At 29.9% G+C, this 57,671-nt stretch carries 46 protein-coding genes (2 of these 46 cut by a window edge); 19 read left to right on the forward strand and 27 right to left on the reverse strand.

Annotation, left to right across the window (positions count from 1 at the left end; genetic code table 11):
* The 6 genes from IJL02_RS05625 to IJL02_RS05650 form a co-directional block, all read right to left on the reverse strand.
* A protein-coding gene (locus tag IJL02_RS05625; RefSeq protein ID WP_292812542.1) for an acyltransferase crosses the window boundary here: on the reverse strand, positions 1-408 show its 5' portion. It extends 396 nt beyond the left edge of the window; the window shows 408 of its 804 coding nt (coding positions 1-408); its start codon is at positions 406-408; its stop codon lies beyond the left edge, outside the window.
* Between the two features lie 64 nt (positions 409-472).
* Complete coding sequence (locus IJL02_RS05630) at positions 473-1,657, reverse strand: coenzyme F420-0:L-glutamate ligase (RefSeq protein ID WP_292812550.1); 1,185 nt, start codon at positions 1,655-1,657, stop codon at positions 473-475.
* A gap of 98 nt (positions 1,658-1,755) precedes the next feature.
* On the reverse strand, positions 1,756-3,171 hold the full coding sequence (locus IJL02_RS05635) for a sodium:alanine symporter family protein (RefSeq protein WP_292812558.1): 1,416 nt from the start codon (positions 3,169-3,171) through the stop codon (positions 1,756-1,758).
* A gap of 262 nt (positions 3,172-3,433) precedes the next feature.
* On the reverse strand, positions 3,434-3,874 hold the full coding sequence (locus tag IJL02_RS05640) for a hypothetical protein (protein ID WP_292812564.1): 441 nt from the start codon (positions 3,872-3,874) through the stop codon (positions 3,434-3,436).
* Positions 3,875-3,879: 5 nt separating this feature from the next.
* On the reverse strand, positions 3,880-4,296 hold the full coding sequence (locus IJL02_RS05645; protein ID WP_292812567.1) for a hypothetical protein: 417 nt from the start codon (positions 4,294-4,296) through the stop codon (positions 3,880-3,882).
* The gene (locus IJL02_RS05650; RefSeq protein WP_292812574.1) at positions 4,277-5,044 is read right to left on the reverse strand and encodes a TIGR04255 family protein; all 768 of its coding nucleotides are present in this window, start codon (positions 5,042-5,044) and stop codon (positions 4,277-4,279) included. Before IJL02_RS05650 ends, IJL02_RS05645 begins: the two co-directional genes overlap by 20 nt.
* 259 nt (positions 5,045-5,303) lie before the next feature.
* Here IJL02_RS05650 and IJL02_RS05655 point away from each other — a divergent pair, with 259 nt between their 5' ends.
* Entirely contained in the window at positions 5,304-6,182 is an 879-nt protein-coding gene (locus tag IJL02_RS05655; protein WP_292812579.1) for an ROK family protein, read from the forward strand.
* Positions 6,183-6,390: 208 nt separating this feature from the next.
* Here IJL02_RS05655 and IJL02_RS05660 read toward each other — a convergent pair whose 3' ends face one another.
* From IJL02_RS05660 to IJL02_RS05715, 12 genes are all read right to left on the reverse strand, one after another.
* Positions 6,391-6,516 (reverse strand): hypothetical protein, encoded by a 126-nt coding sequence (locus IJL02_RS05660; protein ID WP_292812583.1) that lies wholly within the window; start codon positions 6,514-6,516, stop codon positions 6,391-6,393.
* A 230-nt stretch (positions 6,517-6,746) separates the two neighbouring features.
* Positions 6,747-8,312: an FRG domain-containing protein gene (locus IJL02_RS05665; protein ID WP_292812589.1), complete on the reverse strand. Its 1,566-nt coding sequence runs from the start codon at positions 8,310-8,312 to the stop codon at positions 6,747-6,749.
* 21 nt (positions 8,313-8,333) lie between these two features.
* The gene (locus IJL02_RS05670; protein WP_292812592.1) at positions 8,334-10,427 is read right to left on the reverse strand and encodes a P-loop NTPase fold protein; all 2,094 of its coding nucleotides are present in this window, start codon (positions 10,425-10,427) and stop codon (positions 8,334-8,336) included.
* Between the two features lie 149 nt (positions 10,428-10,576).
* Entirely contained in the window at positions 10,577-11,650 is a 1,074-nt protein-coding gene (locus IJL02_RS05675) for a hypothetical protein (protein WP_292812599.1), read from the reverse strand.
* Positions 11,643-13,127: a DUF5677 domain-containing protein gene (locus IJL02_RS05680; RefSeq protein ID WP_292812603.1), complete on the reverse strand. Its 1,485-nt coding sequence runs from the start codon at positions 13,125-13,127 to the stop codon at positions 11,643-11,645. Before IJL02_RS05680 ends, IJL02_RS05675 begins: the two co-directional genes overlap by 8 nt.
* 382 nt (positions 13,128-13,509) lie before the next feature.
* Positions 13,510-14,694, reverse strand: coding sequence for a coenzyme F420-0:L-glutamate ligase (locus IJL02_RS05685; RefSeq protein ID WP_292812606.1), 1,185 nt, complete (start codon positions 14,692-14,694; stop codon positions 13,510-13,512).
* An 11-nt stretch (positions 14,695-14,705) separates the two neighbouring features.
* Positions 14,706-15,875: a methionine adenosyltransferase gene (gene metK, locus IJL02_RS05690; RefSeq protein ID WP_292812611.1), complete on the reverse strand. Its 1,170-nt coding sequence runs from the start codon at positions 15,873-15,875 to the stop codon at positions 14,706-14,708.
* A gap of 204 nt (positions 15,876-16,079) precedes the next feature.
* On the reverse strand, positions 16,080-17,330 hold the full coding sequence (locus IJL02_RS05695) for an adenosylhomocysteinase (protein WP_292812620.1): 1,251 nt from the start codon (positions 17,328-17,330) through the stop codon (positions 16,080-16,082).
* Between the two features lie 194 nt (positions 17,331-17,524).
* On the reverse strand, positions 17,525-18,367 hold the full coding sequence (galU, locus tag IJL02_RS05700; protein ID WP_292812624.1) for a UTP--glucose-1-phosphate uridylyltransferase GalU: 843 nt from the start codon (positions 18,365-18,367) through the stop codon (positions 17,525-17,527).
* 141 nt (positions 18,368-18,508) lie between these two features.
* On the reverse strand, positions 18,509-19,603 hold the full coding sequence (locus tag IJL02_RS05705; RefSeq protein ID WP_292812628.1) for a hypothetical protein: 1,095 nt from the start codon (positions 19,601-19,603) through the stop codon (positions 18,509-18,511).
* A gap of 106 nt (positions 19,604-19,709) precedes the next feature.
* Positions 19,710-21,920, reverse strand: a complete 2,211-nt coding sequence (locus tag IJL02_RS05710; protein WP_292812635.1) for a right-handed parallel beta-helix repeat-containing protein — start codon at positions 21,918-21,920, stop codon at positions 19,710-19,712.
* 118 nt (positions 21,921-22,038) lie between these two features.
* Positions 22,039-22,176, reverse strand: a complete 138-nt coding sequence (locus IJL02_RS05715) for a hypothetical protein (protein WP_292812639.1) — start codon at positions 22,174-22,176, stop codon at positions 22,039-22,041.
* 213 nt (positions 22,177-22,389) lie between these two features.
* Between IJL02_RS05715 and IJL02_RS05720 the strand changes: the two genes are divergently transcribed.
* Positions 22,390-23,388: a glycosyltransferase family 2 protein gene (locus IJL02_RS05720; RefSeq protein ID WP_292812644.1), complete on the forward strand. Its 999-nt coding sequence runs from the start codon at positions 22,390-22,392 to the stop codon at positions 23,386-23,388.
* 49 nt (positions 23,389-23,437) lie between these two features.
* Positions 23,438-24,217: a polysaccharide pyruvyl transferase family protein gene (locus tag IJL02_RS05725; RefSeq protein ID WP_292812656.1), complete on the forward strand. Its 780-nt coding sequence runs from the start codon at positions 23,438-23,440 to the stop codon at positions 24,215-24,217.
* Positions 24,218-24,249: 32 nt separating this feature from the next.
* Here the strand turns inward: IJL02_RS05725 and IJL02_RS05730 are convergent, their stop codons facing one another.
* From IJL02_RS05730 to IJL02_RS05740, 3 genes are all read right to left on the reverse strand, one after another.
* Positions 24,250-25,212 carry a glycosyltransferase family 2 protein gene (locus tag IJL02_RS05730; protein WP_292812665.1) on the reverse strand — a complete coding sequence of 321 codons (963 nt, stop codon included), beginning with the start codon at positions 25,210-25,212 and terminating at the stop codon, positions 24,250-24,252.
* A gap of 186 nt (positions 25,213-25,398) precedes the next feature.
* Positions 25,399-27,330 carry a hypothetical protein gene (locus IJL02_RS05735; protein ID WP_292812670.1) on the reverse strand — a complete coding sequence of 644 codons (1,932 nt, stop codon included), beginning with the start codon at positions 27,328-27,330 and terminating at the stop codon, positions 25,399-25,401.
* A 48-nt stretch (positions 27,331-27,378) separates the two neighbouring features.
* On the reverse strand, positions 27,379-28,365 hold the full coding sequence (locus tag IJL02_RS05740) for a transposase (protein WP_292812685.1): 987 nt from the start codon (positions 28,363-28,365) through the stop codon (positions 27,379-27,381).
* Between the two features lie 615 nt (positions 28,366-28,980).
* On the opposite strand from IJL02_RS05740, the gene IJL02_RS05745 reads away from it, so the two are divergent.
* Both IJL02_RS05745 and IJL02_RS05750 read left to right on the forward strand, forming a co-directional pair.
* On the forward strand, positions 28,981-29,751 hold the full coding sequence (locus IJL02_RS05745) for an ABC transporter permease (protein ID WP_292812694.1): 771 nt from the start codon (positions 28,981-28,983) through the stop codon (positions 29,749-29,751).
* A 119-nt stretch (positions 29,752-29,870) separates the two neighbouring features.
* Entirely contained in the window at positions 29,871-31,136 is a 1,266-nt protein-coding gene (locus IJL02_RS05750; protein ID WP_292812702.1) for an ABC transporter ATP-binding protein, read from the forward strand.
* A gap of 136 nt (positions 31,137-31,272) precedes the next feature.
* On the opposite strand, the gene IJL02_RS05755 is transcribed toward IJL02_RS05750, so the two are convergent.
* The 4 genes from IJL02_RS05755 to IJL02_RS05770 form a co-directional block, all read right to left on the reverse strand.
* Entirely contained in the window at positions 31,273-31,578 is a 306-nt protein-coding gene (locus tag IJL02_RS05755) for a hypothetical protein (protein WP_292812708.1), read from the reverse strand.
* Positions 31,579-31,626: 48 nt separating this feature from the next.
* The gene (locus tag IJL02_RS05760; RefSeq protein ID WP_292812712.1) at positions 31,627-31,995 is read right to left on the reverse strand and encodes a hypothetical protein; all 369 of its coding nucleotides are present in this window, start codon (positions 31,993-31,995) and stop codon (positions 31,627-31,629) included.
* Positions 31,996-32,072: 77 nt separating this feature from the next.
* Positions 32,073-32,276 (reverse strand): hypothetical protein, encoded by a 204-nt coding sequence (locus tag IJL02_RS05765; RefSeq protein WP_292812719.1) that lies wholly within the window; start codon positions 32,274-32,276, stop codon positions 32,073-32,075.
* A 326-nt stretch (positions 32,277-32,602) separates the two neighbouring features.
* Entirely contained in the window at positions 32,603-32,878 is a 276-nt protein-coding gene (locus IJL02_RS05770) for a hypothetical protein (RefSeq protein WP_292812724.1), read from the reverse strand.
* Between the two features lie 194 nt (positions 32,879-33,072).
* Between IJL02_RS05770 and IJL02_RS05775 the strand changes: the two genes are divergently transcribed.
* The 3 genes from IJL02_RS05775 to IJL02_RS05785 all read left to right on the forward strand — a co-directional run bounded on the left by IJL02_RS05775 (position 33,073) and on the right by IJL02_RS05785 (position 39,685).
* Positions 33,073-34,356: a DUF6270 domain-containing protein gene (locus tag IJL02_RS05775; protein WP_292812729.1), complete on the forward strand. Its 1,284-nt coding sequence runs from the start codon at positions 33,073-33,075 to the stop codon at positions 34,354-34,356.
* A gap of 203 nt (positions 34,357-34,559) precedes the next feature.
* Positions 34,560-36,737: a hypothetical protein gene (locus tag IJL02_RS05780; protein ID WP_292812734.1), complete on the forward strand. Its 2,178-nt coding sequence runs from the start codon at positions 34,560-34,562 to the stop codon at positions 36,735-36,737.
* 50 nt (positions 36,738-36,787) lie between these two features.
* The gene (locus tag IJL02_RS05785; protein WP_292812739.1) at positions 36,788-39,685 is read left to right on the forward strand and encodes a glycosyltransferase; all 2,898 of its coding nucleotides are present in this window, start codon (positions 36,788-36,790) and stop codon (positions 39,683-39,685) included.
* A 128-nt stretch (positions 39,686-39,813) separates the two neighbouring features.
* Here IJL02_RS05785 and IJL02_RS05790 read toward each other — a convergent pair whose 3' ends face one another.
* Positions 39,814-40,284, reverse strand: a complete 471-nt coding sequence (locus IJL02_RS05790; protein ID WP_292812744.1) for a hypothetical protein — start codon at positions 40,282-40,284, stop codon at positions 39,814-39,816.
* A gap of 260 nt (positions 40,285-40,544) precedes the next feature.
* On the opposite strand from IJL02_RS05790, the gene IJL02_RS05795 reads away from it, so the two are divergent.
* The 10 genes from IJL02_RS05795 to IJL02_RS05840 all read left to right on the forward strand — a co-directional run bounded on the left by IJL02_RS05795 (position 40,545) and on the right by IJL02_RS05840 (position 53,063).
* Complete coding sequence (locus IJL02_RS05795) at positions 40,545-41,669, forward strand: hypothetical protein (RefSeq protein ID WP_292812748.1); 1,125 nt, start codon at positions 40,545-40,547, stop codon at positions 41,667-41,669.
* Between the two features lie 2 nt (positions 41,670-41,671).
* Positions 41,672-43,618, forward strand: coding sequence for a hypothetical protein (locus IJL02_RS05800; RefSeq protein WP_292812750.1), 1,947 nt, complete (start codon positions 41,672-41,674; stop codon positions 43,616-43,618).
* Between the two features lie 162 nt (positions 43,619-43,780).
* Positions 43,781-44,713 (forward strand): NAD-dependent epimerase/dehydratase family protein, encoded by a 933-nt coding sequence (locus IJL02_RS05805; RefSeq protein WP_292812757.1) that lies wholly within the window; start codon positions 43,781-43,783, stop codon positions 44,711-44,713.
* Between the two features lie 154 nt (positions 44,714-44,867).
* Positions 44,868-45,482 (forward strand): class I SAM-dependent methyltransferase, encoded by a 615-nt coding sequence (locus IJL02_RS05810; RefSeq protein ID WP_292812775.1) that lies wholly within the window; start codon positions 44,868-44,870, stop codon positions 45,480-45,482.
* Between the two features lie 13 nt (positions 45,483-45,495).
* Positions 45,496-46,308, forward strand: coding sequence for an acetyltransferase (locus IJL02_RS05815; protein WP_292812780.1), 813 nt, complete (start codon positions 45,496-45,498; stop codon positions 46,306-46,308).
* Positions 46,309-46,316: 8 nt separating this feature from the next.
* Positions 46,317-47,120, forward strand: a complete 804-nt coding sequence (locus IJL02_RS05820) for an acyltransferase (protein ID WP_292812788.1) — start codon at positions 46,317-46,319, stop codon at positions 47,118-47,120.
* A 23-nt stretch (positions 47,121-47,143) separates the two neighbouring features.
* Positions 47,144-49,807 carry a CDP-glycerol glycerophosphotransferase family protein gene (locus IJL02_RS05825; protein WP_292812794.1) on the forward strand — a complete coding sequence of 888 codons (2,664 nt, stop codon included), beginning with the start codon at positions 47,144-47,146 and terminating at the stop codon, positions 49,805-49,807.
* A gap of 4 nt (positions 49,808-49,811) precedes the next feature.
* On the forward strand, positions 49,812-50,861 hold the full coding sequence (locus IJL02_RS05830; RefSeq protein ID WP_292812802.1) for an FkbM family methyltransferase: 1,050 nt from the start codon (positions 49,812-49,814) through the stop codon (positions 50,859-50,861).
* Between the two features lie 9 nt (positions 50,862-50,870).
* A complete protein-coding gene (locus IJL02_RS05835; RefSeq protein ID WP_292812808.1) occupies positions 50,871-52,430 on the forward strand; it encodes a glycosyltransferase in 1,560 nt (519 codons plus the stop codon).
* 30 nt (positions 52,431-52,460) lie between these two features.
* Positions 52,461-53,063, forward strand: a complete 603-nt coding sequence (locus IJL02_RS05840) for a class I SAM-dependent methyltransferase (RefSeq protein ID WP_292812814.1) — start codon at positions 52,461-52,463, stop codon at positions 53,061-53,063.
* A gap of 6 nt (positions 53,064-53,069) precedes the next feature.
* Here IJL02_RS05840 and IJL02_RS05845 read toward each other — a convergent pair whose 3' ends face one another.
* Positions 53,070-57,227 (reverse strand): glycosyltransferase, encoded by a 4,158-nt coding sequence (locus IJL02_RS05845; RefSeq protein ID WP_292812819.1) that lies wholly within the window; start codon positions 57,225-57,227, stop codon positions 53,070-53,072.
* A gap of 293 nt (positions 57,228-57,520) precedes the next feature.
* Between IJL02_RS05845 and IJL02_RS05850 the strand changes: the two genes are divergently transcribed.
* Positions 57,521-57,671, forward strand: partial view of an acyltransferase gene (locus tag IJL02_RS05850; protein ID WP_292812826.1) — the start only. 827 nt of this gene lie beyond the right edge of the window; 151 of the gene's 978 nt are visible here — the first part of the coding sequence; the start codon lies at positions 57,521-57,523; the stop codon falls past the right edge of the window.

A 57,671-nucleotide genomic window follows, 5' to 3' on the forward strand; every position in this document is an offset into this window, starting at 1 on the left:
GTAGTTGAGTCTGTCTTTGGATGATGAGTGATATATGCAGTGGCCGTCTGAGGTTCTAAACACCACATTGTATGAAATAAAGCATTCATCACCTAAAATTATGTTTTTGGCCTCTGATAAAACGAAAGTTGTCCTGCCGTTGAAAAAGTTGTTCTTGCCGATAAAGCAGACGTTGTTTTTGTGAAGTGCAATGTTAACCGAATAGTCATGGATATTGCCTGAAAGATATAAAACCGAATTTTCACCATTAAAGTCAATTCTTGAGTTCCAAAGATGCACTCCTTCCTCACATATCAGAATGTTGTTTTTTCCTTTAAAATTAATCTGGGAATCTGTAAGTTTTGGAAGCTCTCCTACAAATTCGTTTTCATTAAGTTCTAAAAGTTGGCCCGCATCTGTTATCTGCACATTTTCACCTTAATATAATATGGTGGCGGAAAATATTTAAATGTTTATAAAAAAAGAGGATAATTTAGTCGTTAGCTAAATTATCAAAGTATCCTTGAATAAATATGACTGGTGTTCCCTTATCTCCGGAACCGCTTGTCAAATCACAAAGTGAACCTATCAAATCAGTTAATCTTCTTGGAGTTGTTCCTTCGGTAATCATCTGACCTGTAAGATCCTTATCTTTTGCTTTAATTTCATTTTTGATTGCTTCTTTTAACTCATCGCCTTTTAAATCAGCGTATTTGTTATCAGAAACGTATTTCAATTTTATTTCATTTGGAGTTCCTATAAGTCCGTCTGTGTGTGCAGGTGACACTACAGGATCTGCAAGCTCCCAGATTTTTCCGACAGGATCTTTAAATGCCCCGTCACCGTAAACCATAACCTCAATCTGTTTTCCTGAAATTTCAACAAGTCTTTTTTGAACTTCACGGACTAACTCATCACCGGTTTTCGGGAAGAGTTTCAGTTTTTCTTCGGTTGCTTTGTTGGAGCCTAAAAGTCCGTAGTCAGGATTGTATCCTGAATCTCCCACAGGTTCGGTTAAAACCTGATGCATACCATATACGTTGGCACCTAAACCTTTGAGGAGTTTTGTGGTCTTGTCTCTTGTGTGAATGTCACAGGTTAAAACATCATTTGTGTAGTCTAAAATCTTTTTGACGTCATTTGAAAATACGAATTCCACTTCACAGTCTTCGGATTCTATAAGTTCACGGTAAAAGTCAATCATGTTGATTCCGGTAAATGGGTGAATCCATGATCCGAAGGTTTCATAATATTCAGCTTCTGAAATTGTGCTTCCCAAATGGTATTTGCTTTCCTCTAAAAGCTCTTCGTCTAAAATTCCGTTTCCCACTTCATCTGCCGGAAATGATGTTAAAAGAGTGATTTTGTCCATTCCTCTTGCAATACCTTTTAGGACAATTGAAAATCTGTTTCTGCTTAAAATAGGATTTACAACCCCAATCTTTTTTGACGGGAATTTGTTTTGTAAATCTTCGGCTACATCATCCACGGTTACATAGTTTCCCTCAGAAATTCCTACAACCGCTTCTGTAATTGCTACTACGTCTTTGTCTTTAAATTCAAATCCTTCAGCTTCTTTTGCATTCATTAATGAATCTACAACTATTGTGGCCAAATCATCGTTTTCTTTTATAATAGGTGTTCTTATACCACGCACTACAGTGCCCACACATCTCATAAACAGTTCTCCTTAAAAAAAAATGTCTGCTGGAAATATGTTTCCAGAACCCATTTATAATATATTCATTAACTTATATAAACTTTGTATCGGCAAAACTATTTCCAGTAGCCGAGTTGGGCTTCATCAAGGCCGATGTCTGATGCCTTAAAAATTGGGTCTTTATTTGATTTTTTCTGCTTTTCATAGTCCTTAAGACAGTCTATTGCGGTTTTGCCCATAAGTATACATACCGGAAGGTTGATTAATGTCATTCCGCCCATGGTGATGTCTGCTGCAGCCCATGCCGCATCCATAGGAATGATTGCTCCAACGAATATGATTACAGTGGCGCAGAGGTAGAATATGTTCATGAATCTTTTTGACGGCTTTCTCTTTCTGTTCATGTAAATCAGTGCATTGTCGACGTAATATAAGTTTCCGATAAGTGTTGTAAATGCAAATAAAACCATTGCGACTGTGATAAAAATAGGTCCTGCCTGACCGAATACAGTTGAGATTGCATTTTGAACGTATGGTGCTCCTGAAACCGCAGCGTCTCTTGCAACTCCAGTTGAAAGGCACATAAGCGCTGTTGCTGTACATAAAACCAAAGTGTCGATGTAAACTGAAAGTGTCTGGACAAGTCCCTGTTTTGCCGGATGAGACACTTTAGCCGATGCTGAAGCGTTTGGAGCAGAACCCACACCTGCCTCGTTTGAAAAGAGTCCTCTTTTTATTCCGTATACAAGACATGACCCGAGAATTCCGCCTGCAATTGATTTGAAATCAAATGCGTCTTTTATGATTAGGCCAAACATTGCCGGAACGTTTGAGTAGTTGAAAAGTATAACGATTAAAGCTATGATTACATAGGAAACTCCCATGATAGGCACGACGGTACCTGTAACCTTGACGATTCTCTTTCCTCCACCTAACAGACAGTATCCTGTAATGGCTGCAAGTGCAGCGCCTACAATGACCGGCGTGATAGCAGGATTGTAAAATGAATAGTCCATGAATGTTGACTGGAGATTGTAGGAGCACAGAAGGTTGAATCCGACAGCGTATGTTGAAATCAGAAATATGCAGAAAAGGATTGCGATTTTAGGTTTTTTAAGGCCCTGCTCGATGTAGTATGCAGGTCCACCGTAGAATTGGCCTTTTTCATCTTTTCGTTTATAAATTTGAGCAAGAGTACTTTCAATGAATGCTGATGACGCTCCGATGATACACATTACCCACATCCAGAAACAGGCCCCAGGACCTCCAAGGCATATTGCAGTCGAAACGCCTATGATGTTACCTGTTCCGACCCTTGAAGCGGTTGACACCAGCATCGCCTGAAGGGAAGATACTGAATCCTTATCTCCTGAAGGCTCTAAAAGAAGTCTTACGGACTCCGGAAAGAGTCTGATTTGAACGCCTTTAGTTTTTATTGTAAAATACAGTCCGGCAACTGCCATTACAATGATTAAAACCGGACAGTACATGAAATCGTCAATTTGAGTTAAAACGGCTACTATATCCAACATGATTACCACCAGATTATGGGGCGAGATTATTTTTGAATAAAATATCTTACATAATAAATTTTAGTTATCATCATATAATAAATTATTGAATCCGGTGAATTTTGGCCATTAATTTCTCTAAAACAATATTCATTTTATAGATTGGAAGTTTTTACAGCAATTTATCTGAAATATAGTTGTTTTTAACCAGTTTTTGATATTGGATTTTGAAAGAATTTCAGATTTGATTATGAAAGTTTAAAAAAGTGAAAGATAATATAAGTTAATTATCAAACTCATATTCATCAAATTTTTCGATAATAAAATCAGCCAACTCAAAAGCTGTTTCAATACTTTCATCATACCATACTGCGTCCCCGCCAATTTCTCCTTCACGAGGAATAGTAATATAATAATCAACCTGATGTCTCAACGATTTTAAAAGAAAAAGATCATCTCTAATTTTATGATTTAAAACTCTGTTAAATGGACCTCTTGAGCGGATAAAATTAAGCATTTGTGTATTGTCACGCTTAGTAGAATTATATTGCCAATTCATTTTCAACCATTCCCGAACATATAAAAATGTCGCATAATAGATCCTGCCATAAACTATCCTTTTAATTGTTGTTTCATTTACCTCAAAACAATTAGAGCATTCCAATAATTGTTTTGAAAAGTTCAAAAAATATAATGGCTCAAAATCTTCAAAATTATCAAACATTTTGACTACCTGCCTTTAACTAAAATAACAGTAATATTATCAAAAACAAATGAAAAATCTGAAGAAACACAAAAATTACAGATTTCTTCCAAAATTTTATAATGCAATTCATTTCTTTTCGAAAATGATAAATTTCCATCGAATTTGATATTAAATATATTGTCAGGATTGCCCTGCAGGTCTTCATGCACCCAATCACATGAAACCAATTCTTCATGGTTCGAAATGATATTGCGTAAAATAAATCTATAAACATTTGAATAATAAACATCAGAGTTTGTTTCACGAAATTTAGGGATAAATTTTGCTAAAACCCTATTTTCAATATCTGCTTGAACATACTCATCTTTTGGGAATTGAACATGAGAAAACTGAAAAGCATCCTTATTATAAAAATCTTCACTAACTACTGGAGGAGTCATATTTTTCACCCATTTTTTCTATAAATTCATCAGTAATTGAATATTCAAATTTTTCAAAGATTAAACTATTCATTTCTATTAAATGTTCTTTAACATCATCAATATTCATGACATTTTTGTTTACACAATCATAATCCAAAATAAAATGTTTTTCATGATCCGGATTCTCAGTCGGGTTATAAAACCCATATTGCATAGTAAAAATATAATCATCTTTCTGCATTTGTAATTTAGAAAAAAATTGAATTAACTGATTTTCTTTAAAATCATTCAATAAAGCCGTATTTGAAAGAGAATTGCTCACATATTTATGAATATCATCATTAATCTCTGCATCATATATCTCATTAATATATCTTAACCCTAAAAAATTAAGTTTAAAGGGAGAATACTGTTTTAAAGCAGATATAATCAACATAACATCATCCAAAAATAATTTAAATCCTTTATAAGCTCCCCGTTTATAATTTAAAACTAAATTATTTGAAGTTAAAGATACCTCTTTATCAGCATTATCATTTCTAAAAATCCAACATAAATTACCCTCATGAGTTAAATTTTTAGGATATCCCGATTCAACATCAATATCTAAATTAAATTTCTTTTGATGCAATATTTCAACATTGGGAAAATCATCGAAAATTGCATTTCTAAAATCATCTACAGATTCTTTTTCATCCCCACAAATTTTAAGGATTGTAGTGAAATCAATCCTAAAAATAATTTCATTTAAAAAATTATCTTCCAATATGACTCCTTTTTTCATCACAATCAACTCCTTAAAATATAGTACATTTTTCTAAAATCTAATAAATAATCTTTTTTTAATCCTATAAATACTTTATAAGTAATAAAATCAATATTGATTTCAACTTGAAATATTATTTTTTAAAAGAGGATAAAAGATACAATTGAAAGTAGGATAGCAAATGTTTTTCACTTAATCCAGTTTCATCAATAACCATTAATATCCGAAAGAAAAAACATTAACATAGGGATGATTAGTAATGTGTGATGAAAGATACCTGGCGATAGATATTGGAGGAACATCGATAAAATACATTCTCACCGACAGGAATGCGGAAATCTCCAAAATCAATGAAATGAAAACAGATAGGGATGATGGGGAACTCTTCACTTCACTGGATGAAATAATTGCTCCCCATCTAAATGATATTGACGGCATTGCACTGTCATTTCCAGGTAAAATTAATGTCGAGAAGGGAATCGCACATACTGCAGGAGCATTCAGGTGGATTTGCGATTTGGAGGTAAAATCAATCCTTGAAAAGAAATATTTAAAACATGTGTGGATTGAAAACGACGGCAAATGCGGAGCATTGGCGGAATTCTGGAAGGGAAATCTCTCGGATGTAAAAAACGGAGTGTTTATTGGACTTGGCACAGAAATAGCCGGAGGAATAATACTTGAAGGAAAGTTATTTCGTGGATCTTTTGGGAGTTCTGGGGAATTTTCAAGTATGTTAGGTTGTCTTAAAAATCCAGATAATGAAGAGCGCTTCGGCAAGATTGGCGGTTATAAAAACCTGATTGGAAATTGCGGCAGTGACGGTCATGAGTTTTTTGAAAAGTATCACGCTGGAGATGTAGGTGCTGAAAATGCGCTTAAGGAGTACTCAAGGACAATTGCAGCCGGAATCGTCAATATTCAGTCGGTATTGGACGTTGAGAAGTTCTGCATCGGCGGCGGGATTTCGGCCGAGGATGTGGTGATTGATGAGATAAGGGAAAGCCTTCGGGAATTCATTACTGTTAAATTAGGAGAAGCGATTAGCGAGCCTGCAATCGAAAAATGCCGTTTTGGAAATGCAAGCGGATGTGTTGGAGCATTATATAACTTTTTGTGTATGGAAAAAATCATCTGAAGTCATGTATATTTCCAGTCACCTGATTTCAAGAGAATGTTTTCACAGACAAACCTTGAATAATTTAGAGAGCATGATTTTCGTTGAAGCATTTAACAATTCCTACAGATAATTTAACTACTTCATAACTCACACATAACAATAATTATCAACAAGCAAATATAATCAAAACACAAAATAAAAATGCTTGAAGTTACTCCGACATGGATTAATCAACAAAAGTTTTCATATATTGAATCAGTTCATCTTTTGTGGAATCCTCAAGACCGAATTCTATGGATGCACTGAGCCAATCAAAACGGGTTGCAACGTTATATGTCTTGCCCTCATACAAAAGTCTGTATGCTCCATCCAGTTTTGAAAGTGCATCAGTAAACTAGATTTCACCCCAATATCAGTTCAGGTTGTTTGATTATATCAAAAATGTTTGGAGTCAAAATGTATCTTCCAACCATTGCAAGTTTGAATGGCATCTTAAATTTTTGATATGTAATTTTTTAAGATGCACATGTGCATATATTTTTTAATAATATAAATTTTTTAAATTAATTAAAAATGCTACTATTAATCAAAATTTAATAAAAATTCTAGTTCCTCATTTCCTTCAATGAAATAATATTCTTTTTCTGCATTAAAATTATTAAGAGGTATAGAATACTTAAACACATTTAAACCATTAATGTCCATTTTAAATCTTGTTTCATAATTATCAATACGATTTAAAAAATTATGTTTTGAAATATTAAGTAAAAAGCCATATTTTTCCCATAGTTTTTCAACTGAATATTCAATAATCTCATTTACATAGAAATATCCATAAATTGCATTATCTGAATATAGATATACTTTATCAATTATCTCATTATTATATTCATTTAATATGATGCTAGTTTTTCTTTTATTAATAATCTGTTCACAAATACTCAAAGGTACTGGAAATAATATATTACTTTTTGAATAAGGATTATCTAACAATTCTTCAAATTTAACCTCTTCCTCCATTGTTTCAACAATTTTATCAAATTGTGGGAATAATGTTTCTTTAGAATAATTTTCTGCCTGCAAATCTTTTAATATCTCTTTTTTAAGATTTCCAGAAATTATAAACTTATGGAAAATTTTCTCATTATCATTAATATCAAAATTTTCAAAACCATTTAATTTATAACCCCAAAATTCATCATGACTTTCTTTAAATAAATCTACAATTTCTTCATCAAATGGTTTGTTTGAAATAAGTTTATTAAAATCTATGCTATTTAAAAATGTAAATAATCCTTTTTGTGATTTAATATTATCATTAAGATTATATTCTGGACGATAAATTTCAAATGGAGGAATATAATTTTTAAATTCAACATCAAGCTCTATACATTTATCAAGATGTTTGTGGCTTTTAAATAGGGTTGAATCATAGTTATCAGCATAATAATGATTTTCAAATAGTTTATAATTAAATGCCCATAAAACACAATCTTCTTCATCACCCTCCAAAATGTTTCTTACTGCAAAGTATAATGCAACTTTATAGTCATAACTCCAATCTAATGCCCTTGTCGGAAGATTGTTATGCTGTGCAATCGAAATTATTTCATAAAACTCAGGTTTTGGCCAAACTTCATAACGCTCTATGCTATAATGAACTGCATTGTGAATCCATCTGCGAATATTTTGATTTGCATTAATTTTTAAACCTAACTTATCGGCATGATTTAAAAATTTTAATAAAACATATGCTTCCCTTTTAAATTGCAATTCATTAAAAGAAGTTATGAAATCTGGATAATACCCATTATCAATATCCTCATTTTTATTAGTTATAATTGAAACGATTGTATTATCTTCTAAATTTTCAAATTCAGCCCATATCTTATCAATTTTTTTAACTTCCTCAGCGGTAAGATTTAAACGGAATTTAAACTCATTATCTGAAATAAATTTATTAATTTCAAAATTTCCATATTTATCTTTTCTTAAAGATGAAGGAATCAATTTATAATACGATTTTTTCATACCTCTGAAAACATAATTTTCTCTTAAATCCCCCCATTTTGATTTTCCTTTAATAATATTTAACAAAACATCATAATCATCGATTATATGTGTTTTTACAAAATCACTGTACTCCATGTTAATTCACTCCAACATTACTTATTCAATAGCATCATCCAACCACAATTCATGTCCTTTCAAGAATTTCTCAACAACAATTTCATCGTTTAATTCATCATAATTTTCATCAATTTTATCTTTAATTGGATTCAAATCCATAAAATCAGACAATTCCTGAATTTCATGCTCAGAAAATTTTTCTGACTCTGAAATAAACAATTTAAGGAAAACCAGCAAATTTTCATTAGAGGAGATATAGTTTTCAAAATACTCATTTACCTCCGAACTGAGCCCTAAAAGCATCCCCACATCCAACATTTCAACTATATTCCTTTCAACATAATCTGAATGCAAATCAATCATAGTCGTGAATTTATTTTTAAGAATGTTTTCAAGTTCAGTGACTTCATTTCCATTAAATAAAGACTCTGTAGACTTTTCAATGTCCAAATCAAACTCCTTTTTAAACTGAAGTACAAGTAAAATTAACAATTCCAGATAGTTTGAATCCAAAAATTGCTGTTTTAGTATATCAAACCGATTTTCAGAGCCCAATTGAGAAATTACATTCAAACTTATGTCATACAACAGATTTTTCATTTTAACAGTATGTCCATTATCAAAGTTATCCACATCATATTTTCTGTAAAATGAAAAGATTACATCCAGTAGAAATTCCTTTTCAGATACTTGGCTAACCCTATTTTTCAAATTCTTTAAAAACAAGTCCAATTTATCCATATCCTCCAGATTTCTGAACTGTTCGAATAATTCAACTTCCATTTTAGAGTTTATCAAATCAATGGTTATTGAAATTTCATATTCATTGATTTCTTTTAATATTGGATTTAGCTTAAAATAGGTTTTGAAATGGTTTTTATGACATATCAACAATTTTTCGTCATGACTTGGAATATCCAAATCATCGATTATGCCATATATGAAAAGGATTTTTGGAAACAGAACCTGCAGCAGATGCATTGCATTTTCATCATCACCAACAATTTTTTCGAATTCACGTTTCTCTTTTTTGCGAATTTCTTCATCATAATTTATCTTTGAAAAAGTAGATATTACAAGCAATGATTCGTTTGATTTGATTTTTTCATATAACTCTGGGTTGAAAAGCTGTATTGCAGTAATTGCAATGAAATCCTCAAAATTCACTTCATTTTTTACCAATTCAATGTTGAATTCAAGAATGTTGATGAATCTTTTAACATCACGGAGGGTATTGAAATAGCGTAAAATTCCATAACCTTCACTACGATAATCCATTTGGGATTCCAAACGAACATCTAGCATATCGCATTCTAAAAGAATGTCATGTTTTTCTGAAAGACCCCATAAAAGCTCTTCTAATGTTTTCCTTATCTCACTTTGAGATACTAGCGGCACTTCAAGTGGGACATTGATAATCTTTTCTATGAAATTGCCCGCATAATGTTTATTTAATGCGTCATGAATGATATTTTTATCAAATGCAACAAGATAGACGATATTATCAAAATCTGCCATTATCTTAATCAGCTTAAACATCTCATAAATTTCATTAGCATCCAACCTATCCAAATCGTCGATTATACATAAAATTTTGTGGTTTTTGAGTTCATCATTGATGTTTTCCTTAATCTTGAAAAGAGAAGTTTCATCGGAAGCCATATTAAGAGTTTTACCTAATATTTCTCCTAATTCCGGATTTTTTATTGAAGTCAAGGTTGGCAAAATAGATTTTAAAAAGTCAGATTTGTTTAATTTAAATTTATACTGCGATATATATTTCTTTAAAGCATTATCTCCTGAAAACTGAGAAATCAGTTCATCGAAAAACTGTTCAACCAATTTGTTGTATGAGGAATAAATCCACGGGTTGAATTCCATGATTTTTATATCCGTATTTTTGAGATGGCCTTTTGTTAGGTTTAAAATTGATGTCTTTCCAGAACCCCAGTCGCCCATCAAACCAATTGTAATGCATTGATCATTATTCTTAAAATAATTTTGGATATTGATTGCTAAATTTTGGGCGAAATTATTATTGTTTAAAGTATCATCTTTTGGAGAATCTATTGCTTTTTCATGTTTAAAAAAAGATTGGTGATTTGTATCAAAATGAGAATCTGGAGATTTCATGAATGAAAGTTTATTAATGAATTCTTATTAATATTTCTATTTTAAATTAATATGCATCATTTAACAAACATATTGAATATACACTCATGCATATACTTTAATCAAAGTTAACTTGTAGTTTTTACAACATATCATACATTGGGAAAATCTTATTGTTTTTTTATAATCTTATTAAATTCATTTGAAATATGATTAAACATTGAACTTAATCCTTCAGATATGATTTCATCCAAATCTTCCATTAATTTTCGTTGAAAATCCTGTTCATTAACTAATTTTACATATTCCTCAAAATCAATATCACTGAACACATTTTCATCAATGCAAATATTAAATGCATAAAACATGATTATTTTATTTAAAATATCTCTTGCATCATCTTCCAGATATAATGACAAAAATAATGCATGGAAGTTAAGGAAAGCTTCCTTAAAACTGATATACGGAATAAAATCCAATTCTAAAAATGTGATGGATATATGGATGATTTGATACCAAAAATTATATAACAAACATAAAAACTTTTCCAAATAATTATCAATACCCACAGGTATTCTATTTTCATATTTATCCAATTTTTCTTTAAGAGACAAACTTTTGTCCAATTCATCAAACTCAAATAAATCAATTTTCTTCTCGATTAATATGTCTTCAATTTCCTCAATTGAATTAAATTTTTCCATGAATGAATCTGGAGATGAAATCTCATCACAATCAATTATTGATGAAAGCAGCTGATAAAAAATCTTATTCTGCAATTTGATTAAATCTTCATTGTACACTGAAATAATATAATCCAAAGGAAGAATGAAAAAATAAGAATTATAATTTTCTAACAATTTCAAAGTGTTATTAAATGATCTTTTAAATATTGAAATTATATCAAATGAATCTTGCACGGCATTATTTAAGAGGTGTCTGAATTTTAGCATTGGCTCATTAACAATATGTTCATCACCAAATGTTTTGAAATAATAATGTTTGTTGTCTTCAATGCCCAAATACATTGATCCTGCTAGAAATAATGTCTCCTTGTCAGTGAAATAATCCATATCAAATAAGAATTTATCTCTGTTTCTTCTCCAAAAAATATCAATTTCTTCAACGATTTTCGAAATTTCAATTAGACTCAAGTCATCAGAAGATACGATATCTCGTTTTGAATTTAATAAATTAAAATAATCCTTTTGAATATCAATCAAATAAGTTAGATTTTTACTCATTTTTTACCTCATATTTTGACAAAAATTCCTCAGATAACGGATAATTCTCATCAATGAAATTTAATAACTTTTTAAATACCCTCACCGCATCAGGCAGGACATCAGCCAAATTCTTTTTTAAGTGAACATCAGGAACATTATGTCCCAGATGCAGTGGGTTAACGCATTTTAACATTGAGCTTTCCCGAACAGCACCCCACAAACCATGAGCGTAACTGGATTCATAATCATAATAAACATCAAATAATTCTTTCTCATCAACTTCAATTGCTTTGTCTCTAAAATTAGTTTTGCTTTCAAAATTTCTAAAGTCCACATCTTGAAACATTTCATCGATTTGTTCATTGACTAAAATGTCAAGCAATCCCGGATTTAAATGTGAATTTTCAAATTCATCAATCTCACGAACTTTAATTAAGATAAGTTTATATTTTCCAATACCATACTCCTGATATTTTTCCCATAAGTCAGGCTGTTCATCTGCTTTTTTATTGATATATTTTAACATAATGAAAATTTCAATAATTATCCTTAAACTCAATCGACCCATTACCTTGTCTCTAAGGTTACATTCGACCAATTCATTTAAAATTTTCAATGCATAAACCGATGATCCCATCATTACATTGAATTTTGAATCTTCGAGCTCACTATGCATATTGTCAATGATTAATTTCTGAAACTCAACTTTAATATCTTCAATGAATGCTTCATCAATTGAGTATTCATTTTCATACATTCCATATTTCAATCTACAATCCCCTATTTCCAATAATTTTTTCCAAAATGATTTTATGAATTCAGAATTATGTTCATAAATCATATATTGTACCGAACCGAACATGCTTCTAACAGTTGGTCGGTAGATTCTCATTTCCCATTCTTCATGATTTGTTTTTTGATAATAATATAACATTTCAAAAGCAGGTTTAATATTTTTCGTAGCATGAATAATTTGTCTAAAGATAATGTAAAATGTTAAAATTACGTATTGAACATCAGTTGCACCATCAGATTTATTATGTCCATAATTATCAGTGATATTTTCTAATATCTCCAGTTTTTCTTCAACAGTTACTCCGTCTTTAAAAAAATATTCGAAAAATATTCCATGATTATTATTGAATAATATAGTTAAAGGATTCAATACTTCTATATCAATATGCTGTGATAACATTTCATAAAATTCCCCTTGTTTTTCATCATCTAGAGATAAAATATAAGATAATTGCAATGATTTTAATTCAAAAGACAAATCATTAAAGTCTTTGAAAATAAATGACAATATTGTAAATGCAGGTCTGCGACCATAGTAATCAATTATCAATGCAATCCAAATAAAATCTGGAAAACATTCTTTCATCCAACTATAATGTGTAATATTGCCCAGTTGGTTAATTGGAGATTTAAGAATGCCTTTTTTAGGCCTCCCATGATCACCGTGGTCTTTTAATTTATCCAAATAATGTTCCCTCATAATTATACATTTAATGTATTAAATATAACTAATTTTTGCGAGAGCATTTACAAACAAATCTAAAGACATTAACTATACATATTAAGTAAAAACAAAGGTAATTGACTCCGAACTAAATAACAATGAACAAATTTAAAACCAACATACTCATGATTTGTAAATATACTGTTAATTGATTGAATAAATCATGATGAATGCAAATGATTTTAATTTAAGGAATGAAAATTTATATACTTTTTAGGTTAACTATGACAATATTTTATTAACAAGTTTATTTGAAGCAATTGAAAAATTAAAATTACAATAAATAATTAAGACATATACATAAAAATTAATCTATTAAAAAATGACAGACATAATTAAAAAAAGTAAAGAAGATAATTTAGTCATTCGCTAAATTATCAAAGTATCCTTGTATAAATATTACGGGAGTTCCCTTATCTCCTGAACCGCTTGTCAAATCACATAGTGAACCAATCAAATCAGTCAACACACGAGGAGTGGTTCCTTCAGTTATCATCTGACCGGTCAAATCAGCATCCTTTTCACGGATTTCATTTTTGATTGCCTCTTTAAGCTCATCACCAGCTAAATCAGCAAACTTATTGTCAGAAACATATTTCAGTTTGATTTCATTGGGATATCCGACCAGTCCGTCAGTATGTGCTGGTGAGACAACAGGATCTGCAAGTTCCCAGATTTTTCCGACAGGATCTTTAAACGCACCGTCACCGTAAACCATAACTTCAATCTGCTTTCCGGTCAAATCAATCAGTCTTTTTTGAACTTCACGCACAAGAACATCACCGGTTTTCGGGAAGAGTTTCAGCCTTTCCTCGGTTGCTTTGTTTGAACCTAAAAGCCCAAAATCAGGGTTGAATCCTGAATCTCCAACAGGTTCAGTCAAGATTTGATGCAGGCCGTAAACATTTGCCCCCATGCTTTTAAGCAGTTTTGTGGTCTTTTCTCTTGTGTGAATGTCACATGTCAAAACGTCTTTGTTATAGTCAAGAATTGTCTTTACGTCGTTTGAAAAGACAAATTCAACTTCACAGTCTTCACTTTCAATCAGCTCACGGTAAAAGTCAATCATGTTGATTCCCGTGAATGGATGTTTCCATGAGCCGAAGGTTTCATAGTATTCCTCTTCTGTGATGATGCTTCCAAGATTATATTCACTTGCATCTAAAATATCCTCATCGAGAATTCCGTTTCCCACTTCATCAGACGGAAATGAAGTTAACAAAGTAATCTTATCCATTGCCCTTGCAATACCTTTAAGAATTATGGAAAATCTGTTTCTGCTTAAAATCGGATTTGTCACACCGATGTTTTTGGATGGGAATTTATTCAACACGTCTTCGGCAACATCATCCACGGTTACATAGTTTCCCTCTGAAATTCCAACGACCGCTTCTGTGATTGCGACAATGTCCCTGTCTTTGAATTCAAAATTTTCTGCTTTTTTTGCAGCCATCAGTGAATCAACAACAATAGTGGCCATATCATCGTTTTCCTTAATAATTGGTGTTCTTATACCTCGCACAACAGTACCGACACATCTCATTTAAATTACTCCTAATCAACAATATATTTTTTCAAATCCTCAGCCTTATCTGTTTTCTCCCATGGAAGACCATCGATACCGAAGTGGCCGTATTTTGCAGTCTGCTTATAAATAGGATGTCTTAAATCAAGGGTTTCAATGATTCCGTCAGGAGTCAGCTTGAAGTTGTCACGCACAATCTTATCCATGCTTTCGGAAGTTTCAACTCCAGTTCCGAAAGTGGTTACCATAACAGATGTAGGTTCGGCAACACCTATTGCATATGACAGCTGGATTTCACATTTCTCGGCAAGTCCTGAAGCGACAATGTTTTTTGCAATGTATCTTGCCATGTAGCATGCGCTTCTGTCCACTTTTGTGCAGTCTTTACCTGAAAACGCTCCACCACCGTGTCTTGCATAACCTCCATAAGTGTCTACGATGATTTTACGACCTGTCAGACCGGCATCTCCGTGAGGACCTCCAATTTCGAATTTACCGGTCGGATTGATGTGCTCTTTGGTGTTTTCTGTCATCAGCTCCTGAGGGATGACTGCCTTAAAGAGTTTTTCACGAATGTCTGCTTTTAACTGTTCCTGATTTTCAGACACTGTTTCGTCATGCTGGGTTGACAGTACAACCGCATCTAAAGAGATGACATTTTTGTCTTTGTCATAGTTGACTGATACCTGTGCCTTGCCGTCAGGGCGGAGGTATGGAATTTCACCGGTTTCTCTTAACTCGGTTAGTTTGTTTGTAAGTTTACGTGCCAAATCAATCGGGAACGGCATTAATGATTCTGTTTCGTTGGTTGCATAACCAAACATCATTCCCTGATCGCCCGCTCCAGTTTCACCCTCTCTTGCAACGCCCTGATTGATGTCCTGGGACTGGGCATGAAGTTTGGAGATGACCTCACAGTTATGACCGTCAAATTTCAAATCAGGATTGTCATATCCGATTTCAATGATGGTATCCCTTATGATTTTTTCAATGTCTTCTCTTGTAATGTCTGCATCTGATGTAACTTCACCAAATACCATACAGAAGTCTGTTGTAACGCAGGTTTCACAGGCCACATGTGAATTAGGGTCCTGACTCATGTATGCATCCAAGATTGCATCTGAGATGATATCCGCCACTTTGTCCGGATGGCCCTGTGTTACTGATTCTGATGTAAATGTTCTGTATACTTCATTCATTTTTATTCACCTATTAATCTGTAAATACCTCATGATTTATGATTAAGCATTCATAATATATGATTGATAATTTAAGTAGTTGTTATGTTAAACATGAATATAAATTAACAACAATTTAATTTGTTTTAAGGACAAGATAAGAATAATGTTAACTAAGTTATACATGTAGATAAACTACTTAAAAAAAATAAAATTTGAAGGAAATTATGTTCCTTCCTGCCAGTTTGCCATATATGCCTTTTGTTTGTCTGTCAGTGAATCGATTTCAATTCCCATAGCATCGAGTTTCATGCTTGCAACGGTGTAGTCGATTTCATCAGGTGCTTTGGTAACTCCAATTGGGAGGTCATTTTCTAAAATGTGTTTTGCTGAAAGTGCCTGTACTGCAAAGCTCATGTCCATGATTTCAGCAGGGTGTCCCTGACCTCTTGCAGCTGAAAGGTTTACTAAACGACCGTCGGCTAAAAGGTAAATTTTTCTTCCGTCTTTTGTGGTGAACTCTTCAATGCTTTCACGAACTTCTTTGACTTCAGTTGAGATTGCTTCTAAATCTGGTCTGTTGATTTCCACATTGAAGTGACCTGAATTTGCAAGCATACATCCGTCCTTCATATATTTGAAGTCATCACCGCAGATGATGTCTGCATTACCTGTTACTGTGATTATTAAATCAGCCTGTTTTACTGCTTCTCTGATAGTCATTACACGGTATCCGTCCATTCTTGCTTCTAGTGCTCTGATTGGATCAACTTCAGTTACAATTACATCTGCTCCGAGACCTGCTGCTCTGAGTGCAAGACCTCTTCCGCACCAGCCGTATCCTGAAATGACGACAGTTTTACCTGCAATAACCATATTGGTTGTTCCCATGATTGCATCGAAACTGGATTGTCCTGTTCCGTATCTGTTGTCGAAAAGGTATTTTGTGTATGCGTCGTTAACAGCAATTACAGGGAATTTAAGAGCTTTGTCTTCGTGCATTGCCTGGAGTCTGTGAACACCAGTTGTGGTTTCTTCACATGCCCCTTTGATATGTTTGAGAAGTTCTGTTCTTTCGTTGTGAAGAACCATAATCATATCTGCTCCGTCATCGATTATGATATCCGGTTTATGGTCTAAAACCATATTGATGGTTTGATAGTATTCCTCATCATCCTGTTCTCTCCAGCCGTAGACGTTTAATCCTAAATCGGCTGCTCCGGCAACTGCATCGTCATGAGTTGAAAGCGGGTTGCATCCAGTCATTGCGACTTCAGCTCCGCCGGCCATCAGTGTTAAACCTAGGTTTATTGTTTTAGGTTCAAGGTGAAGGCAGGAGCCTATTGTAATTCCTTTGAACGGTTGAGTTTCTTCATATTCCTTTTTAATGGATTCCAAAACAGGCATGTGTTTTTGAACCCATTCAATTTTCCTTACACCTTCCGGTGCTAGTGACATGTCTTTAACTTTACTCATAAAAATCAAATCCTGAAAATAAGTTTGATAGTTTAGAAATTTAAATCTCAATTAAGTATATCTAGGTTATGCATATTAAATGTTAAGCAATATTGCTTAACACAATTTGTTGTGGAAAAATTAATCTAAAACAGATTATTTAAATGAGAAAAATATTTGTGGATTTTAATATTTAACCATCCACAAATTCATGATTATTCTATAAATGTTTTCATATATTCAATCAGTTCATCTTTTGTGGAATCCTCAAGACCGAATTCAATGGATGCCTTAAGCCAGTCAAAACGGGTTGCGACATTATAGGTTTTGCCTTCAAAAAGAACACCGTAGACTTCATCCAATTTTGAAAGTGCATCTGTAAGCTGGACTTCACCGTCAACACCAGGTTCTGTTTGTCTGATTTTATCAAAGATATCTGATGTTAAAATGTATCTTCCCACCATTGCAAGGTTTGAAGGAGCTTCACTGATTTTTGGCTTTTCAACCAGACGGCTGATTTTATATATATTGGATTCACTTTGGTTTGCCTCGACAATACCGTACTTGTTGAGCTTATCGTTTGAAATTGTTTTTAAAGAAATTGTGGGTTTTTCATATCTGTTGAAAATGTCGATTAACTGTTTGGTGCATGGTATTTTTGATTTTGTGATTGTGTCTCCCAAAAGAACTGCAAAAGGTTCATCTCCGATGTGTCTTTCTGCACATAGAATAGCATCCCCTAATCCATTTTGCTCTCTTTGTCTGACATAGCAGACATCCACAAGGTCTGTAATTTTTCTGACTTCCTTTAGAACTCTGTCCTTACCTGCATTTTGAAGAGTATATTCAAGTTCATAAGACTTGTCAAAATGATTTTCGATTGAATGCTTGTTTCTGCCCGTGATGATTAAAACATCATCAATGCCCGAAGCCACAGCTTCTTCTATTGTATATTGGATGATTGGCTTGTCATAAACAGGCAACATCTCTTTAGGTTGTGATTTGGTTGCAGTAAGAAACCTTGTTCCGAAACCTGCAGCCGGAATTACCGCTTTCATAATTATAGTTAGGCATTAACGGAATATATAATGTATGTTTAACAGCACCTCACCAGATTACAGATGTTAGCAAAATTTGCAATAACAATAGAAAACACACGTTCAAGTAATCCACTTGAAAAAATAAAAGAAAAAAAGATTTTATCTTTTAACTCTTGTGATAAGAACAAATACGACCAGTATCAATAATCCTAAAGGATTTCCGGTATTACTTTTACCATCAGTGCCGATTTTATTTTGACAAATGTCATCTGACGGATTGTCCAAATAATTGTTTTGGGCAATATCATCTGACTGACTATCCGAAGAATTGTTTCGGGTTGTATCATCTGATTGGTCCCCATTGTGAGGATAATACGGATCGCATATATCATCACAACCGAATTTTGCATGGTTGTTTTCAAAAGTGCAATTGTGAAGTTCACTGCCACTTTCCTGATAAACCGCTCCCCCGTGGTCTGCAGAATTATCGCTTAAAACGGAATCATAAAGTTTACTGGCAATCTGATAGATTGCACCGCCGGTAGCTGCATTATTGTCTTGAAAAACACAACTGGCCAGGATACTGTCACTCTGATAGACTGCACCGCCAGACTTTCCGGCTGAATTATTCCTGAAAACGGAATCTGACACGCTGCTGTCCAGCTGGAATATTGCGCCGCCTGCTTCATCTGCATGATTGTCCGTGAAAGTGGATGAGTAAGTCGAACCGCCATCACTATAAACGGCACCACCTTCGCCTGCTGAATTATTTACAAAATCAGAATCATAAATATAGGATTCATCCAGATAAACGGCACCTCCACGGCCTGCATGGTTGTTTTCAAATGTGCAATTGTTTATTTCACTATCCGGAGCTAAACGAACAGCACCACCATCACCGTCGGTTTTACCGTTGATAAATACAATGTTTTTTAAAACAACGCCTGATGCGGACACATCAAATATTCTGGAGTTTGAATTTGCATCAATAATATGATTGTTTCCGTTGATTGTTATCGGCTTGTTTATAACAATTCCATCTGGAAAATCATCATTTGCACAAAAATAATCCTGACTTAGGGTTATGTTTGAATTTTCAGGCAAATTCTCAATTAATGCATTGAGATCAGCAAATGACCCCTGATTTGCGTTTGAATTGATATTGTCAGAACCGTTAACGTCGTAGGCAACAGAAACACCAAGAGTTAAAAAGAATATAATTGAACCTAAAATCAACAATTTCAAAATATTCATGTTAAATATTCTATACATCATCATATTTATAGTCGGACCTGACTGATATTGTCTCTCACTAAAAGATTAAATTCGAAAAAAAGAAGATAAAATAAGGAACGAATCCTTATTTTTTAATTTTTGCAGTCTTTTTAACAGTATCCTTAAGGTATGTTGCCTGATAGGTTACCTTTTTTCCAACCTTAAGTTTTTTAAGGACATTTGATTTAACTGTTACCTTTGCAACACCCTTGGAGTTGGTTTTTGCCTTGTATGTTTTGCCGTTGAACTTGAAGGTCACCCACTTGTTTTTGAGATACTTATTGTTGACTTTCCCAAGATTTGCGCTCAGCACAAGCTTTTTGGCGGATCTTTTGACAGTCACTGACTGAAGGCTTACGATATGGTTTACGGTCAGTGTTTTTGTAACTGACTTTCCAAGTGAGGTTATGGTCATCTTGTATGTTCCGGGAGCATTGTCAACCTTGAACTTGGCAACGCCCTTGGAGGTATACAGGGTTTTGAATGTTTTGCCGTTGATTTTAATGACCACCTTAGCGCCGTCAGCAGGCTTTCCGTCAGCTCCTTTGACATTTATTGTGTAGTATGAACCTGCAGAGTAGGTCACCTTGGCATTTGAAGCTGTGACTTTCGCCTCACCGATGATAAGTGTTGATGTCTTTTCAACATCCCAGTTCTGTGATGTGATTTTGATTTCATATGTTCCGGCAGCCAAATCCTTTAAACTGAATTTAAGATAACCGTTTTCAGAATCTTTTAAAAGAGAGTAAACTGCTTTACTTTCTTTTAAAACGTCAACAAAAAAGCTGACCGGCATGTCCTTATTGTAGCTGACTTTTGCAGGAATCTTTATTTCAATGGTTTTTGCAGGAGCGAAAGTGAATGTTTTAGGCATGTCAATTTCAATGCCCTCGCCAACAATGGCGAATGAATCATCCAGCAATGCCTTTGAATAATATCCAAAGTTTTGCCCGTTGAGTTTAAGATTTGAATTTTCAAGCTCAACTGCAACGTTGGAGTTTTCTGTAAAATTGGATGATTCAACTGAAAGATTTGAGTTCATGCAATGGATTGCACCGGCGGTTGGAGCTGAATTGTTTGTAAAACTGCACTGAATTACGGATGCATTGCTGTTTTGAAGTAGAACAATGCTGCAGTGTGCGTAATAACTGCTGATTCCGGTTACCTGATTGTCTGTGAAAGTGTTGTTGAACATGCTACATTCGGCAGCCGTGATGCGTATAAGATCATGATATCTGATGGAATTGTTTGAAAAATCATTACCTGATATTTCAATTGTTTCTGCTGAAAGTTTGATGAAATCGGCATATTCGACATCACCATTGGCAAAAGTGTTGTTTTCAATCACAACTGAGCTGGCTGAGGCGCTTAAAACCAGACCGTCCGGGTTTATGAAATCAGAATTCAATATTGTGCATGAATCATTATTTGAGCCATAGGTCTCCAGAGTTGACCTGTCGTTGAATTTAGAATTATTTACGCTGATTGAACGGCCGTATTTTGAACGTGCGCCGTTGAACTCACATCCCCAGATTACCAGATTGTTTTCGGCCTCGATATCACAGGTTCCGAAATAACTGTATGAGGACACAGTTGTATTGTCCAGGATTATGTTTCCTTTGGCATGTATTGTGGTGGCACCGGCATTGTCCTGGCCACCATAATATTCCATTTCTCTCCAGACTTCAGTGCTGAGTGCTCTGTTTGCCGACAGTTTGGAGTTCAATACTGTAAGATTGTCCCCGCAGTAGATTGCACCGCCACGGGCAATAGAATATATTCCTTCATACACCTGCAGATTATAGATTTCCTCTGAGGACAGTCCGTTGTCATCATTAAAATCCACCACATTGTCTTTGAATGTGCAGCCGTCAACTGTTAATGATTCTGTGGAATAGATTGCACCTCCGCAACTGATAGTGTTTTTGGCGTTGGTAAAAATCAGGTTTTTCAGTGTGACAGTGCCTGCAGTGATGTTAAGTATTCTTGATGTGGAATTGGCGTCGAGTATTGTAGCGTTTCCACTTCCTTCAATAGTGATGCTTTTGTTGATTAGAATTTCCTTACCTGAACCGACATAGGTTCCGTTCAGGATTACTGTTGCATTTTCTTTCGCATTGTTTATTTCGTTTTGAACGTCTTCAAACGAATGCGAACTTTCCTTGACGCTGATGCTTGCGTCATCGACCGATAACGTGTTTTGTGTTAGATTTTCATTGGCTGATACTGCGGTTAGTGTTAGAACCGCCGACAACAGCAATAGCATCAGAACTATTTTTCTTGTTTTTGTGTACATGATAATAGTTTATTGGATACCATTTATTAAATATTGTTATTGATTTATAATAATAGATTCAAAACCCTGTTTTAAATCATCTCATACAGCATACACAACAAACTGATGAATCTCATGATTAAAACATCAGCGATTCCTGAAGCAGCCACTTTTCTATTGTGTATTGGATGATTGGTTTGTAATAAAAAAGCAACATCAATTTCAGACTGGATTTTGCTCCAGGTGCAAATCTTGTTCCAAAACCTGCTATGGACATAACTGCTTTGATGATTAAAACTTACTAAATACCTATATAAGATTTATACATGTAAAATTTTGGATATCCGAGAAACCAGTGCGAATTTTTTATTTAATATACAATTGTCTCAAATCTAAATGATTTTAGAAAAGTTTAAAACAATTTATAAACATACTTAAAAACTGAAAAGGACATATTACCATAGCAATCAATACATAATAAGTGACAATCATGAAGGATTATTTAGATGAGTTTAAGCAAATGAAAGAAGAAAAACGACTCCAATATACTGCTTATAATAATTTAATTTATAATGACCTCTACTCCTCCAAATATAAAACAGGTAATGAAAAAATAAGCATCATAATACCAACACATAACCGATTTGAACAATTGACACAATTGGTTAACAGTATTTTTAACCAAACCTACCAAAATTTTGAAATAATACTAGTTGATGATTTATCTATTGATGAGACAAATGAAGTTTATAGCAACTATCATGACAAACGCCTAAAATATTACCGGAATTATGAAAATTTAGGAGCGGGATTAAATAGACAGAAAGGTTATAACCTCTCACATGGAAAATATATAATTTTTTGTGATGATGATGACTACTTTATTGATAATGAGTATTTTTATGAGTTGATAAAAATATTTGAAGATGAAAACATTAATTTAATTTGCTCAGAATCATACACTCATTATGAAAACAATGATAAATACATACATACCAATTTAAACATTGATGAAGAATCAATTGATTCAATTGAATATCTGAATAATTTTATGACAAAATACAGAAAACCAACCTCCGTATTTCCCGCAGCATTTAGGAGAACTACATTAATTGAAGCCAAATTTAAAGAAATGACAATGATGAATGACACATCAATTTATTTAAGAGCACTGATGATTGGAGGTAAAACTTATATTAATAAAAAAATCATAGGAGTTTATCGAGTTCATGAAAAAAATTTCACAAAGAGTGTGCACTCCGACTTCATAATAAAAAATCTTGAAGAAAAGAGAAAGATTCATAATTATTTAAAAAAACATGAAAAGATTTCAAATTCTGATGACTGGTATGCACAACAGATTGCAATAACTATGAACTATTACTTAGACAATGTTGGAGATATTGGAGGTGTAGATGCTGTTTTGAATTGGATTTTAAAAAATGTATCATATGATGAGTATTTGAAATATAAAAAAAAGAACCATTGAATCTTATGGTCTTAAAGTGTATTATTTTAAATATCCAAATGTCGGAGATATGTTAAATGAAGAAATTTTATCTTCAATTTTTCAATTAAAATTTGAATCTGACACGATTCAAACTGCTGATTTGTGTTGTGTTGGAAGTCTTTTAGATAACCTTATAACAAACACAGATATTGGTGAATGGGAAAAGAAAATGCTGACAGAATGTGATTTTAATAAACCAATCCACATTTGGGGAACCGGTTTAATGTATCATTATGAAAATATTCCTCAAGAAGGTGTGAGACATTTTATTATCCATGCGTTGCGCGGTGAAAAAACAAGAAAACGAGTATCAGAGATTCTTGGAAAAGAAATTTCATGTGTTTTAGCAGATCCCGGCCTTTTATCATCATTAATTGTGAAACCTTCAGAGAAAAAATATTCATTAGGCATAATCCCCCATTTTGTAGATAGAAATGAGGAAATCTTTAAAAAAATGCTTGAATATTATCCTAATTCAAAATTTATTGATGTTCAAGAAGAAACAAAAGATGTTTTGAAAGAAATTTCTGAATGTGAATATATTATTTCAACTAGCCTTCATGGATTAATCATTGCAGATTCATATTGCATTCCAAATTGTTGGTGCGAGATTTCAGATAATATTTTAGGCAATAGATTTAAATTCCATGATTATTTCTCTTCTTTTGGCACTGATAGAGAATGTTTTGATTTGAGAAATGGAGAACTGCCGGATATTGAAAAAGATTTTAAATGCAATTTCCAATCAGAAGACCAAGTTTACAAAAAACAAAATGAATTAATAGAATGTTTCCCATTTAAATTATGAAAATAACTAATTAATCAGAAATCTGAAAAAAGTTACTCGAATAACACATCATTTTCATTTAAAAAATCTAAAATAGCATTATCTAGACTTTTTTCAATATCATCATATAAATCATATTTCTCTATAAAATCAGAGTAAACTCCCTGAATTGCATTATAGAATTCATCTTTGTACTGATCTTCAATTTTATTATATTTTATTAATAAAGCTTTAAATATATAGGTTAATACTTCGCATTTATAATATTCATAGATTTCTTTATTTTCCAAAAACACGTCCAAAATCATATAAGAAATAGGAATGCCATCAAATAATCGTTCATTGTTGAGGGTCATGATAGAATCTGGTCGCCTACGCCTATTATAAAAATATTTGTTAATAAATGAAATTCTATCAGCATTAATCCAAGCTTTACAAGAAAAAGGATTATCCTCCTGAATATAATTCTTATCAGTAAACCTTATATTGTAGTCATCTAAAAATGATTTTAAGTATAATTTATTACAAGGACCTATTGGAACATCAAATAACTTCGTTTTATCCAAATCCCACTGATTAAACACTTCACGTTCAAATTTTTCCATAAATTTCATATCATAATACTCTTCCATACCAAATTCATGAGATTCCTCATAATAAACAATATTTTTAAACAATAATAAATCCAAATTATATTTTTCAGAGGTTTTAATAAGAATTTCAAAAGTATTTACTGATAACCAGTCATCACTATCCAAGAAAAAAACATATTTTCCTTGAGCTACATCCAAACCCCTATTTCTTGAAAACCCCTGACCCCTATTAGAATCGTTTTTAAGAATTTTGATTCTAGAATCTTTTTCATGGAAATATTCTAAAATCTCTAGAGAAGAATCATTTGAAGCGTCATCAATGCAAATTACCTCAAAATCCCGATAAGTTTGTTTTAATATACTATTTAAACAAACATGCAAGTAATTTTCAACATTATAAACTGGAATTATTACTGATATCATATTCTCATCTAACTTATTAAAATAGACATTTAGGCACCTTGTTTAACTATTTATACATAAGATTTAATCAATAAATATTTAAATAAATCAAATCATAAAAACTTTATTAACCTATAACTTCATTATCAATTTCATCCAATCTTTACCATAATGTGCCATCCTCCTAATAGAAACATTAGCAAACGCTCATAATGGATGTGCTTTGAAATTTTTAAATTGTATCTCTGAAATATCTCCATTAACTGAAAATAGGAAATGAGTTGGATTTTCTAATGTTTGTGTATTTGTAACACCATTAAGAGTCGTATTGATTGTACCATTTGTAATTACGATTTCCACATGATACCAATTTTCTGGTTGAGCATTAAAATTAGCTAAACTAACTCCCCTTATTGAACTTGAACTATTATAAAATACAATATCCCACTTATCTTTACCCCCATATTGTTTCATATCAAATTCAATTTTATAATTATCTATAATCTCTATTTGAATATATCCATTAGAATTAGTATCTGTGATTGAAGAATACTCTTGATTTCTAGTCATGTTTGGATTATAAAGATAAGTCCATATATCATTATGGTCATCAATTGTACCATTATCATATTTATAATAATCACTTTTTGTGACTGGTCCAGAAGATACTTTATATATATTCCAGTGAGAATTGTGCAACATTGGAATTGCAGTGACATTCCCATCTAATTCTGGATTGCCCCAACAACAGTAATAAATAGTTTTATCAGAATTATTGTTAATGAACCCCATAGTGTCCTTTTTATCAAGTTCATTAAAATCATATATCTGATGCGCTTCACCCATATCTAAACTATGTAACCAAGTACCAGTACAATAAATATCCCATTGATCTGAAAATAGTAGGAACATAGGTGCATTTGTAGCAATTACAACAGAATTATTATCCTGAGCAATATTATCAAATACATCCTGTTGAACCATACCATTATCATAATATATCCCACTATTTGAAACTACATCACTAATTCCAGCAATTAGCAAAATACATACCAAAATTGAATAAAAAATTAATAATTTTTTATTTCTTATTTTAACAATCACTATTGAAATCACTAGCCATAAAACCGCAGTAACAGGTATTAAATACCTTACAATCAAAATTGGTTTAAATAAAATAGAAATAACAACACTAAATACAATTGTTCCAATATAAACTGCAAAACCACTTACAATATAAAAACTAGTTTTATCATCAAAATCAATTGACTCCCTATAATAAATAATAAATAATAAAATAAGAATAAATATTGCAAATACATGATATATCAAATTATTTGAAAATAAAGACATTGCAATCTCTGAATGAACAAAACTTGAAAATGAAGATATAATAAGATCCAAATTCACATCAGGAATCCAATAACCCCCACTAACATTGGACATTTGAGCAATTAAACTAGGAATCCAAGGTACGAACATTATCCCTGCTAAAATAACAGATAACATCCAATATTTGAGTTTATCTTTTTCTTCAAACAATAAAATATAAACTAAAAATACCAGATAAAGAACTAAAACAGATATTCCAATAAAATATTGAGTATAAACACAACAAACACTAAAAAATGAAAATAATACTATTGATTTTTTATCAAAACTATTTATAACATCTTTAAAATATATAAATGAAAGTAATAAGAATAATGTCCCCCAACTGTACATTCTAGCAGTTAAATAATACAAAAAGAAATCAGACATGACAAACATAGCAAAAGAAAACAATCCTGCACTAAGCCAACCATAATCCTTTCTAATTTTTACAAATGAAATTATTAAAATCAATGCATAAGGAATAATAGAAACTAATTTTAAATTAAACAGAGTATTTGTTAATCCAAAAAAGTTTAAATAATCTAGTATAAATTTAGCTATTAAATAATATAATGGGGGATGAACATCATGCGCTGTTACAGTAATAATATCAAACACTGGAAAATTTATATAAGTAGTAGTAAAAAACTCATCAATATGTGTGAAAAGATGAGTTATAGGTGATGTAAGTAAATAAATCAACATTAAAACACTTAATATAAATAAACTTTTTCCAATGATTGATTTTACATTAACAGAAACCATAAGTAAAATATTATAAATAATATTATATATATTTTTTTAGTAGTTAGGCTATGTTGAAATCCTTTTTGAAATTTTGATGTATTGGACCATATTGTAAACTAGTGTTTTGAGTCTTGTTTCTTTGTTTCTTAATCTTGTGCTTTTGCTTTTGTTAATTCCACCAAATCTTCTTTTTATTACGCTGAATACGCTTTCTACATTGTTTCTTCTTGAGCATATTTCTTTTTTGAATGTTTTTTGGCTTAATCTTCGATACCAGCCATGTCTGAAGTTTGCTTTTAATGGTATTTGGTCTAAAGCTTTGATTTCTTCGTTTATGCAGTTTCGTATGGGTTCAGTGCCGTAGGCTTTGTCTGCCATTATGTATTGGATGTTATATTTTTTTAAGCTTCTTATTGCAGCTATTACGAATTTTGTGTCGTGTCTGGGTCCTCTTACGGCTTGTGAGTATAAGATCATTCTTGACTCGACATCGATTGCAATATGGCTTTTGGTGAAGTGTTTCACGTTGTATCCTCTTATTTCCAGGTAATATTTGTCAGCGTAGTCGCTGCTGAATCCACTTCCATCTAAAGCTATTATTTTTGGTTCAATTTTTAAATTTTCGATTAATTGGTTTGTTATTCTTTCAAACATGTTTGTTGGCATTCGTTTATAGAATTTCTGAAGTGTAGAGTAGTTGGGTGCTTGTTTTATGCCCAGATATTTTTTTAATTTGTCGGAAAATGCTATAAAATCTGCAATTTCACGATAAGTGACATTTAAGTAAATTTTTAATGCAACAATGGTGAATAATGATGGTTGTGAGTACATTTGCTTTGAATATTTGCTTGAATACTTATTTAATGACATTTTTGTATAGCTATAGCAAGTTTCAATGAATTCTATCAATTCATTTGAGCTAATAGTATTTAATTTGCCGATTTCTAATTTTTTGAAATATTTTTTTACTTGTTTTTTAAAGCCAAAATCCAAAAGGTTTTTATGCTTTGAAAACCTAACTATAACTGGAGACTGTTTGTTTTTTCGTTTCATATATATAAATATTCTCCATTTTACTATAAATAGTTTATTATAACTTATTTTAAAAAATAACGAAGTATAATTTTAACTGTAAAAAAATAAAGAGCACATGACTAAAAAATTAAAAAAATACTAATTTTCCATCCAAAAAAAAGAGTCGATGTGCAATTTCAAGTGAAAAAATTTTTAGGATTTCAACATGGCCCAGTAGTTAATTAGAATATTGAAAAGTTAAGGTTTTGATTTTTTTAAATTCCAAACAGATACTTATTTCACAATTTTATTCAGGAACTTAATTATATCTGACATATTTGTTGCTACTAATTTTTTGAAACTTATTATATTATTTATATTGATATGCTTTATTTTACTTTTACCCTAGTTCAAGTAAATATTCGTCAATTTTCCAATAGCACTAGTATTATAAATATATTTACTGTTTTATTTTTTAGTTATCATAAATTTAAATCAAAATTTATATAACTAAGTAATTTATTTAAAAAAAAGTAAGAATAACTACATAATTATCTAATTTATTAACCCCACTTCAAAAACTAAAAATCATTAAAAATTAAATATAAGTTATATCCATATTTAATTAATGATAAAAAAATAATGGAGAGTTATATGAATTTTATTAATAAACAAGATTTATTTTTATTAACAGAAATAATTAAAAAAAATTTTTCTTCAAAATATAAAGATTCAGTATTGGGAATCTTTTGGACAATATTGAGTCCTTTATTAATGTTGATGTTATTCACAATAATTTTCTCTACAATTTTTGGGAGAAATATTGGCAATTATCCAATATATTTTTTATGTGGTTGGTGTACATTCCATTTTTTTACATCAGCAGTTGGAATTTCAATGACTTCATTAAAGTCAAATAAAAATATTTTGCAAAGAACACCAACACCAAAATATATTTTTGTTTTAGGAGCAATTATATCTGAACTTTTAAATTTTATAATAATGTTAATGATTTTAGGAATAGTAATGGTTGTTACTCACTCCCCATTTTATTTACCTACAATATTTTTTTCAATATTCCCAATAATTTGTTTATTCATCATGTTATTAGGATTAGGATTAATGTTATCTATAGCGTGTGTTTATTATAGTGATATCCAACATTTATGGACTGTTGTTTCTATGATGTTAATGTATGCCTCAGCGATATTTTATCCTATGGATATTATTCCAGAACCATATCATCAATATTTTATTTTAAATCCGTTGTTTTGGGTTATTGACCAGTTTAGATGCTTTGTCTATTATGGAAACCCCCCACAACTTGTATATATGATTAATTTGTTTTTATTATCTTTAATAATATTAACAATAGGCATTATTGTATTCAAAAAATATGAAAAGATCATCACTATGAAATTTTAGGGGGTTTAAAAATGAATCAAAAAAGAAATAACTTACAATTAAAAAAATCAGAACATAACAATCCAAATGATAATCCATTAAATCCTCAAAATAAAAGGGTTCAAATCATAAAAAGACTTATGGACAAATATAATCTCTCAGCTGAAGATGCAAATGAAATTTTAAGCCATATTCAAAAAAAACAAAAATTAGAAAAAGACCAAAATCCTAAAAATCAAAATAATTCCAATTTAAATAATATTCCAAATAAAAAAGATGAAAACCCAACCACAATTCTTCAAAAAACTTTGAGAACAAAAAAGAATTCAAATAAACCTGTTCATAAAGAGTCATATGGCAATAGAGATAAAACTCAAAAAACTTCTTTGAAAAATGAAGCGAATACTAGTTCTCATCTTTACAAACATGCTAAAATTGATACCAACAACAAAACAAAAAGCAAAAATGACAAGATTATTACTAAAAAACAGACATCCATCCCAAATCATGTTGAAAATAATGAATCTGAACAACATAAAACTGCTTTTAATCAAATTGAGGGTAAATTAGAAACTAATGATATGAAAGTAGACACAATTCTTAGTAATATCGTACCAGATTATAATCAACAAATTTCAATTGATTTAAAACATGTTGATTTAACTTTTGAAGTTCAAAATGAAAAAGTTGACACGCTAAAAGAAACATTTATTCGCACTATAAAAAGAAGCAAAACTAAAAAAATTAAAATACATGCATTAAAAGATATTACTTTTAAAATTTATAAAGGTGAAAAAGTTGGAATTATAGGGTATAATGGTGCAGGCAAATCAACATTATTAAATGTTATAACTGGAATTTACCCCCCAGATTATGGAACCGTTAGTACAAATGGCAATATCTCACCATTATTATCATTGGGTGCTGGATTTGACCACAATTTTTCTGGAAGGAAAAATATTATTTTAAATGGTGCAGTTTTAGGATACGATAAAGAATATCTAAACTCCAAACTAGATGAAATTATAGAATTTTCCGAACTGGGTGAATATATTGACATCCCCATTAAAAATTATTCATCAGGTATGCTTGCAAAATTAGCTTTTTCAATCGCAACAGCAGTAAATCCAGATATTTTAATAATTGATGAAATTTTAGGTGTAGGTGATGTTAATTTTCAAAAGAAAAGCAGAGATAAAATAAGATCATTAATGGATGGTGGTACAACAGTACTTTTAGTATCTCATTCAATTCCCCAAATAAGAGAACTATGTGATAAAGCTATTTGGATTGATAATGGACATTTGCGAAAAATGGGCGAAGTGAATAAAGTATGTGACGAATATTTAAGTGATGCTGAAAAAGCAAGTAACGAACAATTAAAAAACATTAAATTAAGAAGTTAACATATAAAAACAGATGAAACTAATCATAAACTTGTAAAATTAAAAATTATAGTTTAAAAAAGAGTATAATAAAAATAAAAAGTAAAATAATGAATATAATTTAAACTCCAAATTTTAAACGTTACTAAAAAAAAATCTATTCATTAGAAAATTTTTTAATTTCATTAATTAAATTTAATTCTTCTAAATAAATATCATTATCAGAAAAATCTTTATAATTAATATTATTATATGATAATATTATTTTTGTTTCGGCATCTAAATTAATTAAATTTCTATCATTTTTCAAACTTTTCAAGTATGCTATTAAACTTAATTCATATTTTGCTAATTCAAGAGTTTCAGAACTATTTAATTTAACCTTATAATCACGTACTACAATTAATATTTGCATTAGATTTAAATATTGAGTTTTCCTATTATTAAATTCAAACTTAATCATTTAATACACCTACACATAGGGTTATAAATAAAATGTATTTATTTATGACTATATATGTTTTTTCATTAGAAGTTTATGGACTCTTTCAAAAACTTTGTTGATTTTCAAATTCTTTTTTCGATTGTCGTTCCAAATTAGATCTCTGCGATATATTCGTTTTAAAACTCCTCGTTTGGTCTTGAATGTTCGTTTTCTGGATTTTGGCATTGTTTTTTGGAAAGCATTTTCAATTTTGTTACTTGTCTTTTCAATTCCTTTGTCTTTTAAGTAATAAATGAAGATTTTATATCTTGGAGAGATTGATTTTCTAATTATTTCATAAATTGCGAGATGAAATTCATCTTTACGAAAAATTAAAGATTGTAATTCTTTTTCAGCTTCATCATAATCATTTAAATCAAATAAATCTTTTATCATTTTTAATTGTTGGTGATATTCTTCGAATTCTTCCTCAGAAAGATGAAATTTGTCTTTAAAAACTTTTAATTGTTTATTTAAACTTTTTTTAGCATGAAAAATACATAATTGATGTTTAAAACCCATTTTGTGATGATTTGAGGATATTTACTATCTAAATCTGTTGTGATTGCTTTTTTATTTTTATTTGCCGTTGATTCTTTTAAAAACTTTTCGACAGTTGTTTCATCTTCTGTATCGTAAATTGCATCAGCTACAATACAATTGAAAACTGAATCCAATAGTGTATGACGATATTTCCATTCTCCATTGATTTTTAACCATCCACATCAAAGACATAATATCCCGAACAACAACTTAAATCAAATTCTAAAATGTTTTCATTAACAAAAAGCCAATTTTCAATCGTTTGATGAGAACAGCGATTCCAAAAAATTTTTTAAAAGATTTACAAACATTTTTCAAACTTCCCAAATAATCTGAAATTAAATGTTCAGATTCACTTTTTAATTCATTCATAAAATTGCTGTTTTTATCAACAAGACTTATTAAATCCGTTTGAAAGGTTTTATCACAATGTTTACAAATATAACGCTGAACCTTAACCTTAGTTACCTATTTCTTTAAATACCAATGTTCTTTTTGTAAAACCATATTTAACCACATGACGAGTTCCACAATATGGACATCGAGCTAAACTCATTTTAAAATAAGGAACATCCTTCTTAAAACTTAAATCAGAAGATTTCAGAACTTTTTGGCAGGATTTAAAAATCTTCACAAAACGAGGATCTGAAAGGACAAATCCATCATCAAAATCACAAAATATATATTGTTTAACATCTAAAATACTATTTGGAGCATATGTTTTTTGATTTGGCATGATAAAAACTTTTACTCCAACTCTTTATTAAATTTAACTATTTTTAAACTGAATTAAAAATTCAGAGCTAACTTTCATCAGAAAAATTCAAATCAACAAAGTTTTTGAAAGAGTCCCCAAAAGAACCAAATGCTTTTTATAATAACAAAATTATAAATATAATCATAATAATTTACTCAATTAGGAATTTTTTCATGATTAAAGAATTTTCTACTTTCGGATCTTGTGCTTCAAGAGGCATATTTAATAGTACAATTAACAATAACTATAAAAAATACTTTCATATTAATTATTCAGTGGAAGCTTCTTCTTTAATTAGTTTGATGTCTAAACCAGTATTAAATAAAGAAAATCTCATAGATACAAATAATCAATATTTCAATACTTGCGTTACTGATGATATAACAAAAAAATTTATTAAATTCTTAAAAGAAGATAAAATAGATTATCTTGTTTTAGATACTTATTTTGATGTGATTTGTTCTGTGATAAACATTGATAAAAATCAATTTATTACAAATACTTCTAGTTTGAGAAAAACAACCTTTTATCAAGAGTTATTAGAATATCCTGAAATAAACATTACAAATAATTTTGATGAATTTTTTCAGTTATATACTAAATATTGCAATAAATTTTTTAAATTTATAAAAAATAATTGTAATAATTTAAAAATAATTCTTAACTGTTCTAGGTCAGTTTATAAATATTCAAATAATGGAAAAATTTTTGAAAATCCAAACTTTAAAAAATTTTCATATGTAAATGATTATAGAAATAGTTTAGATGAATATATATTGAATAATTTTGATGTTGAATTACTTCCATTTAATAATAATACATTATATGATGAAAATTATATATTTGGAGCCCATCACACTCATTATGAATCGAAATATTTTCATGAAAAAACTGAACAATTAAATGATATAATTCGTAGAAATGAGATTCTTAAGTGGGATGATAAACTTAATAAAGATTATAGAAAAAATTTGCGAAAATATATTACTTTAGATTGGAAGAATACTAAATTAAAAAATAACCAATTTAATACCAAATTTCCAGAAACTTTTTATAAATATATTACCGCACGAATTGACATTAAAAATGAAGGATCACCTGATAATTATATAAAAATATTAAAAAATTCAGATGTAGAATCTGATATTATGCATCCTAACTGGTATAAAAATGAACTGGGTATTGGGACCCAAATACATAGTAGAAAAGGAACAATTAATCTTAAAATCAAATGCATCAATGAAGGAACCTTAAAAGTTATTTTAAGAGGGATTGATGTTAAAAATGAAAATAATGAACGAATCCCCATTTATATTAATTATACTGATTTTAATGTAAATAAAATGAACATAATAAAAAAAACTGTTACCTCATCTCATGATAATCCAATTATCTTTAAAAAAAATGTGAAAAACTCAGAAATTTTAGATATTTTTGTTAGATGGATTCCGTTTTAAAATTTCATTTAATTTAAATTAATTTAATAGTAAAACTCCATATATTTTTTAATTTTATAGATTTTTTATTATTATAATCAGTTCTTTAAAAATGAAAATCACATTTAAAAAAAAAAAGCATAGCATTAATTATATACTAATGAATACATATTTAATAATAATCTTAAAATATTAATTTTTATATTATTAACGAGGGAAATAAAATGTCTGAATTTGAAGATATGTATGGCGATGAATTTTTTGTAATTGATTCTAATAATCTAAATTTAGTTAATCAGAGGTTTTATGGATATGCCATTCAAGAAAATGGAATTATTCAAGAAGAAGATTTAATAGACACTAATAATATTGGATTAAATGGTGCATATATCCAAGTTAATGTCAGCAATGAAAAAATAGTTATTAATCAGGATTTTATGGGAACTTACGGATTATATTTATATAAATATCAGAACTATTTTGCTATTTCAAATTCATTTATTAAATTAGTTGAACATCTAAAAGACAGGCATTTTATATCATTTAATAAAAATTATGCAGATGCATTCCTATTTGCAGATTTATGTTCTTTTTCATATAATGAAACATTAATTAATGAAATTTGCATGTTGCCAAGAAATTGTAGAGTTATAATTGATAAAACTAATTGTCAAATAATATTAAAAGAAATTGATTACAAAGAGAGTTCAATATCACTTGATTCAGAAGAAGGTATGGAAATACTAGATAACTGGTATAATAAATGGGTGAAAATTTTTAGAACATTGAAATCTAAAACAAATAATATTATTGTTGAGTTGAGTGGAGGATTTGATAGTCGAATTGTGGCATCTCTGTGGATAACTGCAGGAATTGATTTGAATAAAGTTTTTGTTAGAAGTTATAATGCTAAAAAACATACTTTTGAACAGGATTATGCCATAGCATCACAAATTGCTGATGAATTTGAATTTAAATTGAATAAAGATATTATTAAATCAAATAAAATATTATTTCATGAACTTGAAACTCCTTTAAATTTATCATTTTACTTGAAATTTGGATTCCATAAAGAAATGCATTTTACATATCGTAGATTAACTGAACCAGTTTATATAGTAACTGGAAGTGGCGGTGAAAGTATTCGATGGTATTATAATAAAACACCTATAGAATATTCCCAATATATCACCAACCGCATAAAGCATTTTGATGAAAATTTAAGTTTAGTTAGTGAAGATGTAATAAATTCTGGATTAAAAGCAGTTAAAAATAAATTTAAAATTGATGAAAAAAACTTAAGAGAAATACCTGAAAGAATGTACAAAGAAATACGATGTAGACACCATTTTGGAAAAGCAATGGTCGAATCATATTTTTTCAATGAATTTACATTAACCCCATTAATAGATTCCGAATTATATAAATTAAAATTAAAAACCAATGAATGTGATGATAGAAATTTATTAATGGCACTAATTTACACTAGATACTGTCCAAAATTATTAAACTTCAATTTTGAAGGAAATCGTGAAATTGATATTGATACACTAAAATATGCTAAAAAATTAAATGAAAAATATCCTTTAAAAATTACTTCAAAAAAGATAATTTCTGGACCAGATATTGATAATTTCTGTGAATCCCCAAATAATAATAAAGATTATGTGAAATATAATGAAGTTGATGAATTTTTAACTACAATTTTTAGTTCAAAATCATTTGAATTAGAATTTGAAAAATATTACTCACCTAAAATATATCAAAAAATATTAGATGTAATAAAAAATGATAATCGCTACCCTTTAAAACATGCTTATGCTGCAATATCCATACTAAAAATAATTCATGACACGCAATATAAAATAATTAACAATGAGAGTTTAAAAAAATGGCTTAAAAGTTTTTTAACTGGACAACCCTATGAAATTGAAGAAGATACTATCAATTCAAAGATAATGGGATTATTATTAAAATATACTACTTCAAGAATTGATTTACTTAATATTGGTTCAAAAGAAAATAGTGTAGAAATAATTGAATATGATGATCCTAATTTAATAAAATCTTACCCCAAATGGTTTGAATCTGATGAAGGTAAAGGAGCATGTATTCAAAGTTTTAAAGGAGTATTAAACCTAAAAATTTCATGCATAAAAGACGGTAAATTAAGAATAAGATTAAGGGGTTCGGATATTCGTGATAAAAATGGAAATAGATTCCCTGTTTTTATAGATTATACTAAATTAAGAATAAATGGTAAAAATTTTATCGAAAATAATGTACTTACAACACATGACAATTGTTTAGATTTCTATGTGGATGTTAAAGACAAGGAAATTCTAAATATCTACTGTGAATGGTTACCTTTTAATAGTTCAAGTAGTTATGAAAAAACATAACTCTATGAAAATATAAACATTATTCAATTTTTTATTAAAGAGGTAAAAAAATGGTAAAAATTTCAATCATTATGCCTGTGTACAATGATGAAACAAAACTAGAAAACTCAATAGGGAGTGTGATAAATCAAACTTTAAACGAATTAGAATTAATTTGTGTTGATGATGGATCTACAGATAATTCTCTAAATATTTTACACAGTTTTGCTGAAGAGGACAATCGTATTAGAATATTCTCTCAAAAAAATCAAGGTGCAGGTAAAGCCAGAAATAAAGGTTTGAAAGAAGCAAATGGAGAATATATTGCTTTTTTAGACTCTGACGATTATATCGTTGATAATAATGCTTTAAATATATTATATAGTGAAGCTAGTACCAGAAACATGATTATGGCTTCTGGAAGCATGCAGTTTGTTTCAGAAAAAGGCATTAATACTACATTCAAATGTTTTAAAGAAATTGAAAAATTATCCTTAAAAAGTCCTAAAGATTATTGTGTTCCATGGTATTTTTATAAAAATATATTTAAACGAGATTTTTTAATTAAACATAATATCAAATTTCCCGATTTGTTGAGAGGACAGGATCCCCTATTTCTTTGTGAAGTTTTAACTAGAATTGATGAATTTTTGGAAGTTCCCGTAATGTATTATTCATATAATACTCCGACTGCGAATAAGCTTAATAATTCTGTCAAATATTACGATTATTTTGTCCATTTCTATGAAGTTTTTAAATTAATCTGCAATAAAAAATTTGATAAAATGGTTCACGAATACTCAAAAAGTTTAATTAATTTGAAAGACAGGGATGTTCACGTTTATAATAAAAATGAATTAATAAACTTATTGGAAGTAATGGACAATATTGTTAAAGTATTCGTAAGTTATGGAGATAAAAATCTTACAAAAAATATCGTATCCTCTTTTAATGAAATGATTAATAAAATTTACATAAACAACTTAATGATTATAACTGATGAAGATAATAATCATATTCCAGACGCCTACTCTAATACAATAACATTAATCGATAATCCTCTTATTCCAAAGGTATCTGTGGTTATTCCAGTTTATAATGTTGAAAAATATTTAAGGGAGTGTTTAGATTCGATAGTTAATCAGACATTAACTGACATTGAAATAATCTGCATAAATGACGGATCCACAGATAATTCATTAGAAATTGTTAAAGAGTATGCATTAAATGACTCTAGAATCAATATTTATCTACAAGAAAATCACGGATTGGCATTCACAAGAACTCAAGGAATAAAATATGCAACAGGAAAATATATCTATTTCATGGATGGTGACGATATTCTTGATGAAACCGCTCTTGAGAAGACCTATGAAATCTGCGAAATGAATAACTTAGATATGCTCATTTTTAAATTAATTAATTTTGATGATGACACTAGAAAGCAATTTACTAGTAATTACTATGAAATGAATTTCTTGAAAAATATGGATGGCAAAATATTTAACTACACTGACATTGGAGAAAATCTTCTTCAGATGGCAGTTTCAGCTCCTGGAAAATTATTTAGGCATGATTTAATCCATAATTTGGAATTTCCCTCAGGATTAATATTTGAAGATAATCCTTTTTTCATTGAAGCAATGTTTAAATCCAAAAGAGTTTCCTTTTGGGACAAACATTTATATTATAGAAGAATTAGATTAGGCTCCATTACCACAACTGCTGAAAATAGAAATTTTTCAGATACATTAAAAATTGCCAATAAAATCATTGATATAACAAAAAAATACGGAGAGTATGATGCTTATCTAAAAGTAATCCTCGATAAAAAATTGAGAAGTGCATATGGAAGATTCCAAAAAGTAAATATAAAATACAAACAAGATTTCTTCAATGAAATGAAATCCGATTTTATTAATCGAAAAATAGAATTTGAAAGAGTTTTGATGGATTTAATTCCTGAAACACGTTGTATATATGAATTAGCATTAAATTGTGATACCTATAAAGAATATCAACTTTCTATAGATTTATTTAACTCACAATTAAAATTAAGTGAATTTGAAAGTAATATGGGCGATTCACATTTATATCAAACTGCCCGTCTTGATTTAAAGAATACTGGGAATGAAACTAATTCATTTGAAATTATTGAAAATTCCGATACCCACTCTAAAATCAATTGGCCTAAATGGATGGAAAATGATAAAGGGAAAGGAGCTGTAATTGAAAGTAAGAAGGGAAATCTTGATTTGAAACTAAAAATGGTTAATGAGGGAGAATTTGAATTATTCCTACGAGGCATTGATTCTAGAGATAAAAATAAAAAAAGGCGCAAAATATTAATTGATTACACAACACTAACCATTAATGATAAAGAATATATTGAAGGCCATGAATTTGCTTGGCATGATGAACCATTTATTTTAAAGAAATCTGTGAAAAATTCTGAAATTTTGAACATACACATTGAATGGACCGTGAAATGTAATCTAGAATCTTATGTTCAACTAGGTGCTTCATTTAATAAAAAATATGAAATAGATAAAGACAAAAAGTCTTCAGAAGTTCAAAGCATCATGAATAAAAATAAAACTTTAGAAAACAACCTAACCAAATTACAAACTGAAAACACAGAATTAACCACAAAATACAACACAACATGCAACGAAAACAAAAACCTAGAAAACAACCTAACCAAATTACAAACTGAAAACACAGAATTAACCACAAAATACAACACAACATGCAACGAAAACAAAAAGCTAGAAAACAACCTAACCAAATTACAAACTGAAAACACAGAATTAACCACAAAATACAACACAGTATGTGCTGAAAACAAGAACCTAATTCTTAAAATAGATCATATGAAAAATAAAAATAAAAGCATGGCTCTTAAAATAGATTACATAGAAAATAAAAAAAATAAAGGTGTATTAAATAGATTTAAATCTAAAAAATAAATATTATACATCCCCAATAATTAGAAATGTTATTAATCAGGAAAATATAATTAAATAGAAATAATAAAAAAATAATTAAAGGAATTAAAAATTCCAAAAAATATAAATCTGAAACTTATAAAAAAAAGTTAATTAAGTGAATTAATTAATTCGAATGCAATACCATCACAATTAGGAGTATTTACCCAAGTATAAATAGTATAAACTTCTTTATTATAAACAAACCAATAATGCACCGCTTGATTTTGATTGTTAATATATCTATAGACTAAAAAGTCATTAATTTTTAAAGTTGAATTTGATAGAGATTGCCCATTTTCTGTAGTATAATTAACATATTCTTCAATATAGGGGTTAGCAGATTTTCCACCACATTTCTTTATAAAGAACACATTAGATCCATTAGTTATGGCAAGATCAGCATTAGAATTATTCTCATCAATATGATAACCTTCAGGCATATGAAACTTAGCAGCACCTACTTCAATAATTTCACTACTATTAGATCCACCAAAATCAAAAAATCCTTCTAAAGCAAAAAATCCTATGCTCAGTATAATTATGATGAGCAATATTGGAATGACAAATTTCTTGTTCATGAATTACCTCCCATATTAAAATTTAAGTAAACTATTATTTAATAGTTTATAAAAAATCACCTCCCCCCCCCAAGATATAATGTAAAAAAAGCAGATTCAATAATAGAATTAATTTAAAACAAATTATTAAAACAAAACCGAATAATTTTCTAAAAATAATTTAAGTTTTGAAAGAAAATATTAGTTTAAGTAAATTTATATTAATGTTTAATCAAATATTCAAATAAGAAAATTCTTTTAAAATAAATGAAGGTAATAAAATGTCTAAAAAAAATAATGGCATAGATAATTTATTAGAAGAAATAGAAAATTTCACCAATGTGTTAAAAAATTTCGAGGAATATTTTAGTAATCCTGATTCAACCATCAATCAAAAATTAAAAGAACATAACGATAAAATTTATTCATTAGATAATGAATTAAATAATTCTAAAGAGATTACTAGTAAAAATTATGAATATTTATTATTATCCCTTGAATCTTATGAAGATAAATTAAAACAAATTCAAAATAAAAACAATGAAAAATATTTTGAATTAATTTCAATCCTAAAAAATGAAAATCTCAATAAAATTACAGATTTAAGTGAAGAACTTGGAAAAACAAAAAACGAATTATGTCAAAAAATTGATTTAATAAATTCATTAAACGAAAAATTGAATTATATTGAAAACACAATCACAGAAGAAAAAGACACAGAAATCAACGAACTAAACAACGAAATAAACACAATCACAGAAGAAAAAGACACAGAAATCAACGAACTAAACAACGAAATAAACACAATCACAGAAGAAAAAGACACAGAAATCAACGAACTAAACAACCACATCAACAACCTAAACAACGAAATAAACACAATCACAGAAGAAAAAGACACAGAAATCAACGAACTAAACAATGAAATAAACACAATCACAGAAGAAAAAGACACAGAAATCAACGAACTAAACAATATTATTACCAATTTATCTGAAAATGAAGAAAAATTATTAAAATCAATGGCAGAATCAGAAACAGCACTATATGTATTAAATGAAAAAATTTCCACTAATGAAAAAATTATTTCTGAATTAACTTCATCAAATACCGAAAAAGATTCCGAGATTAATGAATTAAACGACACCCTCTCCACATCTGAAAACATTATTTCTGAACTAAAATCTGAAAATTCAGAAAAATCTGCCGAAATTAATAAATTAACTTCAGATTTATCCAAGAATCAATCAAAAAATAATTTTCTAACCGAAGAAAATAAGATCTTTAAATTATCTTCTGATGAGAAAGATAATAACATCGAATCTTTAAAAGAAGAAATAAAAATCTTAAAATCAATTATTGAAGAAAAAGATTTGACCATAAATTCATTAAATAGGAGGGAATGAATATGTTTAAATATTATGATTTCAGAGTTATCCCTAAAATTTTAAAAATTTTCAAAGTTGAAAATATTATTATTTCTGGTTTAAAAAATCAAAGTATTCTTAATGAAATTTTAAAATATGACTGCAACATTACCACAATAAATTTAGAGAATATAAAAAATGTTAAAAATATTAATGATAATCCTTTAACAGCACTCTCAAAATTAGATAGTTATGATGCAATTTTTTTAGATGATGACCCAAATTGGTATACTGTGTTTAACCAATTAAACATTATTAATGACATCAACGATGGTTTTCCATTAGTTTTTATTTGCAATAATAAATTTCCAAATAAACGTAGAGATGCCTATTTAAATCCAGACCATATTCCCAATGAATTTAAACAAAAATATACAAATAACTTTCCAATTTATTATAATAACACAAAATTAACAATTTCCAATGGACTCTATCATGCTAATGAAGAAAATACTCCTAAAAATGGCGTGTTAACAGCAATTGAAGATTTTATTTCAGAAAACAGTCATGTGGGCATTATAAATTTAGATTTTATTGAAAATATTACAATTTTATATCTTAAACAACAAATAAACCAGAAAAGAATTGAAATTATAAAAAAGAATATTAAAAGTGATGAATTGAGTGACATTGATTTTACAGACAAATTACTTGAAAATAACCTATTATGTTCCCATATTATTAAATCGAATATTTCAGATGAATCCATTACAGAATTAGAATTCGAAATTTTGAAAAAAGACAACATTATTGATGATTATGAAAGTAAAATTAGAATGGACAATAATGAATTAAACTATAAAAACAGCCAATTAAGCAATATTGAAAGTGAACTGAGTTTAAAAGATTCTATGATAAAAAATCTGGAATCAAAATTAATTAACAAAGAAAACGAAATCACCACCCTCCAAAACCAATTAAACAAAACAGAAGAAACACTAAAAACCAAATTAATAAACAAAGAAAACGAAATCACCACCCTCCAAAACCAATTAAACAAAACAGAAGAAACACTAAAAACCAAATTAATAAACAAAGAAAACGAAATCATCACACTTCAAAACCAGGTATATGAAATGGAAAAAACTAAACAACTACTTAATAATAAACTTACAGGAGCGAATGATCAAATTAACTCATTAAATAGGGAAATTGAAGGTCTGAAAAAAATTTTAAATAATAATGAAATGAATTATACTAATGAAATTAATGCTGCAACTAATCAAATTAACTTGTTAAAAAGAAATTTATCTGAAAAAATGAAAATAAGTGCTGAAAATGAAAATAACTTAAAAAGCAACACTGAAGAGTTAAACAATAAAAATGTAGAAATTCAACATAAAGAAAAACTAATAAATTCCCTTAAAAATAGATTTAATGAAATTAACACAAAACTCAATGAAACAGAAACTGAACTTAACAATCAAATACAAGAAATTTATAAAAAAGAAGAACTTATCAAACAAAAAAACAAAGAATTAAATGAAAAAGATGAAATTATTTGCCATACCGAACAGAATTTAATCAATCAAATGGCTATAAATGAAACTAAAGAGTATTGTATTAGCTGTTTTAAAGATGAAATAAACAATAACCATGCTGAAATTAACTATCTTAAAAATAATTCATTAGCTAAAAAGATTTCATCTCCATTCACATATTTACTGTTAATTTCAAAATCAAATCCAAAAGACATATCTATAAATTTTAAACTTTTAAAAGCATTATCCAACAGCAAATGTTTTGATATTGGTTTTTACTTGAATAATAATCCTGATATTAAAGGAAGTAATTGGTGTAAATATTTTTCACCTGAAATGCATTATGTTTGCAATGGATTTGAAGAGAAAAGAACATTTAACAAAAAATATTTCAATAGAAACTCCAAAAAAGAGTTATTGGACTATATTTTAACACATGATGATTGAATATTCAGTTAATTTAGCACATAAAATTTAATTTTACTTTTGTAAAGAAAATTAGTTTCATGAAATATTTTTAATGAAACATTAACAAAATATTAGTATCATCAAAAAAAATATTTATTAATAAACTTAAAAAAATAATTATCCATTTATCAAAGTGATTTAATGAAAAGTCAAAATATCTTAATTACTGGAGGTCTAGGTTTTATTGGGTCACATATTGCTAATAATTTACTTGAAGACAATCGCATAACAATCATTGACAATCTTTCATCAGGAAATCTGAATTATCTAAATGATTATAATCATGAAAATCTAACTATTATTAAATCAAATTTAGATAAGGTGAATCTGAATAAATGCTTAAATGATATTGATTATGTCTTTCATTTATCTGCAATGGTCAGTGTTCCGTTAAGTATGGAACATCCCATAAAATGCCATGACGAAAATGTTTCAAATACTATTAATTTATTAGATGCATGTGTGAAAAATGACATTAAAAAGATAATTTTTTCATCATCATCTGCAGTTTATGGAGATAATTCGAATTTACCTCTAAATGAAAATGAACCTCCGAATCCAGCTTCACCATATGCAGCATCTAAAGCTTGTTGTGAACTATATTTAAAATCATTTTATGAAAGTTATAATTTAAATTATGTGTCTCTCAGATATTTTAATGTGTTTGGACCAAAACAAGACAAAAATTCCCCCTATGCTGCAGTAATTCCAAATTTTATCAATGCACTATTAAAAAATAAATCCCCTGTCATTTATGGGGATGGTGAGCAGACTCGAGATTTTGTTTATGTTGGCGATGTTGCAAAAGCAAATATAAAAGCAGCAGAGTCTGATTTTAACGGCATTGTAAATGTTGCAAGTGGTAAAAGAATTTCCATTAATTACCTGTACAAAATTATTAAAAACACACTTAATAGTGAAATTGAAGCTGAATATTTACCTGAAAGACCTGGAGATATTAAACATTCACATGCGGATATTTCCAATATGACCAAAATCGGTTTTGAGGTTTGCACGGATAATTTTGAGAATCAGTTGATTGAAACTATTAATTGGTTTAAATTAATTTTATAACCGAATATTTAATCATTATTAAAAAGAAGAATTTAAAGAATTGAATCAATAAAATAATTAACATTCACGTTTTTGAACGTTCCAGAATTATGATTTCAATAACTTTTAAATAATTATAAAGTAGATATAATAAGTATATAAAGGAGATGTTTTTATGCATAAAAATTCACATTCAAAAATGGAATGGTTTAAAAATACCTATTTAAGCAATTCAAATAAATTAGATATCCTTGATGTAGGATCCCTTGATGGTAAAGGAAATTACAATTATTCAGATATTTTTAAAGAAGAAAATTGGACATACACAGGACTTGATTTTCAAGCAGGACACAATGTTGACACTGTTGTAACAGATATCTACAATTGGTTTGAAGTTGAAGACAATACTTACGATGTTGTAATCTCAGGACAACTATTTGAACATTTAGAATTCTTTTGGCTTACCATGTCTGAAATTGAAAGAGTTTTAAAACCTGGAGGTTATGTTTGCATCATAGTTCCATCATCAGGCCCTAGACATGGTGGAAATATTCCTAATTGTTACCTATTCTACGAAGATGGTCTTAAAGCAATGGCAAAATATGTCAATTTGGAAGTTCTTCATGCATCAGTTGATGAGCGAGAAGAAGCAAAACCATGGAATGATGCATGTCTAGTTGCTCGTAAAGCGGGGCAGTTAACAACTGAAGATACAAAAGAACTTGAAGATAGAATGAACAATCTAGAAGGAAAACTAGACTCAATTTTAGAGGCCATTAATAAAAAATAGATAAGTTGATTATATGGAAACCGTAAAGTCACCAAGCGATATTGAAAATTTAGAAAAAAATAGGGTTGTTGGCAATCCTGAAATGCATAAATCTCAAATAACATTTAAAGGAGACAATAATGTTTTATATTGTGAAGGCAATGTCAAATTAGACAATGCCAAATTCACATTCAATGGAAACAATTCCATAGTTTACCTATCTTCTGCAATGAACTCCAAATACTCATTTAATTTAGTTATTTACAACGATTCTACATTTTTCATTGGAAGAGAAGGAAACATGTCATCTCCAATCAACATTAACATCCAAGAAAATCAAAATGTCATTATAGGTGCTGGAGTTACAATTTCCAGCGGAGTCAACATCAGAACAGCAGATATTTATCCAATTTATGATAATCAGACCAAACAAAGAGTAAACTTTGCAAAAAGTGTTTTCATTGGAGATCATGTCTGGATTGGGCATTTGGCTTACATTTCAAGAGGAGCACAAATAGGTTCTGGTACAATACTTGAAAACAACTCTTTTGTACCCCATAATGCACGCATCCCATCTAACTCAATAGCTTTTGGAAATCCAGTTAGGCTTGAGAGAAAAAATGTTTTTTATACCAATGACTTTTTAGCATATAACCGAGCCGAAGCTTCCATAGAAACTAAAGACTATAAAAGTGATGTTTTCATATACGAATTTGTCAATCAAGAGACTTTGGACATGAATAAAATTGATCAAATTTTAAGAAGTTTAGATTCTGCTTCAAGATTAGAGTTTATTCAAAAATTATTTGTTAGAAATAAACGTGCCAACCGTTTTACAATCAAATAGGTGTTAATGTGCAGATAACAAATGGAGATGACCTTTTAAATATTGAAAACAATGAGTTTATTGGTGAAATTCCCAAACTGACAAACTCCCAAATAAATATCAATGGTAAAAACAACATTCTGGTTTGTGAAGAAAATGTAAACCTATGGAATTCCAGAATTGATTTTAATGGAGACAATTCAGTATTATACTTATCAAGCAATAATTTTGATTATGCATTAAACATTTCAATTAATGGAAACAATGCATGTTTTATCGGTAAAAACAATTACTTTAACGGAATGTCCTCAATCATATTATCAGAATCACAAAATGTCATTATCGGAGAAGATTGCATATTCTCCTACAACATATCAATCAGAGTGGCGGATGCCCATCTAATCTATCACACAAAAACTAAAGAAAGATTAAACTATTCCAAAAGCATTTTCATCGGAGACCATGTATGGCTAGGTCAAGGCTCAATGATATTAAAGGGAACCCATATCGGATCAGGTTCCATTATTGGTGCAAACTCTGTCTTATCAAATAAACATGTTCCATCAAACACCACTTTTGCTGGTTCTCCGGCAAGATTGACTAAAGAGGATACATTTTGGCTCGGTTATTCCGTTCACCCATGGAGCGAACTAACTACAATCAAATATTCCCAATATGATTCAGAAAATTTTGTTTACGAAATAGATGATAATACACTTGATTTTGAAGATATTGATTCAGATATAAATAAATTTGCAAAATCAAATGATATTGTAAAATATTTCGAATCTACTTTTTTAGAAGCCGGAAAAAATAGATTCAGTTTAAAATAAATCGTTGAGGAGATTAAATTTCAATGATTAAAAAACCATTTTCTGTTGTAATAGCCTGTTACAATTGTGAAGAGTATTTGGAAGAGACAATAACTTCATTATTAAAACAAACCCTCCCATTTAAAGAAAATATCCAAGTTATTTTAGTTAATGACGGTTCAACAGACAATACTGAAGAAATCTGTAAAGAATACCTCAACCAATACCCAGAAAACATCATTTATACTTATCAGGAAAACCAAGGCCAGGCTGTTGCCCGTAACAGTGGCCTAAAGCATGCAACCGGAGATTACATTAATTTTTTAGACAGCGATGATAAATTTTCTTCAAATACTTTTGAAGAGGTTTTAAATTTCTTTAAAAATAACCCCGAAGTTAATTTTGCATCCGTTCCAATGTTTTTCTTTGATGGTGAAGACGGTGAGCACCCTTTAAACTACAAATATGAAACAACAAAAGTTGCCGATTTAAATAATGATTGGGACTTTCCGCAACTTCACGCCAATTCCAGTTTTTTTAAAGTGGAATTATTCCCAAAGTACCAATTTGCAACCAATATTGTCTCCTCTGAAGATGCATTAATGATTAATAACATGTTAATAGACAATCCCTGTTACGGAGTTATAAAAAATGCAAAATATTGGTACCGAAGAAGGAAAAACAACTCATCAACATTGAATTCCGTTTATTTAAAAAAGGAATTTTATCATGACAGATTAGAAAACTATTTTAAAGAGCTAATTGACATTTCTAAAGCCAAATATGAAAAAGTGCCCAAGTTCATCCAATATCTGATTGTGTATGACCTGCAGTGGATGTTTAGAATCAATGACGTTAGTGAAATTTTAGAAATTGATGAAATCGAACAAGTTTATGTAGATATCAGAGATGTTTTATCAAATTTGGATGACAACACCATATTATCTTTAAGAGACGATAGATTAAACATAAGAAATCATATGTTAGCCATCAAATACTCCAACGTTAATGTTGATTTAAACAAAGTTGTAACCTGTGAGAACATCCATTCCGTATACAGTGATGAAACGGCCTATATGTATTCAGGCGATAAACTTATAGATCAACTTGACATTCACAAAATCTGGCTGGATATCATTGAAATCAGAAAGAACACATTATATATCTCAGGATATCTGATGTCCTTTTTCAAAGATGAAGACATTCAAATTGAAATCGTCAAAACATCAAACTCACGAAAAGAAACATTCGTTGCAAAAAGAGTATACTATCAAAACACTGCAAAGACCTTTTTAAACTGTTCAATCGAAGACAGATATAACTTTGATGTGGAAATTCCGATTGATGAAGACTCTTCGGTTGAAATAATCACAAGATTTATCGGCAAAAATTCAAATGAGAAATCAAAATGGAACCTGACCAATGACTTTTCATATTATGCAAGACTTTCAACCTTAAGCAATTACAGCATTTTAGGCAATTACTTCTTAAAATTCAAGGAAAATAAATTCTTCATTTCAAAATATTCTTATCTGAAAATGATTAGAAATGAAATTCCAATACTTTTGCGAATTTTAAAAAGAAGAGAAGAATATTATAACTCAGCATTACTCATAAGAATTTTATATGTTCTATTATATCCACTTTACAGAAATAAAAGAATCTGGCTTTTTATGGACAAGATTGAGTCTGCAGATGACAATGCAGAACATTTGTACAAATATTCAATAAACAAATCAGATGGAATTAAAAAATATTTCACTGTTGACATCAAATCAGCTGATTTTAAAAGACTCAGTAACTTAAAGAACCTTTTAGAATTTGATTCCATAAAGCAAAGATTGATTTATTTGTTTGCTGAAAAAATCATCTCATCACATCCGGATGATGAAATCCTAAACCCTTTCATCAACAAAAATGAAGGACAATATGCTGGTTTAATTTCTTCTGATAAAATATTTCTGCAGCACGGCGTTACAAAAGACAATGTCTCATCATGGCTTCACAAATACGAAAAGAACTTGAAGTTAATTACTGCAGTTTCAGATGATGAAGCAAAATCCTTTTTAGATGACGGATATAATTATAAAAAGGAAATAATACAGGTTTTAGGCTTTCCAAGATTTGACAATTTAGAAAAAACACAAACTAAAAAACAAATCCTAATAATGCCTTCATGGAGAAAAAAACTACTTTATGCCCCTCCACAATACATTATGGATTCAGAGTATTTCCAAGCGATGAACTCCCTGATAAACAACAAGGTCCTAATTGAACTTGCTAAGAACCATAGCTACAAAATAATCTTCAAGCCACATCCTAGAGTTTATGACTACATTGAATTGTTTGACACAAACGAGTACGTAAAAATAGATGAAAACAGCACATATCAGGAGCTGTTTAAATCCTCAGATTTGATGATAACCGATTATTCATCAGTTGCATTCGATTTTGCATATATGGAAAAACCATTAATTTATTACCAATATGCCAACGATTACAATTTCGATGAAGGATATTTCAAATACAAAACCATGGGATTTGGCGAAGTTACCTCCACACAGGAGGAATTAATAGGAATTGTTGAGGAATATCTCAAAAACGACTGCCAGATGAAAGATGAATATAAATCCAGAGTAGATAATTTTTATAAATATAAAGACAAAAATAATTGTAAAAGAGTCTATGATGCTATTTTAAAATTGTGATAATATGAGTTTTCAACAAAAAATCCTATCAAAAAGTAATTCTTACAACTATTACAAAGAAAAAAACGAAGTTCTGGTTAAAGAAATTGAAGAGCTTAAAAAGGAAATCAAAGAGCTTAAAGAAGAAAAGGAAATCACCTTAAAAGACGAATTTTTAAGACAATACGGAATCAATGCAGGATTTTGCAATTGGAATTACATAAATTATTATTTCAGTGAGGACTTTGAAGACAAACTCAAAGAAGTCACAAAGCATTTGGATAAAAAATCAAAAAATACATTCAAATGGCTTCTGCTTAGGGCTTTGGCAGTGAATGTTATAAAGATGAAATCCATTCATTTCAATCATGAACTAAAAGAACAGCAAGAATTTATAGATTTCAGACTCAAATACTCTGCCCCAAATGAAATTGCAGGATACAAATACCTTGGACGATACAATGTACATGCATTCATGGATTCCACATTCACCGATGAGGATAAGGAATTCATTAAAAACAAGGATATTATCGATGCAGGAGCATATACCGGAGACACTTCCATCCCAATAGCCAAATTTACAAACAAGAATATTTATGCATTCGAACCTTTTGAAGAATCAGTTGAAATTTTAAAAAAGAACATTAAATCAAATAACATTAAAAATATCATTCCAGTGCAAAAATCCCTGGGAAACAAAAACGGTGAGATGACACTATACCTTTCAGGAGATAACGTTCAGGGAATAACCAGCAACCCCCATGCAAGAGACTATGATACTGAGCTAAAGGTCGAAGAAACTACCCTAGATACATTCGTTAAGGAAAATAACTTAGATGTTGGTTACATCACAGTTGACGTTGAAGGGGCTGAACTGGAACTGCTTGAAGGAGCCATAGAAACCATTAAGAGTCAAAAACCTATTTTAACAATCAGTATTTATCATAAAGTTACCGACTTTTTTGAAATCATTCCATGGATTGCAGATTTGGATTTAGGATATGAATTTGAAGTGGTTAAAGAAAATCCTTGGCCGTTTTTATCAGATACGGTAGTCAAATGCAGAGCAAAGTAGTGTGATAATATGCCTAAAGTATCCGTAGTAATGCCAGTATATAATGCTTCAAGATTTCTGAATGATTCAGTCAATTCCATTTTAAACCAGACATTGGGTGATTTGGAACTGATTTGTGTGGATGACGGATCAACTGACAATTCTTTGGCAATTTTAAATAGCTTTGAAGACTCAAGGATTAAGGTTTATAGCCTCAAACACCAAGGAGGAGGAAATGCCAGAAATTATGGTCTGAGCAAAGTTACAGGAGAATACTTGTTTTGCATGGATGCCGATGACATTCTAGATTTAAACGCATTTGAAAAGTTTTATGAAATATCTGAAGAAAAAAATCTCGATTTTCTGGTTTTTAAGGCAATCAACTACGGCGTTGAAAAGGATCATTACTTTGAAACAGAATACCAGAACATGACAAATATCTACAATAAAGTCAAAGACAATGTTTTTTCATACAAAGACTTGGGAGATTTGCTGTTTGACTTTAATGTAAGCCCATGGTGTAAATTCTACAACACAGAATTTATCAAAAGTACAGGTGCCAAATTCAGAGAAAATTCAAAATTCCATGACAATCAGTTCTTCTGGGATATTATCTTTAAAGCAGAAAGGATTTACTTCATAAATGAGTTTTTATACACTCGAAAACGATATAATCAATCTCTGACAGCTTCAGGAGACATTGGTCACATTGACATTATTGGAGTTGTAAACGACATAGTTAAACTCTTTGAAAAGCACGGGCAACTTGACAGATACAAACACCTGTTGTATAACTTAAAAATAACATGGATAACTGACAGATACAACCAGGTTCAAGAAAAGCATAAACGAGAATTTTTCAATAAAATGAAAAATGATTATCTTTCCTTGAAGATAAAGGAATTCCCAAATATTTTAGATGAAGATAAGAGGTTTATTTATGATTGTGTCATTATATCAAAAAGTTATAATGATTTTGATTTAATAAAGCAATATTTCTCAAACAGTGAAAATAAATTAGCTAAATTAAATGAAGACGACTTAAAAAATAAAAAAACCATTAGTGAATTAAACAACAAACTTCAGGAGAAAGAAAACACAATAAAAGAGTTAAATGATGATGTTAAAAATAAAGATAAAATCATTAACGATTTTAACAATACCATTATCCCAAATAATGAAAAAACCATATCTGAATTGAATAATAAACTCCAAGACAGAGAAAAAACAGTCAACGAATTAAACAATAATCTTAAAGACAAAGAAAACACAATAAACAATCTAAAGAGTAAAATCAATGAAAACAACACCACCATCCAAAATCAAGAACAAGCCATAACTGACTTAAACATCAAAACCGAAAACAACCAACAAACAATGGAAAAGCTGACCAGCATCATCAAAAATAAATATGAAATTATCGATGAATTAAATAACAATATTGATAATAAAAACGAATTAATCAAAAACAATACCGTTGAAATATCAAAATTAAAAACCAAAAACAGGAATTTAATTGAGGAAAATAATTATTTGAAAACTGAACTAGACAACAGGTTTTCTTTTAAAAAGTTATTAAAAAAGAAATAATAATTAAAATTAAAATAAAAGAGTGATAAAATGCATCAAAGCTCATACAGAAAAATGAGATACTTTAAAGAGAATTATTTAAATCCAAACGATGAATTGAAAATTCTGGACATAGGCTCCTTTGACAGAAACGGCGATTACAATTATGGGCTCATCTTAAATGAAAAGAAATGGACTTATCAAGGTCTTGATTTAAAAAAAGGAAACAACGTTCATATTGTTGTTGAAAATGCATATGACTGGAAAGAAATTGATGATGAAACATATGATGTTGTCGTTTCAGGCCAGGCATTTGAACACATTGAATATTTCTGGCTTACTTTAGAACAGATTAAAAGGATATTAAAGCCCGGAGGATTGTTCTGTCTAATCGTTCCAAGTACAGGCCCAGTTCACAAAAATCCGTATGATTGCTACCGTTTTAACCAGGACGGAATGAAAGCAATGGCAAAATATATCAATTTCACAATCCTTGAAACAGGACATAATACCGATAAAATTTCTGATCCATGGTATGATTGTCATCTGATTGCTAAAAAACCTGAAAAAGGAACTGTGGAAGACTTGGACTATAAAATGGACAAGCTTGAAGACAAACTAGATTTAATCATGAAAAAATTGGATTTATCCTAATATGCCTTAATGCTCTAAAATCCATTCATATACTCTTTTACAGTTGTTTTGGTCTGTGTATGTGAAGAAATCATCCACCCTTTTCTTATATTCATCTTCCATCTCACAGCCGTTTTCAATATATTCATCAAGTTTTCCTAAAACTTCATCAGTGGTTCCCAATTCTTTACCGAATGCCATTGTTTCATAGTCAAAATAACTTCCTTCATAGTGATAAGGATCATTTTCAGGATGGAAATAAATGACCGGTTTTTTAAGGTATGCAAAATCGAAAAATACTGATGAAAAGTCAGTTACCAATACTGAAGAGTTGTTCAGCAGTTCCTGATAGGATTCATCACGAGATAAATATATTTCATCCGGAATGTCAAAAAGATCAATGAATTTTTCATCCGTATTGGCAATGTTTTTAAACAGTTCAGGATGAGGTCTGAATACAATATCATAACCCTTATTGACCATATCCAGTAATTTCGGACTATATAAGAATGAACTTAAGTTTTCATAGTATGGTGAATTTAGGAAAATATGCCTGTTTCCAGTAATTGTTTTTCTCCAGGTTGGAATTATCAGTATCTGCTTGTTGTCATTTTTCTTTAAATTGTCAAACCTTGGAAATCCTAAATTCTGAACGATTTGCGGATCAAAGCCATAACCTTCCTCATAAAATGATTCTGATTCTGCTTCACAAACTGTAACTATTAATGACAAGTCTTTATCATATTTTCTCATCCAATCTGAAATGTTATCCTTGGTTACACCGTGCTGCAGCCAGTAAATCTTATAATCAAGCAAACCGGAAATAAGTTTTCTCTCATCATTGTCCCAGTCGAAAAATGGATTTATCTGAGTATCATAGGGGTGAGTTGTAATAATCTTATCTGCTTTCAATATCAGTGATTTGTGTTCAAATGAACCTGCTTCAATGACATTTCCTATTTTGGAAAGTTCCTCGAATTGCTTTGCATCACGAGATACTACAAAATACTTTTTAACATTATCCTTTATTTTAGCGGCGTATTTAAACAGATGATACGCATTGTCATCTGCAGAATCAATACGGTCCTGGAAGAGATAGATTTCTTTATTTCTGGAGAACAATTTTCTTTTAGATAAATCTTTCAGATAATTTGTTCTAAGTTCAATGATTTCATTATAGATTTCCAAATCCTTGCCTTTTTTGTTTTCACTTTCCTTGACAAGTTTTTCAATGTTTTTCTCTTCAAAACTTATTAAATCCTTTTTAGTGTTTGGCTGAATGAAAAAGTCATTGTGTTCCGTGAAGAGAATATGAGATTCATCAGCCTTGTAGTTACTTAATTTTGACATTTTTACATGGTCTGTAAACGCAAGACCTGGATTAACAGAAATGACATTGCCATTGGCAAAGTTCTCATTGTCCCCATCCTTGTGGTAATTAATCTGCAGTTTGATTTTGCATTTTTCGTGTTCAGTTAGAGGAATTTTCAAATCAAAGGTGTTTTTGAACTGGAACGGTACAGACAAATAAGTCATGTGAGGCCTGCTGGTATATCTGACAGGCTTTGCACGGAACTTGTCAAACGCCACCGTGTCATAATACTTAACCCCTTCAATAGAAATGTTTTTCACATCAAAGAAACTGTTTAAAAATCCTGAAAGGTTTAAAAATCCATCTCTTAATTCAACAATGTCCAGCCATATGTTGTGGCTTGCAAGATTGCCGCACCTGTGATCTCCAATTTCAAGAAGCACATTATTGTCACGATATTCAGCATGCAAATCATTTCTTTTAAGAGATAAAAAGAACCTCATTGTAAATTCATTTCTGATGAACTTGTTGTTTAAAATCATCTCCTCATCAATGTAGTCAATGACCTGCCATAAACAATGCCAAAACTCTTTTCTCTCCTGATTGTTCAAAATTGTCAAATCTTCTTTTAATACCCACTGCAAATCATATGCTAAAGTGTATTTTAGAAAATCTGGAATTTCACCATCCTTTGACAAGGCATAATTAAATAAGTGCAAATAGTAATCCCTCAATTTATCTGTGAAGAATTCCTTTTTGGTAGTTACGATATCCAATGTTGAGGATTCATCAAACCTTTTACGGTAGAAGTATTTTGAAGTGTCAATGACACCCAATGTCTTCTTTTCCATTAAAATTTTGTTAATTACAATAACGTCTTCTGATGAAACCACATTTGTTGCAAATTTGAACCTTGCAAAGACATCTGTCTTGAAAAATGCGGAGTTTGAATGCAACTGAGGATTGTTAGGGTCTTTTGTTAAATCAATGATTCTTGAGGAAGAATATTTGTTGTTGAGCATATGGTCTCCGGATTCCTTTTCAAAAAAGATAATCGGCATGGAAACAATATCAGTTTCATCATAATGCTTTTCAAAGAATTCATATGCTTCTTTCAGAGCATTTTCTTCCAGATAATCATCGGAATCCAAAAAGTTGGTGTATTTTGCACGCACCATCTCAAAACCGTTGTTTCGGGCATGAGCCTGACCTGCATTTTCCTGAGTGATAACAGTAATATTGTCAGGATATTCTTCCTGATATCTTAAACAGATTTCCTCTGAGGAATCCTCACTTCCGTCATTGACTAAAATCAGCTGAATATTTTCTTTAAAACCTAATGTCTGACTGATTACAGAACCGATGGATTGGTCGAGATAATCTTCAGTATTATATATCGCCATGACTACTGCAAATTTGAAATCATGAGTGCTTTTAGCAACAATTTGTGAATCCTCAAAATCCCATTTTTTCAATCCGTCTTTTAAAACAGGCATTTCGAATTTCAATTCTATTTTCGGATTGAACACAATCAAATCTTCATCCCTATAATTAGTTATATCTCCATTTTTATGATAGACCACCTTAAAGCTGATTTTAGAGATATTCTTATTGAAAGGAATATCTAAAGTAAAATACTTTAACTTCTGATAAATTGAAGAGTGTTTAAGTTCACGAAATGAAGGATCTGGAATGAATTGTGCCAAATTCCTTTCACTTTTTCCATTGAAAAATTCAGTAATGGACTCGATGGAAAATACCTCGCCATCCAAATAGTTATTCAAAAATCCTTTAATTTTTAGAGCCCCATCAATTAAATCAAATTCTCTAAAAATAAGTTCAGGAACATACAGATTATCTATATCTTCACCATTGTGTCTTACTACTGAGTTGAAATTATCAAAACCAACTTCCAAATCATCATATGCCAAATTGTAGAAGAAATATCTTAAAGAATCTTCCATATTGGCATTTTTAATGACTTCAGGTTCAATGTAGGGCATTATTTCTTTTAAAAGTGAAATCAACTCTTCCTTTTCAGCTTCACTGTCACACATGAAATAGTCTTCCTGAGTGATGATTTTTTCCAAATCATAAATTAACAAATATTGGATGAATTTTGGAACTTCAGAATCATTTTTTGAAATTTCTATTAATTTTAAATGGAAATTCCTTAATCTGTGCATATAATATTCTTTTTTAAATTGAATTGAATCTGAAATAGCAGATAAATTATATCTTTTTCTGTAATAATATGTTGGAGCGGATAAAACACCCAATTGAGGATTTTTAACTAAAATTGAGTATAAAAATAATATATCTTCAGAACAAATTAATTCAGTGTTAAACTCATTAGGCATGGCATCGGCTTTGATAAATACTGAAGATATGGAAAATTGTGGGTTGTTGGGATTTGAAATCAAATCAATTATCTGTGTTTTTTCGAATTTATAATTGAACTGATCTGGTTTGTTTTCCCTTTCAAAATAGTTGATCGGAATGGCTGCAATTTTACAGTCATTTTGATTGAAAAATGCATTTACTTCTCCCAATGTGTTTTCAGAAATATAATCATCAGCATCTAAAAAATTTATATAATCTCCGCAAGCATGCATCAAACCAAGATTTCGAGCACATGCAACACCTGAATGCTCCTGTGACAATACAATTATATTTTCAGGATATTCTTTTTGATATTTTAACGCTATTTCCTTTGATGAATCAGTACTTTCATCATCAATCAAAATCAATTGGACATTTTCCTTAAAATCAAAACATTGATTGATAACAGATTCAATAGCTTGATTTAAGTAATTTTCACAATCATAAATTGCCATTATTATTGAAAATTTAAAATCTTTCTTAGATACCATGCATTAATGCTCCAAAACTTATTGTATATACTTTATTTAAATAGGATAATATTTATATGTTTAACCTATAGTTTTTCTCTAAAAGTTTTTACTAGTTAGTTCAATTCATAAATATACAATTTGATTTTTTTGCTATTGCATTTTTTGTTCCTGATTATATAGTACTCTTGAAGTATTTGACAGACTATAACTTTATCATTCATGGCATTAACTTTTAAAGAAAAAACCTATAACTATTTAATTCATAATTCATAGATATATACTAAATAGTACCATTTTATGGAGTTGATAGATTGCAATATGTAAAAAAACGAGATAATGAAATCAATTATTCATTAAATATTATAAAATGTATAGCCATATTTGCAGTAATCTGTATTCACTGTAGATTTTATCATGTTAGTTCAGTAGGTTCTGTTATAGATGCCATTTCTAGATTTGCAG

Source organism: Methanobrevibacter sp. (assembly GCF_017427765.1).
In the GTDB taxonomy this organism is placed as follows: Archaea; Methanobacteriota; Methanobacteria; order Methanobacteriales; family Methanobacteriaceae; genus Methanocatella.

Coding starts and splice junctions, on each gene's coding strand:
- IJL02_RS05630 (WP_292812550.1), bottom strand. CDS start 1,657: ATGAGATGTGTGGGCACTGTAGTGCGTGGTATAAGAACACCTATTATA.
- IJL02_RS05635 (WP_292812558.1), bottom strand. CDS start 3,171: ATGTTGGATATAGTAGCCGTTTTAACTCAAATTGACGATTTCATGTAC.
- IJL02_RS05640 (WP_292812564.1), bottom strand. CDS start 3,874: ATGTTTGATAATTTTGAAGATTTTGAGCCATTATATTTTTTGAACTTT.
- IJL02_RS05645 (WP_292812567.1), bottom strand. CDS start 4,296: ATGACTCCTCCAGTAGTTAGTGAAGATTTTTATAATAAGGATGCTTTT.
- IJL02_RS05655 (WP_292812579.1), top strand. CDS start 5,304: ATGTGTGATGAAAGATACCTGGCGATAGATATTGGAGGAACATCGATA.
- IJL02_RS05665 (WP_292812589.1), bottom strand. CDS start 8,312: ATGGAGTACAGTGATTTTGTAAAAACACATATAATCGATGATTATGAT.
- IJL02_RS05670 (WP_292812592.1), bottom strand. CDS start 10,427: ATGAAATCTCCAGATTCTCATTTTGATACAAATCACCAATCTTTTTTT.
- IJL02_RS05675 (WP_292812599.1), bottom strand. CDS start 11,650: ATGAGTAAAAATCTAACTTATTTGATTGATATTCAAAAGGATTATTTT.
- IJL02_RS05680 (WP_292812603.1), bottom strand. CDS start 13,127: ATGAGGGAACATTATTTGGATAAATTAAAAGACCACGGTGATCATGGG.
- IJL02_RS05685 (WP_292812606.1), bottom strand. CDS start 14,694: ATGAGATGTGTCGGTACTGTTGTGCGAGGTATAAGAACACCAATTATT.
- metK (WP_292812611.1), bottom strand. CDS start 15,875: ATGAATGAAGTATACAGAACATTTACATCAGAATCAGTAACACAGGGC.
- IJL02_RS05695 (WP_292812620.1), bottom strand. CDS start 17,330: ATGAGTAAAGTTAAAGACATGTCACTAGCACCGGAAGGTGTAAGGAAA.
- galU (WP_292812624.1), bottom strand. CDS start 18,367: ATGAAAGCGGTAATTCCGGCTGCAGGTTTCGGAACAAGGTTTCTTACT.
- IJL02_RS05705 (WP_292812628.1), bottom strand. CDS start 19,603: ATGAATATTTTGAAATTGTTGATTTTAGGTTCAATTATATTCTTTTTA.
- IJL02_RS05710 (WP_292812635.1), bottom strand. CDS start 21,920: ATGTACACAAAAACAAGAAAAATAGTTCTGATGCTATTGCTGTTGTCG.
- IJL02_RS05715 (WP_292812639.1), bottom strand. CDS start 22,176: ATGTCCATAGCAGGTTTTGGAACAAGATTTGCACCTGGAGCAAAATCC.
- IJL02_RS05720 (WP_292812644.1), top strand. CDS start 22,390: ATGAAGGATTATTTAGATGAGTTTAAGCAAATGAAAGAAGAAAAACGA.
- IJL02_RS05725 (WP_292812656.1), top strand. CDS start 23,438: ATGTTAAATGAAGAAATTTTATCTTCAATTTTTCAATTAAAATTTGAA.
- IJL02_RS05730 (WP_292812665.1), bottom strand. CDS start 25,212: ATGATATCAGTAATAATTCCAGTTTATAATGTTGAAAATTACTTGCAT.
- IJL02_RS05735 (WP_292812670.1), bottom strand. CDS start 27,330: ATGGTTTCTGTTAATGTAAAATCAATCATTGGAAAAAGTTTATTTATA.
- IJL02_RS05740 (WP_292812685.1), bottom strand. CDS start 28,365: ATGAAACGAAAAAACAAACAGTCTCCAGTTATAGTTAGGTTTTCAAAG.
- IJL02_RS05745 (WP_292812694.1), top strand. CDS start 28,981: ATGAATTTTATTAATAAACAAGATTTATTTTTATTAACAGAAATAATT.
- IJL02_RS05750 (WP_292812702.1), top strand. CDS start 29,871: ATGGACAAATATAATCTCTCAGCTGAAGATGCAAATGAAATTTTAAGC.
- IJL02_RS05755 (WP_292812708.1), bottom strand. CDS start 31,578: ATGATTAAGTTTGAATTTAATAATAGGAAAACTCAATATTTAAATCTA.
- IJL02_RS05760 (WP_292812712.1), bottom strand. CDS start 31,995: ATGATAAAAGATTTATTTGATTTAAATGATTATGATGAAGCTGAAAAA.
- IJL02_RS05770 (WP_292812724.1), bottom strand. CDS start 32,878: ATGCCAAATCAAAAAACATATGCTCCAAATAGTATTTTAGATGTTAAA.
- IJL02_RS05775 (WP_292812729.1), top strand. CDS start 33,073: ATGATTAAAGAATTTTCTACTTTCGGATCTTGTGCTTCAAGAGGCATA.
- IJL02_RS05780 (WP_292812734.1), top strand. CDS start 34,560: ATGTCTGAATTTGAAGATATGTATGGCGATGAATTTTTTGTAATTGAT.
- IJL02_RS05785 (WP_292812739.1), top strand. CDS start 36,788: ATGGTAAAAATTTCAATCATTATGCCTGTGTACAATGATGAAACAAAA.
- IJL02_RS05790 (WP_292812744.1), bottom strand. CDS start 40,284: ATGAACAAGAAATTTGTCATTCCAATATTGCTCATCATAATTATACTG.
- IJL02_RS05795 (WP_292812748.1), top strand. CDS start 40,545: ATGTCTAAAAAAAATAATGGCATAGATAATTTATTAGAAGAAATAGAA.
- IJL02_RS05800 (WP_292812750.1), top strand. CDS start 41,672: ATGTTTAAATATTATGATTTCAGAGTTATCCCTAAAATTTTAAAAATT.
- IJL02_RS05805 (WP_292812757.1), top strand. CDS start 43,781: ATGAAAAGTCAAAATATCTTAATTACTGGAGGTCTAGGTTTTATTGGG.
- IJL02_RS05810 (WP_292812775.1), top strand. CDS start 44,868: ATGCATAAAAATTCACATTCAAAAATGGAATGGTTTAAAAATACCTAT.
- IJL02_RS05815 (WP_292812780.1), top strand. CDS start 45,496: ATGGAAACCGTAAAGTCACCAAGCGATATTGAAAATTTAGAAAAAAAT.
- IJL02_RS05825 (WP_292812794.1), top strand. CDS start 47,144: ATGATTAAAAAACCATTTTCTGTTGTAATAGCCTGTTACAATTGTGAA.
- IJL02_RS05830 (WP_292812802.1), top strand. CDS start 49,812: ATGAGTTTTCAACAAAAAATCCTATCAAAAAGTAATTCTTACAACTAT.
- IJL02_RS05835 (WP_292812808.1), top strand. CDS start 50,871: ATGCCTAAAGTATCCGTAGTAATGCCAGTATATAATGCTTCAAGATTT.
- IJL02_RS05840 (WP_292812814.1), top strand. CDS start 52,461: ATGCATCAAAGCTCATACAGAAAAATGAGATACTTTAAAGAGAATTAT.
- IJL02_RS05845 (WP_292812819.1), bottom strand. CDS start 57,227: ATGGTATCTAAGAAAGATTTTAAATTTTCAATAATAATGGCAATTTAT.